The sequence below is a fragment of the Clostridiaceae bacterium HFYG-1003 genome (assembly GCA_024579835.1).
Lineage (GTDB): Bacteria > Bacillota > Clostridia > Clostridiales > Clostridiaceae > JG1575.
The window spans coordinates 3,229,606-3,284,125 of sequence record CP102060.1 but is presented as its reverse complement, the minus strand read 5'-3'; the positions used below and the strand labels follow the sequence as shown (position 1 = coordinate 3,284,125).

Annotated in this window: 69 protein-coding genes (2 of these 69 running past the window's edge); 6 read left to right on the top strand and 63 right to left on the bottom strand. The window is 52.8% G+C overall.

Annotation, left to right across the window (positions count from 1 at the left end; all coding sequences use genetic code 11):
* Nucleotides 1-1,596, bottom strand: the 5' portion of a protein-coding gene (gene ptsP, locus NQU17_14765; protein ID UUM13534.1) for a phosphoenolpyruvate--protein phosphotransferase. 45 nt of this gene lie to the left of the window's left edge; only the first 1,596 of its 1,641 coding nucleotides appear in the window; it begins with the start codon at nt 1,594-1,596; its stop codon lies off the left edge, out of view.
* Nucleotides 1,596-2,636 carry a GNAT family N-acetyltransferase gene (locus NQU17_14760; GenBank protein ID UUM11853.1) on the bottom strand — a complete coding sequence of 347 codons (1,041 nt, stop codon included), beginning with the start codon at nt 2,634-2,636 and terminating at the stop codon, nt 1,596-1,598. Before NQU17_14760 ends, ptsP begins: the two co-directional genes overlap by 1 nt.
* A gap of 242 nt (nt 2,637-2,878) precedes the next feature.
* On the opposite strand from NQU17_14760, the gene NQU17_14755 reads away from it, so the two are divergent.
* Complete coding sequence (locus tag NQU17_14755) at nt 2,879-3,349, top strand: 8-oxo-dGTP diphosphatase (protein ID UUM11852.1); 471 nt, start codon at nt 2,879-2,881, stop codon at nt 3,347-3,349.
* Nucleotides 3,350-3,352: 3 nt separating this feature from the next.
* A complete protein-coding gene (locus NQU17_14750; protein UUM11851.1) occupies nt 3,353-3,835 on the top strand; it encodes a hypothetical protein in 483 nt (160 codons plus the stop codon).
* A 121-nt stretch (nt 3,836-3,956) separates the two neighbouring features.
* On the opposite strand, the gene NQU17_14745 is transcribed toward NQU17_14750, so the two are convergent.
* Nucleotides 3,957-4,967 carry a YeiH family protein gene (locus NQU17_14745; GenBank protein UUM11850.1) on the bottom strand — a complete coding sequence of 337 codons (1,011 nt, stop codon included), beginning with the start codon at nt 4,965-4,967 and terminating at the stop codon, nt 3,957-3,959.
* A gap of 123 nt (nt 4,968-5,090) precedes the next feature.
* Between NQU17_14745 and NQU17_14740 the strand changes: the two genes are divergently transcribed.
* Nucleotides 5,091-5,990, top strand: a complete 900-nt coding sequence (locus tag NQU17_14740) for a LysR family transcriptional regulator (protein UUM11849.1) — start codon at nt 5,091-5,093, stop codon at nt 5,988-5,990.
* Between the two features lie 577 nt (nt 5,991-6,567).
* On the opposite strand, the gene NQU17_14735 is transcribed toward NQU17_14740, so the two are convergent.
* From NQU17_14735 to NQU17_14675, 13 genes are all read right to left on the bottom strand, one after another.
* A complete protein-coding gene (locus NQU17_14735; protein UUM11848.1) occupies nt 6,568-7,104 on the bottom strand; it encodes a nitrous oxide-stimulated promoter family protein in 537 nt (178 codons plus the stop codon).
* Complete coding sequence (locus tag NQU17_14730) at nt 7,053-7,433, bottom strand: HsmA family protein (GenBank protein UUM11847.1); 381 nt, start codon at nt 7,431-7,433, stop codon at nt 7,053-7,055. Before NQU17_14730 ends, NQU17_14735 begins: the two co-directional genes overlap by 52 nt.
* 162 nt (nt 7,434-7,595) lie before the next feature.
* Nucleotides 7,596-8,153, bottom strand: a complete 558-nt coding sequence (locus tag NQU17_14725; protein UUM11846.1) for a TetR/AcrR family transcriptional regulator — start codon at nt 8,151-8,153, stop codon at nt 7,596-7,598.
* 283 nt (nt 8,154-8,436) lie between these two features.
* On the bottom strand, nt 8,437-9,972 hold the full coding sequence (gene citF, locus NQU17_14720) for a citrate lyase subunit alpha (protein ID UUM11845.1): 1,536 nt from the start codon (nt 9,970-9,972) through the stop codon (nt 8,437-8,439).
* Complete coding sequence (locus tag NQU17_14715) at nt 9,962-10,837, bottom strand: CoA ester lyase (GenBank protein ID UUM11844.1); 876 nt, start codon at nt 10,835-10,837, stop codon at nt 9,962-9,964. The genes citF and NQU17_14715 overlap by 11 nt, the downstream gene beginning before the upstream one ends.
* Nucleotides 10,838-10,840: 3 nt before the next feature.
* Nucleotides 10,841-11,098: a citrate lyase acyl carrier protein gene (gene citD, locus NQU17_14710; protein UUM11843.1), complete on the bottom strand. Its 258-nt coding sequence runs from the start codon at nt 11,096-11,098 to the stop codon at nt 10,841-10,843.
* Complete coding sequence (locus NQU17_14705; protein ID UUM11842.1) at nt 11,085-11,687, bottom strand: Fe-S-containing hydro-lyase; 603 nt, start codon at nt 11,685-11,687, stop codon at nt 11,085-11,087. The genes citD and NQU17_14705 overlap by 14 nt, the downstream gene beginning before the upstream one ends.
* A 10-nt stretch (nt 11,688-11,697) precedes the next feature.
* On the bottom strand, nt 11,698-12,540 hold the full coding sequence (locus NQU17_14700; protein UUM13533.1) for a fumarate hydratase: 843 nt from the start codon (nt 12,538-12,540) through the stop codon (nt 11,698-11,700).
* A gap of 266 nt (nt 12,541-12,806) precedes the next feature.
* Entirely contained in the window at nt 12,807-14,054 is a 1,248-nt protein-coding gene (locus NQU17_14695; GenBank protein ID UUM11841.1) for a methylaspartate ammonia-lyase, read from the bottom strand.
* A 104-nt stretch (nt 14,055-14,158) separates the two neighbouring features.
* Nucleotides 14,159-15,643, bottom strand: coding sequence for a methylaspartate mutase subunit E (locus NQU17_14690; protein ID UUM11840.1), 1,485 nt, complete (start codon nt 15,641-15,643; stop codon nt 14,159-14,161).
* Between the two features lie 76 nt (nt 15,644-15,719).
* Nucleotides 15,720-17,105: a methylaspartate mutase accessory protein GlmL gene (gene glmL, locus NQU17_14685; GenBank protein ID UUM11839.1), complete on the bottom strand. Its 1,386-nt coding sequence runs from the start codon at nt 17,103-17,105 to the stop codon at nt 15,720-15,722.
* A gap of 4 nt (nt 17,106-17,109) precedes the next feature.
* Nucleotides 17,110-17,550 carry a methylaspartate mutase subunit S gene (glmS, locus tag NQU17_14680; GenBank protein UUM11838.1) on the bottom strand — a complete coding sequence of 147 codons (441 nt, stop codon included), beginning with the start codon at nt 17,548-17,550 and terminating at the stop codon, nt 17,110-17,112.
* Between the two features lie 296 nt (nt 17,551-17,846).
* Complete coding sequence (locus tag NQU17_14675) at nt 17,847-18,809, bottom strand: GntR family transcriptional regulator (GenBank protein UUM11837.1); 963 nt, start codon at nt 18,807-18,809, stop codon at nt 17,847-17,849.
* Between the two features lie 703 nt (nt 18,810-19,512).
* Here NQU17_14675 and NQU17_14670 point away from each other — a divergent pair.
* A complete protein-coding gene (locus NQU17_14670) occupies nt 19,513-20,427 on the top strand; it encodes an SDR family oxidoreductase (protein UUM11836.1) in 915 nt (304 codons plus the stop codon).
* A 264-nt stretch (nt 20,428-20,691) separates the two neighbouring features.
* Here NQU17_14670 and NQU17_14665 read toward each other — a convergent pair whose 3' ends face one another.
* The 13 genes from NQU17_14665 to NQU17_14605 all read right to left on the bottom strand — a co-directional run bounded on the left by NQU17_14665 (nt 20,692) and on the right by NQU17_14605 (nt 33,757).
* On the bottom strand, nt 20,692-22,182 hold the full coding sequence (locus NQU17_14665) for a Na/Pi cotransporter family protein (protein UUM11835.1): 1,491 nt from the start codon (nt 22,180-22,182) through the stop codon (nt 20,692-20,694).
* Between the two features lie 254 nt (nt 22,183-22,436).
* Nucleotides 22,437-23,498 (bottom strand): hypothetical protein, encoded by a 1,062-nt coding sequence (locus NQU17_14660; protein ID UUM11834.1) that lies wholly within the window; start codon nt 23,496-23,498, stop codon nt 22,437-22,439.
* A gap of 323 nt (nt 23,499-23,821) precedes the next feature.
* Nucleotides 23,822-25,270, bottom strand: a complete 1,449-nt coding sequence (locus tag NQU17_14655) for a TrkH family potassium uptake protein (protein ID UUM11833.1) — start codon at nt 25,268-25,270, stop codon at nt 23,822-23,824.
* Nucleotides 25,267-26,628 carry a Trk system potassium transporter TrkA gene (trkA, locus tag NQU17_14650; protein UUM11832.1) on the bottom strand — a complete coding sequence of 454 codons (1,362 nt, stop codon included), beginning with the start codon at nt 26,626-26,628 and terminating at the stop codon, nt 25,267-25,269. The genes NQU17_14655 and trkA overlap by 4 nt, the downstream gene beginning before the upstream one ends.
* A 99-nt stretch (nt 26,629-26,727) precedes the next feature.
* Nucleotides 26,728-27,609 (bottom strand): hypothetical protein, encoded by an 882-nt coding sequence (locus NQU17_14645; protein UUM11831.1) that lies wholly within the window; start codon nt 27,607-27,609, stop codon nt 26,728-26,730.
* 293 nt (nt 27,610-27,902) lie between these two features.
* Nucleotides 27,903-28,295, bottom strand: coding sequence for a 30S ribosomal protein S9 (rpsI, locus tag NQU17_14640; GenBank protein ID UUM11830.1), 393 nt, complete (start codon nt 28,293-28,295; stop codon nt 27,903-27,905).
* A 17-nt stretch (nt 28,296-28,312) separates the two neighbouring features.
* Nucleotides 28,313-28,747: a 50S ribosomal protein L13 gene (gene rplM / locus NQU17_14635; GenBank protein ID UUM11829.1), complete on the bottom strand. Its 435-nt coding sequence runs from the start codon at nt 28,745-28,747 to the stop codon at nt 28,313-28,315.
* 137 nt (nt 28,748-28,884) lie between these two features.
* Entirely contained in the window at nt 28,885-29,553 is a 669-nt protein-coding gene (locus NQU17_14630) for a DUF6198 family protein (GenBank protein ID UUM11828.1), read from the bottom strand.
* Between the two features lie 70 nt (nt 29,554-29,623).
* Nucleotides 29,624-30,412, bottom strand: a complete 789-nt coding sequence (locus tag NQU17_14625; protein ID UUM11827.1) for a TIGR02206 family membrane protein — start codon at nt 30,410-30,412, stop codon at nt 29,624-29,626.
* Nucleotides 30,402-31,190, bottom strand: coding sequence for a tRNA pseudouridine(38-40) synthase TruA (gene truA / locus NQU17_14620; GenBank protein UUM11826.1), 789 nt, complete (start codon nt 31,188-31,190; stop codon nt 30,402-30,404). Before truA ends, NQU17_14625 begins: the two co-directional genes overlap by 11 nt.
* Nucleotides 31,191-31,197: 7 nt before the next feature.
* Nucleotides 31,198-32,016, bottom strand: coding sequence for an energy-coupling factor transporter transmembrane protein EcfT (locus NQU17_14615; GenBank protein ID UUM11825.1), 819 nt, complete (start codon nt 32,014-32,016; stop codon nt 31,198-31,200).
* Entirely contained in the window at nt 32,013-32,879 is an 867-nt protein-coding gene (locus NQU17_14610; GenBank protein ID UUM11824.1) for an energy-coupling factor transporter ATPase, read from the bottom strand. Before NQU17_14610 ends, NQU17_14615 begins: the two co-directional genes overlap by 4 nt.
* Entirely contained in the window at nt 32,855-33,757 is a 903-nt protein-coding gene (locus NQU17_14605; protein ID UUM11823.1) for an energy-coupling factor transporter ATPase, read from the bottom strand. The genes NQU17_14610 and NQU17_14605 overlap by 25 nt, the downstream gene beginning before the upstream one ends.
* A 325-nt stretch (nt 33,758-34,082) precedes the next feature.
* Here NQU17_14605 and NQU17_14600 point away from each other — a divergent pair, with 325 nt between their 5' ends.
* Entirely contained in the window at nt 34,083-34,505 is a 423-nt protein-coding gene (locus NQU17_14600) for a hypothetical protein (protein UUM11822.1), read from the top strand.
* 115 nt (nt 34,506-34,620) lie between these two features.
* On the opposite strand, the gene rplQ is transcribed toward NQU17_14600, so the two are convergent.
* The 33 genes from rplQ to NQU17_14435 form a co-directional block, all read right to left on the bottom strand.
* Complete coding sequence (gene rplQ, locus NQU17_14595; protein ID UUM11821.1) at nt 34,621-34,962, bottom strand: 50S ribosomal protein L17; 342 nt, start codon at nt 34,960-34,962, stop codon at nt 34,621-34,623.
* Nucleotides 34,963-34,973: 11 nt separating this feature from the next.
* A complete protein-coding gene (locus tag NQU17_14590) occupies nt 34,974-35,921 on the bottom strand; it encodes a DNA-directed RNA polymerase subunit alpha (GenBank protein UUM11820.1) in 948 nt (315 codons plus the stop codon).
* Between the two features lie 111 nt (nt 35,922-36,032).
* On the bottom strand, nt 36,033-36,431 hold the full coding sequence (gene rpsK, locus NQU17_14585; protein UUM11819.1) for a 30S ribosomal protein S11: 399 nt from the start codon (nt 36,429-36,431) through the stop codon (nt 36,033-36,035).
* A gap of 12 nt (nt 36,432-36,443) precedes the next feature.
* On the bottom strand, nt 36,444-36,812 hold the full coding sequence (gene rpsM / locus NQU17_14580; protein UUM11818.1) for a 30S ribosomal protein S13: 369 nt from the start codon (nt 36,810-36,812) through the stop codon (nt 36,444-36,446).
* A 34-nt stretch (nt 36,813-36,846) separates the two neighbouring features.
* Nucleotides 36,847-36,960, bottom strand: coding sequence for a 50S ribosomal protein L36 (gene rpmJ, locus NQU17_14575; protein UUM11817.1), 114 nt, complete (start codon nt 36,958-36,960; stop codon nt 36,847-36,849).
* A 13-nt stretch (nt 36,961-36,973) separates the two neighbouring features.
* A complete protein-coding gene (gene infA, locus NQU17_14570) occupies nt 36,974-37,192 on the bottom strand; it encodes a translation initiation factor IF-1 (protein UUM11816.1) in 219 nt (72 codons plus the stop codon).
* A 6-nt stretch (nt 37,193-37,198) separates the two neighbouring features.
* Nucleotides 37,199-37,462: a KOW domain-containing RNA-binding protein gene (locus tag NQU17_14565; GenBank protein ID UUM11815.1), complete on the bottom strand. Its 264-nt coding sequence runs from the start codon at nt 37,460-37,462 to the stop codon at nt 37,199-37,201.
* A 74-nt stretch (nt 37,463-37,536) separates the two neighbouring features.
* Nucleotides 37,537-38,289 carry a type I methionyl aminopeptidase gene (gene map, locus NQU17_14560; GenBank protein UUM11814.1) on the bottom strand — a complete coding sequence of 251 codons (753 nt, stop codon included), beginning with the start codon at nt 38,287-38,289 and terminating at the stop codon, nt 37,537-37,539.
* Entirely contained in the window at nt 38,270-38,941 is a 672-nt protein-coding gene (locus NQU17_14555) for an adenylate kinase (GenBank protein ID UUM11813.1), read from the bottom strand. The genes map and NQU17_14555 overlap by 20 nt, the downstream gene beginning before the upstream one ends.
* Before the next feature lie 9 nt (nt 38,942-38,950).
* Nucleotides 38,951-40,228: a preprotein translocase subunit SecY gene (secY, locus tag NQU17_14550; GenBank protein ID UUM11812.1), complete on the bottom strand. Its 1,278-nt coding sequence runs from the start codon at nt 40,226-40,228 to the stop codon at nt 38,951-38,953.
* Nucleotides 40,228-40,668, bottom strand: a complete 441-nt coding sequence (gene rplO / locus NQU17_14545; GenBank protein ID UUM11811.1) for a 50S ribosomal protein L15 — start codon at nt 40,666-40,668, stop codon at nt 40,228-40,230. The genes secY and rplO overlap by 1 nt, the downstream gene beginning before the upstream one ends.
* A gap of 26 nt (nt 40,669-40,694) precedes the next feature.
* Nucleotides 40,695-40,862 (bottom strand): 50S ribosomal protein L30, encoded by a 168-nt coding sequence (gene rpmD, locus NQU17_14540; GenBank protein ID UUM11810.1) that lies wholly within the window; start codon nt 40,860-40,862, stop codon nt 40,695-40,697.
* A 10-nt stretch (nt 40,863-40,872) separates the two neighbouring features.
* Nucleotides 40,873-41,370: a 30S ribosomal protein S5 gene (gene rpsE, locus NQU17_14535; protein ID UUM11809.1), complete on the bottom strand. Its 498-nt coding sequence runs from the start codon at nt 41,368-41,370 to the stop codon at nt 40,873-40,875.
* A gap of 16 nt (nt 41,371-41,386) precedes the next feature.
* Nucleotides 41,387-41,746 (bottom strand): 50S ribosomal protein L18, encoded by a 360-nt coding sequence (gene rplR, locus NQU17_14530; GenBank protein ID UUM11808.1) that lies wholly within the window; start codon nt 41,744-41,746, stop codon nt 41,387-41,389.
* Nucleotides 41,747-41,760: 14 nt separating this feature from the next.
* Entirely contained in the window at nt 41,761-42,303 is a 543-nt protein-coding gene (gene rplF, locus NQU17_14525; GenBank protein UUM11807.1) for a 50S ribosomal protein L6, read from the bottom strand.
* Nucleotides 42,304-42,331: 28 nt separating this feature from the next.
* Complete coding sequence (rpsH, locus tag NQU17_14520; GenBank protein ID UUM11806.1) at nt 42,332-42,727, bottom strand: 30S ribosomal protein S8; 396 nt, start codon at nt 42,725-42,727, stop codon at nt 42,332-42,334.
* A gap of 25 nt (nt 42,728-42,752) precedes the next feature.
* Nucleotides 42,753-42,938: a type Z 30S ribosomal protein S14 gene (locus NQU17_14515; GenBank protein UUM11805.1), complete on the bottom strand. Its 186-nt coding sequence runs from the start codon at nt 42,936-42,938 to the stop codon at nt 42,753-42,755.
* A gap of 13 nt (nt 42,939-42,951) precedes the next feature.
* A complete protein-coding gene (gene rplE / locus NQU17_14510) occupies nt 42,952-43,494 on the bottom strand; it encodes a 50S ribosomal protein L5 (protein ID UUM11804.1) in 543 nt (180 codons plus the stop codon).
* Between the two features lie 14 nt (nt 43,495-43,508).
* Nucleotides 43,509-43,823 carry a 50S ribosomal protein L24 gene (gene rplX / locus NQU17_14505; protein ID UUM11803.1) on the bottom strand — a complete coding sequence of 105 codons (315 nt, stop codon included), beginning with the start codon at nt 43,821-43,823 and terminating at the stop codon, nt 43,509-43,511.
* A gap of 13 nt (nt 43,824-43,836) precedes the next feature.
* Nucleotides 43,837-44,205, bottom strand: a complete 369-nt coding sequence (gene rplN / locus NQU17_14500) for a 50S ribosomal protein L14 (protein ID UUM11802.1) — start codon at nt 44,203-44,205, stop codon at nt 43,837-43,839.
* A 21-nt stretch (nt 44,206-44,226) separates the two neighbouring features.
* Nucleotides 44,227-44,490, bottom strand: coding sequence for a 30S ribosomal protein S17 (gene rpsQ, locus NQU17_14495; GenBank protein ID UUM13532.1), 264 nt, complete (start codon nt 44,488-44,490; stop codon nt 44,227-44,229).
* Between the two features lie 63 nt (nt 44,491-44,553).
* The gene (gene rpmC / locus NQU17_14490; GenBank protein UUM11801.1) at nt 44,554-44,769 is read right to left on the bottom strand and encodes a 50S ribosomal protein L29; all 216 of its coding nucleotides are present in this window, start codon (nt 44,767-44,769) and stop codon (nt 44,554-44,556) included.
* On the bottom strand, nt 44,769-45,203 hold the full coding sequence (gene rplP / locus NQU17_14485; protein ID UUM11800.1) for a 50S ribosomal protein L16: 435 nt from the start codon (nt 45,201-45,203) through the stop codon (nt 44,769-44,771). The genes rpmC and rplP overlap by 1 nt, the downstream gene beginning before the upstream one ends.
* A 25-nt stretch (nt 45,204-45,228) precedes the next feature.
* Nucleotides 45,229-45,900 carry a 30S ribosomal protein S3 gene (gene rpsC, locus NQU17_14480; GenBank protein UUM11799.1) on the bottom strand — a complete coding sequence of 224 codons (672 nt, stop codon included), beginning with the start codon at nt 45,898-45,900 and terminating at the stop codon, nt 45,229-45,231.
* 15 nt (nt 45,901-45,915) lie between these two features.
* Nucleotides 45,916-46,260 (bottom strand): 50S ribosomal protein L22, encoded by a 345-nt coding sequence (gene rplV / locus NQU17_14475; GenBank protein UUM13531.1) that lies wholly within the window; start codon nt 46,258-46,260, stop codon nt 45,916-45,918.
* A 268-nt stretch (nt 46,261-46,528) separates the two neighbouring features.
* Nucleotides 46,529-46,807: a 30S ribosomal protein S19 gene (gene rpsS, locus NQU17_14470; protein ID UUM11798.1), complete on the bottom strand. Its 279-nt coding sequence runs from the start codon at nt 46,805-46,807 to the stop codon at nt 46,529-46,531.
* A gap of 47 nt (nt 46,808-46,854) precedes the next feature.
* Nucleotides 46,855-47,688, bottom strand: a complete 834-nt coding sequence (gene rplB, locus NQU17_14465; protein UUM11797.1) for a 50S ribosomal protein L2 — start codon at nt 47,686-47,688, stop codon at nt 46,855-46,857.
* Between the two features lie 145 nt (nt 47,689-47,833).
* Entirely contained in the window at nt 47,834-48,130 is a 297-nt protein-coding gene (rplW, locus tag NQU17_14460; GenBank protein ID UUM13530.1) for a 50S ribosomal protein L23, read from the bottom strand.
* Nucleotides 48,131-48,135: 5 nt separating this feature from the next.
* Nucleotides 48,136-48,756: a 50S ribosomal protein L4 gene (gene rplD, locus NQU17_14455; GenBank protein UUM11796.1), complete on the bottom strand. Its 621-nt coding sequence runs from the start codon at nt 48,754-48,756 to the stop codon at nt 48,136-48,138.
* Nucleotides 48,757-48,772: 16 nt separating this feature from the next.
* Nucleotides 48,773-49,402, bottom strand: coding sequence for a 50S ribosomal protein L3 (rplC, locus tag NQU17_14450; GenBank protein UUM11795.1), 630 nt, complete (start codon nt 49,400-49,402; stop codon nt 48,773-48,775).
* Between the two features lie 82 nt (nt 49,403-49,484).
* Nucleotides 49,485-49,793 carry a 30S ribosomal protein S10 gene (gene rpsJ / locus NQU17_14445; protein UUM11794.1) on the bottom strand — a complete coding sequence of 103 codons (309 nt, stop codon included), beginning with the start codon at nt 49,791-49,793 and terminating at the stop codon, nt 49,485-49,487.
* A 794-nt stretch (nt 49,794-50,587) separates the two neighbouring features.
* Nucleotides 50,588-50,815: a helix-turn-helix transcriptional regulator gene (locus tag NQU17_14440; protein ID UUM11793.1), complete on the bottom strand. Its 228-nt coding sequence runs from the start codon at nt 50,813-50,815 to the stop codon at nt 50,588-50,590.
* Nucleotides 50,816-50,825: 10 nt separating this feature from the next.
* The gene (locus NQU17_14435) at nt 50,826-51,305 is read right to left on the bottom strand and encodes a DUF2975 domain-containing protein (GenBank protein UUM11792.1); all 480 of its coding nucleotides are present in this window, start codon (nt 51,303-51,305) and stop codon (nt 50,826-50,828) included.
* 393 nt (nt 51,306-51,698) lie between these two features.
* Here NQU17_14435 and NQU17_14430 point away from each other — a divergent pair, with 393 nt between their 5' ends.
* On the top strand, nt 51,699-53,240 hold the full coding sequence (locus tag NQU17_14430) for a DUF4173 domain-containing protein (GenBank protein ID UUM11791.1): 1,542 nt from the start codon (nt 51,699-51,701) through the stop codon (nt 53,238-53,240).
* A gap of 311 nt (nt 53,241-53,551) precedes the next feature.
* On the opposite strand, the gene apgM is transcribed toward NQU17_14430, so the two are convergent.
* Nucleotides 53,552-54,520 carry the 3' portion of a 2,3-bisphosphoglycerate-independent phosphoglycerate mutase gene (gene apgM, locus NQU17_14425; GenBank protein UUM11790.1) on the bottom strand. It continues 282 nt past the right edge of the window, so the window shows 969 of its 1,251 coding nt (coding positions 283-1,251); its start codon lies off the right edge, out of view; its stop codon occupies nt 53,552-53,554.

The following is a 54,520-nucleotide window of genomic DNA, read 5'->3' as shown; positions in this document are numbered from 1 at the left end:
CTCCCGGGCTGACAGAATTCCGCCGGGGGCCATGCTGAACTGATCCAGTCCGAGCCGGACCAGGAACGCGATGGCTTCCGGATCTCCTGCCATTTCGCCGCACATTCCGACGCTTTTTCCCCAGGCATGGCCGCCTTCGATGGTCATCTGTATCAGGCGCAGGACGGCAGGATGCATGGGGTCGTACAGTCCTGAAACTTTTTCGGACATCCGGTCGCAGGCCAGGGTGTACTGGGTCAGGTCATTGGTTCCAATGGAGAGAAAGTCAACTTCAGAGGCAATCTCTTTTCCCATAATGGCGGTGGAGGGAATCTCCACCGTAATGCCCCAGGCTATGGTTTTGCTCCAGGGAATATTCTCCCGGTCCAGTTCGGCCTGGCAGTCTTCAACCAGGGCCATGGCTGCCCGGTACTCCTCGATGCCGGAAATCATGGGAAACATCACCTTCAGATTGCCATACACCGAGGCCCGCAGCAGAGCCCGCAGCTGAACCTTGAACAGGTCGGGGCGATCCAGGCAAAGCCGGATGGCCCGATACCCGAGGAAGGGGTTCTCCTCCCGGGGCAGATCCAGGGAGTGGGCCGCCTTGTCGCCGCCGATGTCCAGGGTTCGGATGATGACCGGCTTGCCCTCCATCCGTTCCAGAACATAGCGGAAGGCTTCCACCTGTTCCTCTTCGCTGGGCAGGTCCAGGCGGTTCATGTACAGGAATTCCGTCCGGTAGAGTCCGATTCCGTCGGCCCCGTTGGCAATGGCCTGGTCGACATCCTGAGGCCGGCTGATATTGGCGGCTACTTCAATGTCCTTGCCGTCCAGCGTCCGGGTCCGGACATGAATCAGGCGGCGCAGCGCTTCCTGCTCCTCCCGGTATTCCTGTTCCTGTTCGTGAAACATCCGAATCTGTTCCGGAGTCGGATTAACCAGGACTTCCCCCCGGTTTCCGTCCACCAGCATATGGTCTCCGCTCTTCACCCGGGCGGTGATGTTCTTCAGGCCGACCACTGCCGGAATTTGCATGGAACGGGCCATGATGGCGGTGTGTGAGGTCCGCCCGCCGGCATCGGTGACAAAGGCGATGACTTTCGAACGATCCAGTGCTGCTGTATCCGAAGGCGTCAGATCCCTGGCCACCAGCACGGTTTGTTCGGCATGAGACTCTTCCTCGGGCTGTTCACCGGACAGGATGCGCAGCAGTCGCCGGCTGACGTCTTCCAGATCGGCTGCCCGTTCCCTCATGTATTCATCCTCCAGCGAGGCAAACATCTGACCGAACTGATCGGACACCTCGGCCAGGGCTGCCATGGAAGACAGGCGCTCCTGCCGGATTTTTGACTCCACCGCTCCCATGTACTCCGGATCCTCCAGAAACATCAGATGCGCATCAAAGACTGCCGCGTGATCTTCGCCCAGATCAATGGCTGCCTGACGGCGAATTTCCTCCAGCTGAAGCCTGGCTTCCTGACGGGCCTGCTCCAGGCGAGCCAGTTCCTGACGTGGATCATAATGGTTTCCGGTCTCAATCAGCAGTTCCCAGTCCCGCTTCAGATGCACTATGCCGCTGGCGTACCCCTCGGCCGCCGCAATTCCCTGGTATATCACTTTATGTTCGCCTCCTCTGCCTTGATTTTCGTGATGAGGTCAGCTCCCGCGGTCGATTCCAGATAGCGCCGGGTGGCCGGCGGAACCAGGCGGAAAGCCTGCTCATATTCATCCCGGGCCAGATGTCGCCGCACTCTGGAGGCGCTGATTACGCCGCCTTCGGCTTCCACCCGCGGAATGATGCTGAACGCAATGCCGGTTTTCCCCAGTTCCCTGGCCAGAGCCTCATTGTAGGCTCCGGTCACTGGATCAAGGGGTTCCTCTCCCACAAACCGGTGGGTGATCCCCAGCTGCCGGGCATAGTAATTCGCAAAAATTCCTGCGTCGGTGGTTGTGTAGGCTGCCAGTTCGTCATCCATCCGCTTCAGAAAATAGGTGGGAAAAGTCGCCTGAGAAATGATGTAGGGTCCCCCGGGAAGAACTTTGACGCCAGGCAAGTCCCTGGCGGCTTCCCGGGCGATGGCCAGACGGTCGCGGAACGGCACCAGCGACAGATCCTCCTCCACCAGGAAGATGATCAGCTCATCCACCTGACGGCGGGCTGTTTCAATCAGATAGAGGTGTCCCAGCGTCATGGGGTTCAGATTCATCACAATTGCCCCGCGGGTGCCGGCGGGCTCCCCCAGCTCCTGCCGGAGCTCACCCAGGTAGGAGTTGATATCGCGATTGCCGGACTCCAGCAGCGCGGCATACTCATTTTCCATGACGAGCTGAAAGCCGGCTGCCTGAAAAAGCGGCCGGCTGGCCGGCGACGTAAAAATAAAGTAATGATAGATGCCCTGGGCGAAGGCATCATCCAGGAGGGCGCCCAAAAGGATCGAGGTCAGATTCTCCCCCTGGTGATCGGGGTGAATGCCGAAATACTTAAAGACATTGCCGCTGCGCGAAGCCGTGGCAATCAGCTCCTCCTCCCCGCGCACCACATAGGTCGCCTGGGCGTCTGGGCCATAGTTCAAATGAAAGTGCCGGGCCAGCCAATCGCGCACTTCACGGATGGCCCGCGGATTGTTCAGATTGATTTTTTCCGGATAATACATAGAATCCCTCGCTTTGTTTCTGATTCCATTATATCACCAACCGATGCTAACCCCGGTTGGTGAAAACCACCTGCTCCTGACCGGGCGTTACCGATCCCCGGAGAAGGCCCCCCAGGAAAGTGCGGTCCCGGAGAAAGCGGGAGAACATGAATCGTCCCTTTACGGAATGGCTTTCCACTCCGTATAATGGAATCATGTGTTAAAATCTCAGAGCAAAATCGACCATAAAAGGAGGATTTGTCATGTTTCAGGAAACCACAGCCTGTCATCTCACCGTGATGGTGATGGTGACCAACGACCAGGATGAAGTACTGACCCTGGAGCGGATCAAATCCTGGCCCGGCATTACCTTTCCCGGAGGTCATCTGGAAGCGGATGAGTCCGTGCTGGACTGCGCCCGCCGGGAAGTGCTGGAGGAAACCGGCATCCGGATTCATCAGCTGCGCCTGACCGGACTCATTCACTGGCTGAACCGGGAGAACGGCGAACGGTATCTGGTTCATTGCGTGCGGTCCAAAGCCCTGGGCGGCTCGCTGCACGACTCAGCCGAAGGCCCTGTGGCCTGGCTGCCCCTGGCCGAGCTTCCGACGGTCCGGCTGTGCCCCGGCTTTCTCCAGCAGCTCCCCTTGTTTTTCGAGGGCGGCGTGCAGGAAGCGTTCGGAACCTACGGTTCAACCGGCGATTCGCCTCTGACATTTGACGAAGGAGCTTAATCCATGAAACAACGCACCAATCGAATCATCAGCGGCCTCTGTCTGGCGGCGCTCCTGATCCTCTCCTACTCCCTGATTCTGGGGCGAGGCCGGGCTATTCCCGAAGCCATCGACTACCGCGATGTCCGCCATATCATCCTGACTTACGGTGACCAGACCCGGGTTCTGCGAACGGTCCACGTCAACGAAATCGAAGCCCTGACCGAAACCCTGGCTGCCATGGAACTTAAGCCGGGACTGGCGCCCATCGTACCGGGACAGGAAGTGGCCACCATGGCCATCTGGTATTCCCGCGGCAAGTATGAAAACAAGTATATTTTTATGAAGAACTCTGTCATGAAAACCGAAGGACTGGCCCTGCCCTACCATTATGTTCTGATTGACGACCACGGCATGGTGAATCTGATCCGTCAGATCGTATCAGAGCCCGATCCCCTGTCCAATCAGACGGATTCGGAAAGCATCGAGGAACAGACCAGGCCTTAATCCGGACTCCGGGTTTCATCCGCCCGAGCCGTCGGCAGCGAGGTTCAAAAAAAGACTGCATCGAAGGGTATGTCCTTTGATGTAGTCTTTTCTCTTTCAACCGCTGGCTGACCGCCGAACGTTATTTCAGATAGTGCAGGATGCCTGCCTGAGCAAACAGCGATACGAATACTACTGACGTATCGATGATTACTCCGGCGATCATCGGCTTGATGCCGACCCCTGCGACTTCCCTGAGGCTGGTTTTCAGCCCGATCGCTGCCAGTGCCATGGACAGGAAAAATTTGGAAAAAAACACGATGCCTGGGACCAGGCTCTCCGGTACCAACCCGACGCTTCGGATGGCGACCACAGCGAGAAAGCCCAGAATGAACCAGGGAAAAATCTTTGCCAGCTCAACCTTCTCCGCTGCCTGGGAATCCGCTTCTTTTTTTGCGTAGATCCAGGAAAAGATCAGAACGACCGGAACAATGAACAGCGTTCGCGTCAGCTTCACGATGGTTGCCAGCACCCCGGCCGCATCGGAAAAGGCATATCCCGCCGCGACGACCGATGAAGTGTCATTCACCGCGGTACCGATCCACAGGCCGTATCCGGTATCGCCAAGACCGAGCAGTCGTCCGATCCAGGGAAAGGCAATCACAGTAATGATGTCAAAAATAAAGGTTGCGGATATCGCGTAGGCAATATCCCGGTTCTTGGCCCGAATGGCCGGTCCCAGGGTTGCCACTGCAGTGCCTCCGCAAATCGCGGTGCTGACCGACAGAAGGCTGGCCAGCTTCCAGTTGATCTTGAAGACTTTCTTGCACAGATACCCCACTCCGAAAGAGGTCGCCAGCGTAAACACCATGAGGATCAACGCATACTTTCCAGCCTGAATAACCTGAGAAAAGCTGAGCGTGATCCCCGCCAGGATGATCCCCGTCCGGAGAATTCTCTTTGAGGACCAGTTGATCCCCGCTTCAACCGCCTCATTGGATCCGATCAGCGGATTCAGCAGCATGCCTATAATCAGTGCCAGGAGTGTTCCTCCCAGGATGCCGGCCGGGAGAAGATCGCTGATCAGAAACGCCGCCGCGGCAATTGCGCCCGAGAGCGTGATCCCCGGGATGTACTTTTTCACATGACTCATACGAATAAAATTCCTTTCCTTCTCGATGATGTTGACCTGTGTTTGATTTTATCACTCCTATTTGATAAATTAAAATTATATATCCTTATTCATCTATTACTTAAAATTATGGAGTGCCAAATAATGCTTGATTTCAGACACGAAACATTTTTAACGTTATGCTCCTGCCGAAGCTATACGAAAGCAGCAGAGATTCTGCATCTGACGCAGCCTGCCGTATCACAGCACATGAAACATCTGGAAGAGCTCTACGGCTGCCGGCTGATTGATACCTCCAACCGGAAAATCCGACTGACCCAGCAAGGTGAACAGTTAAGAGAATTTGCCATGACGGTATTTTCGGATGCCAAACACTTCAAGGAGAACATTCAGTCCCCGCAGACAGCTCCGATGCAGTTTTCCTTCGGGGCCACCCTGTCGATCGGGGAGTATGTGATGCCTGGAATCCTCTCCCGCCTGCTGAACAGATACCCGGACCTGAAAATCCATATGTCCGTCGCAAATACCCAGGTTCTGCTGGAGCGACTGAACAGCGGTGAACTGGATTTCATTGTGGTGGAAGGCCTGTTCGATCAGTCACAGTACGACTCCACCCTGTTCAGTCTCGAACGGTTTGTTCCCGTCTGTTCCCCGAAATCAGAACTGGCGCAAGGAGCGGCAAGTTTCAAGAAGCTGACCGAAAGCCGCCTCATACTGCGGGAGCAGGGTTCGGGCACACGGGAGATATTTGAAAACATCCTGCAGAAAAATAACTATTCGCTCCACGCCTTTCAGAAAGTGATCGAAATAGGCAATATGGCGGCCATCAAGAAAATGGTAGCCGATGATCTGGGCATTACGTTTCTGTTTGAGGTGGCCGGGCGAAAGGAAATTGAGGAAGGTCGTCTCGCGGTGATCCATATCCCCGGTTTTTCGGAACAGCGTGAATTTAATTTCGTCCTGCTGAAGGACAGCTACTTCCGCTCACGCTACCTGACGATCTATGAACTCCTGAAACAGACCTTCCTTGAGATCCAGGACTGAACCCTGAAAACAGGGGTTCATCCGCTGACTTCCTCAAACGAAAAAAGTCAGCGCAGTACAAAAAATCGGCATAGCCGGAACCATGATCGAGGCTATGCCGAGAATCGATCGAATGACTTTTCCTGAACGGATGATCAAAAAAACTCCAGAAGCAGTTATGCACAAGACATGTACCTGCTTCTGGAGTTTTTTCCCGAAATGGACTGCCCACCATGATTGGGGGATCCGGATTGGGGATTGAGGATTGGGGACTGGGGACTGGGGACTGGGATCCGGATTAAGATCCTCTGATTCGTGATTGGCTGCCCTGATGGGAAAAGGGGTGCCCTGATGGGAATATGAGTGCCCCGATGGGGATATGAGTGACCCGATTGGGATTGGGGTAACATGACGAGGATATCGGGGAATGATCGGGAAATGGTCATTCAAGTGGAACAGAGATTAGATTCAGCGGCAAATGAGATACTAGTCCGGAATCTGACGGAATGCACTGAGGTCAGGGGGGTGATCCGCTCCAGGATCGCTGGAACCCGGGCGGTTGTTATGGAGACAGGGGCGGCAGTGTATGCTGTCATGGTTACAAGTTGGATGAGCTGTTTTCTTGCGGGCGGTACCTGAATTTATCCAAAATGTGCACCAATGCCACCCTGGGGTGATGGACCAGTAACCTCGGGCCGGAATATTTCATGATGTGGGTGATCTTTGACTTCATGTCTTTTTTGTAGCAGCAGGTTTTGCAGTCCCCGCAGTTCGGCTTGTTCTCCCCATACCGGCAATTGCTCACGCGGGTGAGGGCATAATCCAGCACTTCCCTGCAGTCGGGACAAACTTCATTGTCACCGCTGTGGTTCTTTGCGCAATATAATTTCACCATGATTTCGATCGTGTTTTTCTGCTGTGTTATCCTGTTTGTCTGATTTGATTTCATCACATATCCTTTTCCATTTTCATATTCTTTTGACTCTGGGAACAGGCCGGTGTCGGATTGAGGCTGCCGTCTGAAGCCGGTTCTTCCAGGCCGCCCGTTCAAAGGGTGAATCATATTCGACGGATGCTTCGCGGCTACATCTTGGAGATCATTCCTGACAGGAATGGAATCAGCCAGATTACCCATACAACCAGACTGAAGCGATGAAAGGTTTTGGCCTGCCCTTCATCTTTTTTATACAGTACCCAGCTCGCCCACACCGCATGAACCAGCATCAGCAGGATCGCAGCCAGTCCGGTGAGACTGTGCAGATTGAACCCGACTGCGGCAGCAGAAATCTGATTACTCCTGGCGATGGATTCCATGGTCAGGGTACCCGTGGTATCGAACACCAGCCCAATGAAGAAGAGAACCGTATGCCACAGCTTGAGTTTCCCCTGCAGCTTTTCAGCCCAAACCCCGACCGTATAGAAAATGAGTGCACTGGTGATAAGAATAATTGCTAATGTTAACATAATCCTAACCTCCTGAAATATTGTGAATCTCTTTAGCCGGTTGAACCGGCCCAGCTCCGTTCGTTTTATGAAATACCCCGGACACGAAGCACTTGAATCCTAAGTGAACATCGTTCAGTTTGACCCTGAATAAAACCCACCGGACGGTGGGTAAATGATTTCTTAATAAATAATGCGCTTCACGATTTCACACAGCGTGTCACACGAACTCACGCGTTTCATGAACAATGTCATGAGATTGGTGAAAACAAATTCGATAAAATCATTTTCGGTAAACTGACTGGTAAAAACCCCCTTTTTTACCAGCGGATCCTGCTCGAGCGAATCAAACAGCCCCTTTTTCATATGGCTGAAATACCGCTGCATGACTTCCCGACCCTTCGTCTTGTCAAACTGAGCCGCGTTTAATGAATGCACACTGAAAAAGGAAGGGTACTTCAGGCAGCCTTTTTGAATGCGGTTGAATAAAGCCCGTAAATGGTCGGTAAAACTCACCCCGGCGCTGTCATCCCCTGGTTCCATGATGATCTCAATCCAGACGGATTCAATCGTGGACACCACCAGATCACTCTTGGACGGAAAATAATTGTAGACGGAACCAACTGAAATTCCGCATTTTTGCGCGACATCGCGGATGCTCAGGCGTTCCACCCCGGACTCAATCATAATTTCTTTTCCCGCCGCGAGAATTGCTTCTCTGGAAGTAACAATGGTATTCATACTCCACCCCCAAACTGAACAATGTTCATTTTAACAATCAGTCTTTGGATTGTCAATCACTTTCCACCCCGGACTGCCTTGGTCTAAATCCTGGCCACGAACACTCCAAAGCCGGTGATCCGACCAAAAAAGAAGAATCCCATCGAAAACATTCCATGAGATCCTTCTTTGATGAAGACAATCATTCTGCCTTTGATCCGGTCGGCTGGTCAGGTCGGCTGATCCAGTCGGCTGATCCAGTCCGCTGACCGGAGCGGATCGACCGGTCGAAGTTATGGAAAGTCTACTCCAGCACCTGACGCACGACGTCAAGAACCGAACCGTCCCGGTATTCCACGACGGCGACGATGCGCTCCCCGGTCTGAATCGGCTGGGGCTTGCCGGTCAGGCGTTCCGCCAAAGCCTGCAGTTCTTCAATCGAGTGGACGGCTACTCCTGCCTGGCGCAGGGCTTCTGCCAGTTCCGGGCGCTTGGAGTTGACCGCGATGCCGCGGTCGGTTACCAGTACATCCACTGTCTCACCCGGGGTGGTAATGGTGGTGACCCGTTCCTTAATCAGCGGAATCCGGGCGGATACCAGCTTGGAGACAATGACGGTCAGCTTGGAACCGGCCGCGGTGTCGGCATGGCCGCCGGAACCGCCCATGATGATTCCGGTGGAACCGGTGGTGACATTGACATTGAACTCAGGATCCATTTCAGTGGCACCCAGGATGACGATATCCAGGTCATTGACCACGGCTCCCTTGTTGTGGGGATTGCCGTACAGATCGCCGGACATGGCCATGTGATTCGGATTTTCCCGGAAGCTGCGCACCGCGTCCAGGTCAAAGCACTGGACATCCCACAGCGCCTTGAACAGGCCGGCTTCCATCATGCGGACAATGTAGCCGGTGATGCCGCCGGAGGCAAAGCTGCCGGTGATGCCGTGCTCCTTCATGTAGATCTCGAGTTCCTTGGCGACAGCCAGGGAGATGCCGCCGGCACCGGTCTGGAAAGACAGTCCTTCTTTCAGCAGTCCGGAAGCAGCCAGTACCTTCAGGGTATCGGAGGCGATTTTCAGGCCCACCGGATCCTTGGTAATCTGCGTGGTCCCGGAAACAATGCCCTTGGGATTCCCGATGGAATCCACCACCACCACATAATCAACCAGGTTCTGGCGAATTTCGGCGGGGCACAGCGGATACGGCTCCAGGTGGTCGGTTACCGCCACCACGACATCGGCATATTCGGCATCGGCAATGGCATAGCCCAGGGTGCCGCAGGCCGAAGGCCCGGTCACGCCGTTGAGATTGCCGCTGGGATCCGCTGCCGGAGCGGCAATGAAGGCCACATCAATGTGGACATCACCCTCAGCAATGGCGCGGGGCCGGCCGCCGTGGGTCGTCATGACCGCCGGGTGCTTCAGCTGGCCGCGGGAAACAGCCTGAGCCACGGGCCCGGACATATAGTCGGTGTGAATATCCGTCACGGTGCCGTCTTCCATCAGCTGAACCAGCGGCGCATGAGTGGGAAACAGCGACGAGGCTGCTACCCGGATGTTTTTGAGGCCCAGCCGGCGCACTTCTTCCATGACTAGATTCAGGACATAGTCGCCGTTGCGCAGATGATGATGGAAGGAGAAGGTCATGCCGTCTTTCAGCTCCAGGCTTTCCATCAGGCTTCTCAGGTCTTTCTGCAGCTTCGGCTGACCCGGCCGGGACATCTTGCCGGGACGGGGAATGCAAGGCTTTACCCGCTCGGGATCAAACACCTGGCGGTATGGCGTGACTATGCCATAGCCTTCGATTTCAGCTGGCAATGTATGTTTAGTTTCCACAGTATTCTCCCTCCTTGACCAGGTTCAGTGCTTCGGCCAGCTCCAGGGTCTGACGGGCCCGGGCGATGATGGGGGCATCCACCATTTTTCCGTCCAGGGAAAAGACCCCTTTGCCTTCCTGAGCGGCCAGTTCCATCGCCTCCATTACGCGCAGCGCGTACTGAATCTCTTTTCCCTTGGGGGCAAAGACCTGATGGATGACCGGCAGGTGTCGGGGATTGATGGAGGATTTGGCATTAAAGCCGATGGAACGGGCATATTCTGTATCCCGGGCAAGCCCCTCCAGATCTTCGGCATCGGTCCAGGGGGTATCGATGCAGGTGATTTTGGCCGCCTTGCAGGCTGATACGACTCTGGTCCGGGCATAGTTGATCTCATTGCCCGCCTTGGTCCGGATCACGCCCAGGTCGCTGGTCAGGTCTTCGCCGCCCAGCAGGACGCCGTCGATTCTGGAATCGAGGCGGGTGAGCTCATAGGCCTGTTCCACACCCAGTGCCGACTCAATCAGGGCCAGGATGGATCCGGCATAGCCGATCTCGTCCAGCCAGGGCAGAACCTGGCTCATGGTCTCCACCGTTGCCTTAGGCACCAGGATGGCATCGACTTTCGTTCCGGCCAAAGCCTGGATGTCTGCCCGGCAGAAGCCCGAATCCGGGGGGTTGATCCGCACCACCACTTCAATGGCTGAGTAGTCAAATACCTGAAGCGCTTCGCGCAGCAGACCTCTGGCGGCATCCTTCTCCGTCAGAGCTACCGCATCCTCGAGGTCAAAAATAATGGAATCGGCGCCCAGGATATCCGCGCTCATCAGCATTCCGGGGTTATTGGCCGGAACGAACTGGAAACTCCGTCTGAGTCCTTTCATGCCTTATGCCCCCCTTTCCAGCGCGGTGCGCACTCTGGCCCGGATGGCAAAATCCAGTGCCCCGCGATCCTTGGCGATAACCCGGACCGCTTCCACCTGCATTTCATCCAGCACTTCATTGATGACGGCCAGGATGGCGTCACCAAACTGCTGCTTGACCGGTGATTCCAGTTCAATGGTCCGATCGGCGGCCGGATAGACCTGGATCAGAATGTCATTGGATTCCAGGGATCCGGCTTTGGCCGGTTTATTCAGCGTCATGGGATTCCCTCCATTCCAGGTACTGAGCCTGTCCGATCTTATAGAGGTCATTGCCCTGGCTGTCAGTCAGAACCGTCAGGGGAAGATCTTCCACGACCAGTCGGCGGATGGCTTCCGCTCCCAGGTCTTCATACGCGATGATGACCGCTTCGCGAACGCTCTTGCCGATGATGGCCCCCAGACCACCGATGGCGCCGAAGTAGACCGCCCCGTTCTTTTTAATGGATTCGGTGACTTCGTCACTGCGATAGCCCTTGCCGATCATGCCCTTCAGGCCTAAATCCAGCAGCCGCGGCGCATAGGCGTCCATGCGATAGCTGGTGGTGGGCCCGGCAGAGCCGAAGATCTGGCCCGGCTTTTCCGGGGTGGGTCCGACATAATAGATGACCTGGTCCTTCAGTTCAAAGGGCAGGGTCTCGCCCCGGTCCAGGGCTTCCACCAGCCGCTTATGGGCGGCGTCGCGTCCGGTATAGATGACGCCGGACAAAAGCACGATGTCCCCGGCCCGCAGCGAAGCGATGGCTTCACGGGTCAGCGGGGCCAGGATGCGCTTCACTTGATCCTCTTTCTGATGTACATGTTGTTCCATGGTGCCCCTCCTATAAAATGATTTCCTTGTGCCGCGTCGCGTGGCAGTTGATGTTCACAGCAACCGGCAGGCCGGCGATATGGGTCGGGTAGTATTCGATGGCTACGGCAATGGCTGTCGTCTGTCCGCCATAGCCCTGAGGGCCGATGCCCAGGCGGTTGATCTCATCCAGCAGCTCCGCTTCAAGGTCCTGGTAGAAGGGTTTGGCATTGGGCTGATCCAGCGGGCGCATCAGCGCCTTCTTGGCCAGGGCAGCCGCCTTGTCAAAGGTTCCGCCCAGGCCGACACCGACCACGATGGGCGGGCAGGCATTGGGTCCGGCTTCCCGGCAGACTTTCAGGATGAATTCCTTGACGCCGGCCAGACCGTCCGAAGGTTTGAGCATCTTCATCTGGCTCATGTTTTCTGAACCGAAACCCTTGGGCGCGACCTGGATTTTCAGGCGGTCGCCCGGAACCAGGGACAGATTGATGACGGCCGGGGTATTGTCTTTGGTATTGATCCGGTTGAGGGGATCCTCCACCACGGACTTGCGCAGGAAACCGTCGGCATAGCCCTGGCGAACGCCTTCATTGATGGCGTCTTCCAGCGTGCCGCCCACCAGATGGACATCCTGACCCAGTTCAACAAATACTACAGCCATGCCGGTATCCTGGCACATCGGCAGCTGTTCCTGAGCGGCCAGGTCCGCATTGTTGATGATCCGGCCCAGGGTATCCGAGGCCAGGATCCATTTTTCCTTCTTCTGGGACTCTACCAGACGGCCCTTGACGTCCTCCGGCAGATAATAATTGGCGTCCATGGCCAGCTGACGGACAGCTTTGGTCACTTCGCCCACATTGATTTCTCTGATTGTACTCATGTCGTTCTCCTCTCCGGGATCTTCTCGTTCTTGCGCCTCGCGGCACGATATCGGTTCTCAGTTTGGCGCCTTCGGCCGGACAGTCAGCCCGGCAGCCGGTAATCGGGATGAATCGCAGCCGGCCTTCGGATCACCCGGCTTTTCTCCTGATTCGGTCTTGCCAAAATCAAGCTTACGCCATATGTCTGGTTTCGTCAAAGGCCTGCCATTGCTGGCAGGCCTTTGCTGGTTCCGGTCCAGCCGGGGATCGCCTGTGCTTAGCTGTTCTTTCTGCGACGGCTCAGGGCCAGGACCCGATTCATTTCATTGTTGACGATCATGTAACCTTCATCGACGCCCATGCCCGGTTTGGCCAGACACTGAGTGGCTCCGCAGGCCATGGCGATGTTGGTCAGGATTTCAGCGGAACGGTTGGTTTCGTTGCAGGTTCCGCCGCTGTATGCTCCCTTGCCGGTCTTGCGGCAGTAGAGCAGGGCTTCGATGGTGTTGTTGACGCCACCCAGGTCAGGTGTCTTGACCTGGAGCATGTGGCCGGCGTTGGCATCGGCAAAATCCACGACGTCTTCGTAGGTGTTGCACCACTCGTCCGCTACGATCTCCACGTCCGATCCGGCTTCGGCCAGGTAACGGGTGATTTCAGCCAGGGCCTTGATCTGAGCTTCGCGCTCATCCACATCGACCGGTCCTTCGATCCGGAGGTGGTAGGGCTTGGCGATTTCGCCGAGCTCGGCAACATATTCAGCCACGCGCTTGAAGTCGTTGGCAAAGGCCTGTCCGATGGTGCCGTATACGTCGATGTGCAGGATCGGCTCATAGCCTTCGCTCTGCTTTTGCTCGGAAATACGCTGTCTGAGCCAGAGCACATAGTCCTTCAGGATCTCGCCGTTGCGGCCGAGTTTTTCTTCCACATTGTTGATCAGGGCGTGGGGGAGGACATCGGCTCCCTTGATGATCATTTTGTCTACGTTGTTGTAGCGGTCATCGCCGGACTGAGTAAAGATCGGAATCCGCTTCAGTTCGACGCCGGTCTGGTATTCATCCACCACGACTTCGGCCATGGTGCGGTGCTGGCTCTTGGCCACGGCATCCAGAATCGCCTGGGTGACGCCGTAACGGATTGCGGTATGGAACTTCTTGCCGTTATGCTCCATCGCATCGACTTCTTCAGCCAGTTCCCGGAAGGAAGTCAGTTCCCGTCCGATCAGCTTGGGCGCGATCTCAGATTCGATGACCGGAATGAAATCCTGTGCCAGGAACAGCGGATCCCGGCCGCCGGCTCCGGAGTACTGCACGGCAGCACATTCGCCCAGGGCTACCTGTCCGTCTTCGAGTACGAGCATCACGGAGATGGCTTCGCCCTTCTGGCGGATCTTGGAGAAGCCTGGGGTAACGGCTTCGCCGGTGTAAAAGAATCCGTCGTGGCCTGCGCCCTTCTTAATGGCTTTCTGATCGTCAAAGTAAAAGCCTGTAGTCCCTTCTGATAAAACAACGTCGATGATCTTCATTTGAAACTCCTTCTTTCCTCAAGTGGTTGGGTTGTTTTTTATTTGAATCGAATCACGGGATCAGGCGATCCCGTGATCCGGGTATCAGTAAATAATCCTGGAGGTTATTCCGGCTTGTAGATATTATCCTTCTTGGTTTCCGGGCGTCCGATCAGGCGGCCGCGGCCGACGGCATAGATGTCGTCAACGGTCATCTGGAAGCCGATGTTGCGCTTTTCAAAGGCAGCGCGCTCGTTCAGCTTGGTCCGGTTGATGTCCTTAACTTCATCGCTGAAGGGGATGTTGCCGAACAGCAGGTAGCGGATGGCGCCGGAATTGTCGCGGGCCGGCATCATCTTGCCCTGGTTGTATTTGCTGGGAGCGAACGGGATATCCATGATGCCCATTTCAAAGGCCTTGACCGTTCCGATGGCCAGATCGCCGTGACCGACCTTGTAGACGGCGTCAACGATGCACTGAACTTCGGCTTTGATCAGTTCGATTTCGTTCTTCAGTTCCAGGGAGGACGGCAGGCGCTGTCCCTGAAGCAGTGACAGAACCATTTTGGTGTCCTTGATGCCCTGCGCGTTAGCTTCCTTGGTAGGAATACCGACCGCTTCATGCGGGGTCTTGACGATAACCTTGGTGGCTCCGGACAATGCCGCTGTCATAGCTCCGAGGGAAATCAGGCCGAACGCCCGGGATTCATCCTCGGGGAAACCGCCCATCCACTGATGGAACACGGTGGTGACAAACACGTCCTTGTGTCCTGCCATTTCAAGGTATTCCTTGGTCTGCTCTTCCAGGGCACGAATGGCTGCCACGTCCTGAATGACGTTGCCGCACTGGCCGTAACCGACGGTGATGTTCTTGACTCCCTGCTCCGCTGCGAGGAGAGCTTCCACAATGGCAACCGCGTTGCTGGTAGAAGGCGGAACCAGGGTTCCGGTCAGGGGACCGAATGGTTCGCGGTTGATCTGAATGCCCTGCTCCTCGTAGAAGCCGACCAGACGGTCGCAGTACTGCCAGTCGAGGACAGTCTTTTCCATGGGCACGGATTTGGCGTAAGGGATATTGTAGGAAATTCCGCCGCCTTCATTGGAGGTCCAGCCGCCGGCGTGAATGATTTCTGCCAGCAGACGTCCGTCCGGTGTGCCGTGACGGGCCTGCAGCGGCAGGTTGACGGATTCCAGCACCTTGCGGCAGGCATGAACGCCGTGGTTGACGACCGGGAATCCGTTGAGCAGGCTTCGGCCGGCTTTGATGGATTCGTCGATGCCGATCTGGCATTCGTGATACCGGTTCTGGCGGGTATAGGAGTCAATGGTGGAGGGCAGCAGGTCCGCTCCGCCTTCATCCTGCAGGTAGCGCAGCAGCTCGATGTGCTCATCGATCAGGGCGACACCCGCTCTGGGCTGAGCCAGCGTCAGCCGGTTCTCCTTGGCCCAGCGCAGCTTCTTGGCAAAGTTCTTGTGATCCGGCAGAGCTTTCAGAAAGTCCACCGCTTCCTGCAGGTTGACATCCTTGCCCGTCGGCCACTGAGCGAGGACTTCCTGGCGTTCCTCGAAAAATTCGGCTTCGGTCAGCTTTTTATTTTCCAGTTTTCTCATGAATTGTTCACTCCCGTTGTTTCTCTATTTTTCTATTTCCTGCGGCATTTGGAATGGACTTCCCCTCCATAGCCTGTTACCCGTTGACGATATATTTCTTCATGATGCGCACGGCCAGATCCTTATCCTCTTCGGCCAGAAGTCCCATGGCAGACAGAATATACTCTTTGTCCACCAGAAAGTTCGGCTTCACCGGCTTTAGGGCGTTGATCTCATCCTGGCGATAGGTGCCGGCTTCGAGTATCTCATGCGGATGTTCCGAATGGATCAGGACTCCGCCGGTTCCGATCATATAGCGCACTTCCAAGAGATCCTTGCCCTCCTGGGAGTACATGATGCCCATGGGCGAGTAAACGGCTTCCACCGTGCCGGCATGACGGGACATGGAGTGATCGGTGGCAATCTTGGCCATGGCCTGATCAAAGTCCTTTTCATCCTCCGTCGTCGGGACGAGCCGGATGTTCTGGGACCGGCGCCGGCATTCGGCTTCCACATCCTGGTCCTTGTTGCTGAGGTATTTCTTCATTTCCCTGGTGGATGACGCTTCAAACAGGGACAGAGCGGAATACCGCATGCCCAGGTCCCCTTCCACCGTTCGCTTGGCGAAGGGCTCTTCCAACCCCCGGAAGGTGACGCCCGGTTTGGTCGGCATGCCGGTGCAGATGGAATGAATGTCGGTGGTCGCGCCGCCGATGTCGACAACGATCAGATCCCCGATGCCTTCTTCCTCGTCGGACCCCTGGGACAGGGCTTCCGCTGCCTTGAGCACCGCCTGCGGTGTGGGCATCAGGATGCCCGAGATGAAGTTCTGCGCTTCGCCCATGCCCTTGGCCTGGATGATCCGGGACATGAAGACCTTGCGGATCGCTTCCCGGGCCGGATCCACATCCAGCACATTGAGGCGGGGCATGACATTGTCGGTGATGTAGTATTCCATATTGGACTGGTCAAAGATTTTCCGGATTTCGTCCCGGGCACTTTTGTTGCCGGCCACTATGATGGGTTTTCGGATGTAGGAACCGGCCAGCATTCCCGCGTTGAAAATGATGGTTTCCTTGTTCCCCCCGTCGGTTCCGCCGGCCAGCAGGATAATATCCGGCTTGAGCTGGCTGATTTCACTGATTTCGTCCGATGAAAGATTGAAACTGTAGGTTTTGATGACCCGCGCTCCGGCACCCAGGGCAGCGCGCTTGGCTGCTTCCGCGGTGAGATCCGGCACCAGACCGATGGCCACCATTTTCAAGCCTCCGGCTGCAGAAGAACAGGCAAGCTTCTTAATATAGTGAGCCTGCCTGCCTAACTTTGCATGGATCTCCTCCATGGCGGTATTGAACCCATCCATGATGTTGGTCTCTACCGTGGTGATGGCTTTGGCGGTGGCGGCAATTTCTTCTTTCTCGGTATCTACGGCTGTCAGCTTGGTGTAAGTTGACCCGAAGTCGATGAGAAGATAATATTCCATTCGCCTATGCACCTGCTCCTTCCCGAGCCGGCACATCCATTTTAAGATCCACCCTCAGATCCGCGATATCCTGTTCCACCGGTGTTCCGGGCTTGTAAACCCGGTCAAATCCCATATCCTTGAACCGGGCATGCACTTCATCCCAGTTCTGCTTGCCGACTACGATGTTGCCCCCGACATAAAGGAGGATGTCCTTGAGTCCGGCTTCATTGCACTTGTCGCGCATGCCGCGGCAGTCGATTTCCCCATGACCGTACAAAGAGGAGACAATGATGGCATCCGCATCGGTTTCGATGGCGGCATTGATGAAATCTTCCTGGGAGGACAAAACGCCCACGTTGACGACTTCAAAGCCTGCTTCTGAGAACGTGTAATCCAGAATCTTATTTCCGACTGCATGGCAGTCTGCACCAATGACACCTATGACCAGTTTCTTCTTTTCCATGTTGATCCTTCCTGATTTCCCTTTTTTATCTTTTTTTACTGCTTCGTCTATTTCTTCTTCTGTGGATTGTTCGGTCTGTTTCTTCTTTTATTCAGTTTCTTTTGCCTGACCTCTCGGTCTGGTTCTTTCGGCTGTGTTAATGTCTCTTATTTTCTTCTGTTATTTCGTTCGTTATTTTCGTTCGTTATTTTCGTTTGTTATTTTCTTCTGTTTCTTCTTCTGTCTTCATGGTCTTGTGATTTCAATGAATGAGAACGGTGACTGTGAACCCCTTCCCTCGTCTGGGCCGGATCGCATCAGACGATGTTCAGCTCCAGGAGATTCTGCTTGAGGGTCTTGAGTGTGCCTTCATCCAGGTTGTACAGGAAGGGAATGATCCGCTCCTGTTCGACATAGGTCCTGACGTCCCGGAAACGACCGGGTGATACGATGATCTGATCCCTGTCTGCCAGAATCCGTTCCAGCTGGTCTGGGTCCTGGGTATTGGTATACACCAGATCCAGATCGGTCAGACCGGCATTGTCGAATGCCTGCTGCACCTTGCTTTTGAATTCATCGGAGATGCAGACAAAAGCCAGCCTGGTCTCCCGCGGCAGGCGGGCGATCCGAACGATGGTCTTCAGGTCGGGATTGATCGCGACCCCAAGGACGGTTTTGCCGAAGCTCTCAACATACTCGAGCACTTCGGGGACATGGTTGAAGGTTGAAACAATAACTTTGGCCTTATACAGCAGCAGTCTGGTCTCATCCGTCATCTCAATGAGGTCGGCGATGGTCAGAGGATCGCATTTCATGTTCGTCCCTGCTTCGATCTGCTGGGCAAAGTACCTGGCCTGTTCGGTATTGCACTCAATGTACACCGCGCTGGCTGTCCGGATCAGATCCAGTTTCTCTTCGACGCGCTGTTCCACCAGATGCAGGAAATCCTTCGCTTCCATGCCGTAGTCCAAAGCTTCCTTCATTCCGGCATCCACCAGATGCAGAATCCGCTCATGAACTTCGCCATGGATGATCCGGTCCGATTCTTCGGCGACAAACGTTCCCTTTCCCTGCCTTGAAATCAGAAGCCCTTCTTTTTCCAGGTCCTTATAGGCAGCGGATACGGTATTGCGGCTGATTTTCAGATGTTCGGACAATTCTCGTTCCGTCGGCATCTTGAAGCCGGCAGAAAGTTCTTTTGATCTGATTTTATCGGTTATGGCATGCTTGACCTGCTTATACAGGGGTATGCCTGAACCTTTGTTAAGAACAAGTTCCATAATCCCACTCCATTCAAATCCATTATAGTATGAACCCTGATTATTTCAATCAAAATTTCAGTACCATTACAGGCCATTGGAGACTGAAAACCTTTACTTTTTTCAGTTATATCAATCCATTAAGTGCCATTGCATAAGTTTGTGCATAAGTTGTCACTCGTTTTTTCAAAATGAAGGGATTTATGACGTCGTGTAATGGATATCAGGCCAATTCTGCAAGATCGGACGGTCCTCCATTCAAAAAACCCGTCATTTTTTCGGACCCAAATTCCCCCAGGTTTCGCTTCGTTTACAAATTGTTAACAATTACCCAGGGATTCTTCCCTGCCTCATCCCCTCTGACTTAACAAATGATGGGAATGACAGCAAAAATTAGGAAGAAAGGCAGTTGTTAACAAAACCCTCCCGCTCCGTCAATCATTGTTAAACGTCAGTTCACTCCCCATTGAAAAACTGATGGGATAATAGCAGAACAGGCAGGAACAAATCCTGGTCTGTCATCCGATCAGCGGATGCTCCCGCATGCCCCGATATTGCTGGCGCAGCCGATACTCAGCGGATGCAGCCAAAGAGCTGTCAAATGCCTGTCAGGTACCTGTCAAAAACCTGTCAAGCCCCATTCAACCAGCGATCACCCACTCTGCCAGCGGCGGATCTACGATCGATTCAACACCTATTCAACACATCAACTAAGGAGGAAACAATGGAAGGAAAAACCGGACGCGGGATGCATCCCGCAGACAATAAGACAGAGCTGTTCCCGAAAGGGGAAGAAATTATTAAGGAAGAACTGGCAGAGCAGCCTGGAAAAGAGAACCGGATGGCGACGGAACCGATTTATGAAGATGTCAGCGTGAAGGGTTATGGCCGGCTGAAAGATAAAGTGGCCATTATTACGGGCGGTGATTCAGGCATCGGCCGGGCGGTTGCCATCGCCTACGCCAAGGAAGGCGCTCACCTGCTGTTAGCCTATAAGGACGAGCATGCCGACGCTGACCTGACGAAAGCGGAATGCGAGAAGCATGGCGTCCGGGTGGTGACACTGGCCGGAGACATCGGCACTCCGGAGTTTTCCAGGCAGATCATCGCCCGAACCATGGAGGAATTCGGTCAACTGGATATCCTGGTCAACAACGCTGCAGAACAGCACCCTCAGCCCAGCCTGCTGGACATCACCGATGAACAGCTGGAAAATACGTTCCGCACCAATATATTCGGCATGTTCTGCCTGACCCGGGAGGCCCTGCCCCATCTGAAGGAAGGTGCCAGCATCATCAATACCACATCCATCACTGCCTTCCGCGGCAATGACCAGCTCATCGACTACTCTTCCACCAAGGGAGCCATCGCCGGTTTTACCCGAGCTCTGGCCGCAAACCTTGGCGCCCAGAAGATTCGGGTGAATCAGGTAGCGCCGGGACCCATCTGGACGCCTTTGATTCCCTCGACCTTCTCCGGGGAAGGCCTGGATAACTTCGGCCGCGGCGGCCTGCTGGATCGTCCCGGACAGCCGGTGGAACTGGCAGAGGCTTATGTCTTCCTGGCCTGGGACTATGCCTCAAGCTTTATCACAGGTCAGACCATCCACATCAACGGCGGTGAGATCATCAACGGTTAGCATTCCGTTTCATGGCCTCTGAATCAGCCCGATCTTTCGATATCAACTCAATCAGTCAATCCATTCGATATCAACTCAATCACTCAATCCCTTCGATATCAACTCAATCACTCAGCCCCTTCGATGTCAGATCAGTCAGCCTGACAGTCAGCCCCCCGTACTTCCGGATACCTGGAAGAACGGGGGGCTGGTTTTCTTGGTACTGATATTAGTTTGATGATTCCTTTGAGTTTCAAAACCGGCAGCCGTCGGGACGGTTCCACTCTAAGGCAGGTGCCGGCTTTTCAAGGTGACTTCGCATATATTGACGCAGTGGTTCCCCACCCGCTTCAGATGAGAAATCACGTCAAGGAACAGGATGCCGGAAGTGGTCGTGCATATGCCCCGATTGAGCCGAATGATGTGCTGATCGCGATAGGTCCCTTCGAGCCGGCCGATCTGACGTTCCAGATCATAGATGGTTGAAGCCAGGTTTTTGTCGCCGTAGCGGAAGGAGTCAATCGCCACATTGATCGCTTCAATCACATACTGATACAGATTGACGATTTCCTGGCCGGATTCGGTGGGTTCGGCCGCGGATAGCTTGACCAGAAAGCTGGTGATCTGAATCTCCAGGTAGTTGATGTAATCTTCGTTGCCCTGAATTTCCTCAAAGTCCCGATCATCCTTCTGCAGGAACGCATCCACCGCCATCCGGATATTTTTCCGGGCATAGTCGGCCATGCGCAGCGTTTGCTGAATCACCTGCTCCTCCGCAATGGTCGGTGAGGTAATCATCCGGCTGTCCAGCAGCGGCGAAGTCGTTACCTCCACATCCTGCCGGCGTCCCGGCAGGATATCCGTCAGCCGGATCAGCGGACGGATCAGGGGGGATACCACCAAAACCATGGCTAAATTAAAGAGCAGATGCAGATTGGCGATCTGCAGGGGCTGGCTGCCATTGGAAAAGCGGCCAGAAAGCTCAATGAGAACTCCGCTCAGCGGAAGCAGCACCAGCACACCGGTGAGATTGAACAGAAAATGGAGCAGGGCTACGCGCTTTCCGTCGCGCTGAGCGCCAATGGAAGAGAGCAGCGCGGTGGAAGTCGTTCCCAGATTCGCCCCGAGAATAATAGGGAAAGAGGCGGACAGACTGATCGAACCATTGGCTGCCAGCATGATCAGAATCGCCAGCGTAGCAGAGGAAGACTGGAGCAGCACTGTGAGGCCGATCCCCAGGAGCAGCGCAAAAAACCAGTTATCTCCCAAAGAGGCTGTAATGCCTTCCAGATCGTGGGCAAATTCCGGAACGGATATGGAAAGCTCCAGAAATCTCAGGCCGGCAAGCACGATGCCCAGTCCAAGAAAGATCAGTGCCAGATCCCGCTTCTTCTTTTCTTTGGCAAATATGTACAGATACGCCCCGATCAGAAAAAAGACCGGCATGAAAAAGCTGGTATCAAAGACCAGTATATGATTTTTCAGCGGGGTGGCTAAGTTCGCCCCCAGAACGATCCCGGCGGCCTGTGCCAGGGTAATGATCCCCGAATTGACCAGTCCCATGGCCAGAATCACGGTGGCGGAAGAAAACTGCAGCACCAGGGTCAGAAACAGACCCACAGCAAAAGCTCCCATCGGGTTCTGCGTCAGGCGTCCGATCAGTTCCCGCAGTTTTCCCCGAGCGACGCTTTCCAGTCCCTCCCCTAAAAGTTTTACTCCAAATAAAAATAAGGCGACGCTGCCAAACAGGTTCAGCAGCTCCAAACTCAATTTCATGACAATCCTCCCATAGACTGGCTAGCCTGATTTTACCACAGGGACTCCCTGTCTGTCGCTCTTCAGGAATCCGGCCGGTGAGGTGAAGTGCTCCGATACTCCAACCATCCGGACTGTTCACCTCTGACATGAAACTCCCCGGCGGAAGCATCGCAATGCGTCCGCCGGGGAGTGATCGGAGGGTGGTTCATACAAGGGGGTGAACAGGAGAAATTATTGAAGTGTCGTCATGCCGGTTCTTTCCGGGATTCTGATCAATAGCGCAGGATCGCCAGGTACGGCTCCGGCCGGGAATCGTCCTCGTAAGCCATTGGCTTGATTTTCGCGCCGGTCGCAGTCAGATCATTGATGAGGCTGTCCAACTCCTGCGAATCCTCGCTGATGTACTGCTCATTGACCAGGAATTCGGCGACGCGCCCTTCCTGAGCCAGCTTGCGGATTTTAGCCAGATCCGTCTCGGCCCGGTTGTCACTCAGCGCCACGGAGGCCATGTCGGTGGTCTTCTGATATTTTGCCTTGCGCCGGTCCTCCATGATTTTGGTGACGGTATCCCGGATCTGATGGGCATTCAGAGAGTCGAGCGGTTTATCGATGGCTGCCTCCGCGTAGAAGTCGCCTTTGGCGATTTCCCGGAAGGCAGAAAGATTTTCCGTTGTTCCGGACAAAATTACGGGCATGGGCTGATCTTTGTACAGACGGGTAAACGCGTTATCCAGATACCGGAAATACTTTTCCCGGTCCTTGCGCTCTTCTTCAGCTTTGGACCAGCCGCCGTGATAGGATCCGACCAGTCCGTTGAAGTTGCCGGAGCCTCCGTCTGAATCCGGATCGAAGTCGTCAAACAGGTCATAAAAGTCCTGTTCCAGACCCGCCGGACGAACCGCCTTTACAGTATGTCCGTCAAAGTAATAGAGCCTCAGCCGGTTTCGGCTGATATCAGCCAGGAATGCTTCCGGTTCGCCTTCCTGATATCTTAACAGGGGCAGGACATGGAATTCATGGCCGATCTTGATCGAAGCCGGAACAGGATAGGTGAGATGATGAATCCGAGTTTCGGCCTCTGAGGCGAGAATGCCAATGCCTCCCTTGGTACGGTTCCAGAACATGATGTCCTTCTGGAGCTGGTTTAATTCATCCATAACCCGGACCAGGGTTCCTTCCGGGAACTCCTTCAGTTTTTCCTCGGCGTCTCGTAATAGATTCTTGAATACGATGGGGTCCTGACGATTTTCAGGATCGGAGAGATGTGTCGGCATGAACAGGGAGAGTTTCGCTCCATCGGTTTGCTTCATTGGCTGCTTGAGCGTTTCATTCATATCCATCGTCCTCCAGTTCTTATTTGATGAGCTGGATCCCTGAGGGGATCCGGTCAGGCGAAGTCGATTTTCGTTGATATTATTCCTATCGTTATATTTTATATAATTATAGCAACGATTATCTCAAAATAGTGTCAAACCGGAAAACGTTAAGAGAAGTTTTATAGAAAAGTCTTATTTGATGAAAAAGAGACACCCGGTAAAGGATGTCTCTCTTATAACGAACTCAGGAGCTCTCTATCTGGCAGGTTCGAAAGGGATGCCCCAAGTCCGCATCGGCAGGGACAAATCCCGAAGGGCAGCGGACCGGACCGAAGTGAGTATCAGTACCGCTTCCAGGTGTGCTTCATGAACAGCAGCAGGATCGGATAGATTTCCAGGCGGCCGGCGATCATGCCGATGGTAAGAACCACTTTGGAGAAATCCGAAAAATCGTTGTAGCTGTAAATCGGTCCGACCATGCCCAATCCCGGGCCGATGTTGTTGAAGGTCGCGGCCACAGCGGAAAAGCTTGAAACGAAATTCGGCACATCCGGTGATACCAGCAGCACCAGTCCCCAAAAGACAATGCAGTAAATCACGAGATATTTCAGGACGCTGTCCGTCACGCTTTTCATGACCGCCCGGTTCTCGTACCGGACCACCAGGGTCCGCTTGGGCTCCCGCACCCGGCGCAGTTCGGACAGAGCATTCTTGGCCAGAATCCCGATTCGGGATACCTTCAGACCGCCGGCGGTGGATCCGGCCATGGCGCCTACAAACATCAGCAGCAACAGGATGATATGGGTCTGCATGGGCCAGGTCGCGTAATCCACTGTAGTGAACCCAGTTGTTGTAATGATGGAAGATACCGTAAAGAAGACATGGCGCAGGCGTTCGGTCAGTGGTCCGTAAAGGTCTTTCAGATTATAGGAAATGAAGACAATCGCCCCGGCAATGATGGCCAGGTACCAGCGCAGCTCCTCATTCTTGTACACAGTCTTCCAGTTGCCGAACAACAGGAAGAAATAAAGGTTAAAATTCACACCGAACAATATCATGGCGATGCCCAGAACCATTTCGATATAAGCGCTGTTATAGGGCAGCACTGAACCATTGCGGATGCCAAACCCGCCGGTGCCGGCGGCGCCAAAGCCGTGCAGCATGGAATCAAACAGTGGCATGCCGCCCAGCATCAGAAACAGTACCGTCAACGCCCACATCCCCAGGTAGACGATATAGAGAATCCGGGCGGTGCTGCCGGTTTTGGAGACGATTTTGCCAAATACCGGCCCAGGCACTTCCGCCTTCATGATATGGACGGTATCGTCTCCCATTCTGGGCAGGATGGCCATGGTGAACACCAGGATTCCCATGCCGCCGATCAGATGGGTGAAGCTGCGCCAGAACAGCATGGAATGTGTCAGCGCCTCCACGTCAGTCAGAATACTGGCTCCGGTGGTGGTAAAGCCCGAGGCTGTTTCAAACAAGGCATTGACCAATGACGGAATCTGGCCCGAGATAAAAAAGGGCAGAGCACCGAAAAAAGACAGCACCACCCAGGACAAACCGGTAATGACGAGACCCTCCTTGGTATAGAGCTTGTCGATCACCGGCTTCTTGCGTCCCAGCAGCGCGCCGCAAATGACAAGCAGCACCATGGTAATCAGGAATGACCAGGCGTTAATCGGCGCTTCGCCGTAGATCAGAGCCACGGCCACCGGAAAGATCATCAAACTGGCTTCAACCCATAAAACCCGCCCGATGGCCCAGCCTACAATTCCATAGTTCATGCCTTGCCCTCCAGAATATCGTCGATATCGTCAAACAGCTTGCTGGTTGTGACCACCAGCACCTGATCGCTGGACTGAATCGTCGTATTGCCATCCGGATAGATGATCTGGCTGCCGCGCAGGATGCAGGCAATGATGGCGTCTTTGCGGATTTTCAGTTTGCGCAGCGGGACGTTCAGTGCTCGGCTTTCCTTGTTGATGGTGAACATCAGAGCTTCGGCGTTGTTGCCGGCAATCCGATAGATGTCATCGACATTGGATGACCGGGATGATTCCACCGAGCGAACTTTTTTCAGAATCCGGTTGGCCACCAGGAACTTGGGGGTGACCACCGCGTCAATGCCCTGGTTCTGGAGGAGCTTCAGGATGTTGGTGCGGTTGACCTTCGTGATGATCTTCTGCACGCCTTTGTGGAGGCCGAACAGCGAGGCAATGATGTTCTCCTCGTCAATTCCGGTAAGAGTGACCATGCAGTCATAGGATGAAATCCGGGCTTCTTCCAGAAAATCCTGATCGGAACCGTCACCCTGCAGAATCCGGGCGAAGGGAAGCTGTTCCGACAGCTCTTCTGCCCGGGCTGGGTCCACCTCGAGGATGGTGATTTCCTTGCCGCTGGATTCCAGGAGCTTGGCCAGATAGAACGAAATATGGCCGCCTCCCAGAATCAGGACGCTGCGGATGGTCTTCTCAGAGCGGCCGACCAGCGTGTAGAAGTTGCTGATGGCACTGCGCTCCCCGACGATAAAGAAGTTGTCGCCGGTCTGAAGTCTGGTGGTGCCGTCCGGAATGATCACCTCGCCATTGCGCTCGATGACCGTAACCAGAATAGCTCCAAACCGCTGCCGGAACTCTACCAGGGGCATATTGTGCAGTTTGCTGCCCGGATCGATGTGCAGTTCAATCAGACTGACCCGGTTATTGGAAAAACTTTCGATATTCAGGGCATGGGAATTCCGGATCAGCCCCGCAATGTGGAAGGCGGCCTCATAGTCCGGATTAATCAGCACATCCAGCCCCAGTCCCTGATTGAGCATGTTGTTCTTGTTGGTATAGATGGGATTGCGGACACGGACCGTGGTATGGTGAGCTCCCAGATGCTTGGCCAGGATCGCCGCGATCATGTTGACCTCATCGGAGCTGGTTACGGCAATGAACATGTCCGCCCGATGGATCTCCGCTTCCATCAGCGTTTCATAGTCCGCCGCATTCCCCACAATTCCGGTGATGTCGTTCATGTCAATGATATCCTGAAGGATCTGTTCTTTCATTTCTATTAAAAAGACGTCATGGTTGGCCTTGGACAGTTCCTGACACAGGAACGTACCAACTTTCCCCCCGCCTCCGATTACAATTCTCATACGTACCTCCTCATGCGGTATAGCCATTATACCAGCCTTTTTCCGTAGTTACCAAACGGTCCGTCGGTCCCTGTGTCCCGATCGGATCCGCCTGTGTCTTCAGGTCCGGGCCAGGCCGGGAATTCGGCCAACGGGATGCTCAAACCATGCCCCCTGGACAAAGCAGGTGGTATCGTCCTGGATCAATGGCCGGACCGAAAACCCCTTCGGATCCAGCGGAGCAAACACAATCACCGCTTCCCGGATGCCGCCGCCGAATCCCTGGATCACCTGATGCAGGTTGACAGGATCCGGCCCAAATACCTCATGCAGAATCAAGGTATCCTCCTGGATCTCAGCAATCATCCAGGAGTTCTGCTCCTCCAGATAATACACCGATTCCGGCATGAACTTCGTCAGGTAGAACAGCAGCAGGGGTACCGGATCCTGAAGCCACATGCGGTGCTGAATCGCGCTGGCACGAATCGCTTCCACCAGCCGGGCCCGGTCTGCATCACTTTGCAGCGGCAGGCTGCGGACGCGGGCAGTGCCTTGATTGATCACAGCCTTGTAAAACTCCTGCTCGGTATGGGGACGAAAGCCAAATTTAGGATAAAGGCCGACCACCGAGTCATTGGCATAAAGAAACCACCCGTCTGTCTGACCGCCAAAATCCCGGCGAACCTCATCCAGGAGAAGCCGGATCCAGCCTTTTCCACGCTCGGACACCCGTGTCATCACGGTTCCCAGCTGCAGCAGCCGAGCCGGCCGGTTGTCGTCCAAGAACACCATGGGGCTGACCGAGACATTGGCAATGACCTCACCCTGTCGAAAAATCGAATACGGGATATACTTCTCATTCCAGCACCCCAGTTGATACCAGTCTTCAAAATCCAGTCCAAAGACAGAAGTCGCCAGCCGGTTAAAGGACGCTCTTTGTTCCGGATCTGCCTGATAGCCTTTGATCAGGCGAATCGGATCCGATTCCGTCATTTGATTCATCCTCTGCCCCTCCTTGTTAATCGTTCTAAACTCATTATAAAGGATGATGATTTCTCGCGCGAATGCGATGGTTCATTCCGGGGATCCTCCGAATAGTTCCTGTATGCGCAAATGCAGTCCTGGATAAGCAAAGCCAGCCCTGCTGCCAAACCTGCCTCCGATCCCTGGCAGGGATGACCATGGGCGTTTATGATCTGAAGTCGGAAAGGACTCGTAATAGAGAAAAAAAGGATGTTTCCAATGCAATGCAAGTTTGAAAACATCCTTTTGATATTCGATTGGTGGTGAGATCCTTATCTCTTGGAGAACTGAGGAGACTTACGAGCTTTCTTCAAGCCGTACTTCTTTCTTTCCTTCATTCTGGAATCTCGGGTCAGGAATCCTGCTCTCTTCAATTCCGGTTTGAGGTTCTCATCGGATTTGACCAGGGCGCGGGAAATTCCGTGGCGGATTGCTCCGGCCTGTCCGGTGGTTCCGCCGCCGTGGACGTTAACCAGGACATCAAATGTGGCTTTCATTCCAACGAGTTCCAGCGGCTGATTAACGATCAGACGGGTGGTTTCCATCGGGAAATAGTTTTCGAATTCTCTCTTGTTGATGATGACTTTGCCTTCACCGGGAACAAGTCTTACTCTCGCAACGGATTTCTTTCTTCTTCCTGTGGCCATGTATTGAACTTTTGCCATTTACTGATTTCCTCCCCTTAGTACTTCAGTTCCAGAACTTCTGGATTCTGTGCAGCGTGAGGATGTTCGGATCCTCTGTATACCTTCAGCTTTGTTGCCATCTGACGGCCAAGGACACCCTTGGGCAGCATTCTTCTGACAGCTTCAGTCATTGCGAATTCAGGCTTCTTTTCCATTACCACACGGTAAGGAGTTTCCTTCAGTCCGCCCGGATACAGGGAATGATGACGCAGCATCTTCTGATCCAGCTTCTTGCCGGTCAGAACGACCTTCTCTGCATTGATGATTATTACAAAATCACCTGTGTCTACATTGGTAGTGAACTCAGGTTTATTCTTTCCTCTCAAGATTGATGCAACCTGACTAGCCACTCTACCAAGAGGCTTTCCGGCAGCATCGACGACATACCATTTTCTTTCAATTTCTCCAGCTTTCGCTAAATATGATTTCATCTTTAAACCTCCCGTTTTACTGTCCGCTGTAAAAAATAGGATTCGGGGCTAGTGAATCCTTACTTTTTCATATAACAAACATTAGTATTATATTACACGCATCGGCGTGTGTCAAACGAATAATGCACTTTTTCGACCTAGAAACAAATTTTTCTCAGACGGGGTACAATGATCGGATGAATCACCTTCATGATGCGTCCAACCAGCAGCGCTGAGAGCACGGTTCCTTCGCGCACCCCCGACACATTTTTCAGGAATAGAAAGGACAGCAGAATCGCTGTGGTCACCACAGTGGTATCCAGCATGATTTTCACATCGGAAAAGGTCCGTTTGGGGAACAGTCGGTCGCGTACGGCCACGGTCAAAGCCTCCATGGGCATGTTGATGAGGTTGACATTGACATAGAGAACGACGCCGATACTGATCAGGAGCATGCTGATGCCCAGCATCAGGAGCTGTCCGGGGTAAGTCGGAATTCGGAAATCCCCCAGCAGTACTTTTGTAAAATCCACAAAGTAGCCGAACAGGACGGAAAACAGGAGCTGCGTCAGATCGATCCAGCGGAATTTTTTGCCCAGGAGTATCATCTGAAGCGCGATGTAGATCAGGTAGCTGGCCATAACCATAAGTCCGAGATTCAGGCCGGTGATCAGGCTGGCGACATAGGGCAGCGAGCTGACCGGGGATACACCCAGTCGGGAATTGACGGAAAAAGCGACGCCCAGAGCCAGGATAAACAGGCCGATGACATAAAAGAGGAACCGAACGGCCAGTTTGGCCGTGGGCCGCGGCAGCTGCATCAGCATATGACGTGCCTCCCGTGGTTGTCCCATGCTGTCTGAGGATGGGAAGATTTATTCATTTGTTTCAATGGATTCACTCCTTGTTCTGATGGGTTGCTGCGGTGATGGCCGCGCGGTCGTTGTCCGGATTCTGTCCGGGACTGGCTGTGGGTCTGAATACGCGATGAATCAGGAGAATCAGGAGATTGTAAATTAGAAAAACGGCCCCAAGATAGACCGGCCGCGGCAGCTGGCTCAGCTGTTCGGAAAACATCGGGGGAAACTCAAAATAGCTGTAATTTCCCTGGATCCTTGGATTGAGCCAGAGGACAAACAAATTGAAGGCATTGGTGAAGAACAGACTGAAGATCAGTCCCTGCCTGGTCAGGCGGATTTCCTCCACCGCCAGGAGATAAGCCACGGCCCAGACCATCAAAATGTGGCCGCCAAAATAGGTAAAGCTGGTAACGTGGGGAAAATGCATCGGATAAACCACCGGGAAGACTAAGGCCAGGACACCCCCGAAGGTTCCCCAGTAGACCGCCAGGTGTCTGGCCCAGGACTGTCTGGTCAGAAGTGCCAGCAGAATGGCCAGAATGGCTGTGCGGCAGATATAAAGGGGCAGTCCGTCACCCAGTGTAAAGGTCCCGGCCAGCGCGTACCAGCCATACTGGGTTACCTGCTCCAGCAGCAGCCCGCCGATGAGGAACCGGCGGAGTCTTTGACGAGGATCCCGCTTCAAGGGTTCCCGCCAGTTCCGGATCATCCAGATTCCGGCCAGAGTCAGTCCCATCAGCAGAAAGTGGACTGGGGTAAACAGCGGAAACCGGTAATCTTCCCAGTTTCCGCGAAAAAAGTAATCCAGCATCGCCTTAAGATCCATGAAAATTTCCATCCCGTCCAATATCCTGCGGGTCATAGGCAACGCCTTCCAGCATCAGGCCCCGGGCCGGAGCCACCCGTCCGGCTTTGAGACGGTCCCCGTGTATTAAGGCCTCCCTCACCTCTTCCAAGGTGCGGGTTCCGTGTCCGACATAGAACAGGGTGCCGGCGATAATCCGGACCATGTTGTACAGAAATCCGTCGCCTGACACCGTCAGGGTAAACACGCGGTCCTGCCGGTCCAGGCGGATGTCATAAATCGTGCGGGTAGTGGACTGGACGGAGGATCCGGTGGATCGGAAGGCCCGAAAATCGTGGGTGCCGCGGAAAAGCTCCAGGGTCTGGCCAATGGCCGCGAAGTCGAGCTCCCCTTTTTCCTGGGCAACGTACTGGCGGCCGACTGCCAGATCGGTGTCAGAATTAATGAACCGGTAGCAGTAGGTTTTGGCTCGGGCATGCTTTCGGGCATGAAATTCCGGCGGCACGGCAAAACTTTCCCGGATCCGGATGTCCGCCGGCAGAACGTTGTTCAGCGGGAACTTGATCCGGTCGGGAGGGATCGCGGATGCGGTTCGAAAGTTCATGACATAGCAGCTGGCGTGGACGCCGGCATCGGTGCGGGAACAGCCGGTGACCCGGACCGTCTCGCCGGTGACGGCAAGGATCGCACGTTCCATCTCATTCTGCACCGTCCGGCCGAAATCCTGAGCCTGCCAGCCGTTGAATCCGGTCCCTTCAAATTCCAGGACCAGCGCGATGTTGATCAAATCCCGGGTCATCTCGGTGCTACCACAGACCAAGGTGCGGCAGGCCGGTCACAACAACCAGCAGCAGGTAGAGTGCCAGGGCTCCGTAAGCCAGGAAATCACGCTTTCGGTAAGCCAGTTCCTTCATGCGGGTCCGGCCTTCCCCACCCCGGTAGCAGCGGGCTTCCATGGCCATGGCAAGGTCCTCGGCCCGACGGAAGGACGATATGAAAAGGGGCACCAGCAGCGGAATCAGACTCTTGGCTTTCTTGACCAGGTTTTTTGAATCAAAGTCGGCTCCGCGGGCCATCTGAGCTTTCATGATCTTATCCGTTTCATCCATCAGAGTGGGAATGAAGCGCAGCGCGATGGACATCATCATGGCCAGCTCATGGGCGGGCATCCCGAAGCGGCGGAACGGGTTCAGCAATTTTTCAATGCCGTCGGTCAGCTCAATCGGCGACGTGGTCAGCGTCAGGAGTGAAGTGCCCATAATCAGAAGCACCAGGCGCAGACTCATGAACAGAGCCAGCCGGAGACCTTCCCGGTAAACCCGGAGGAAGCCCAGCTGCAGAATGGGATCGCCGCTGCCCCCCGTCAGGAACAGGTTGAGCAGTGCCGTGAGCAGAATCAGCATGAAGACGCCCTTGAGCCCCTTGTACAGGAACTGGAATCTGACTTTGGCCAGGTAGGTAATCAGCAGGATAAAACCAAAGACCACTGCATAGGCCGTATAGGTCCGGACCAGGAACAGGGAGGTGATGAACACCAGGGTTGCCAGAATCTTGGTTCGGGGATCCAGCCGGTGGATCACCGAATCACTGGGAATATACTGACCCAGGGTAATATTCTTGATCATTTGCACTCACCGCCTTTTCCCAGAGCTGCCGCAATTGCTTCGGCCGCCTCCCGGACATGGATGATGTCGGAAGGCACGTCAAAGCCGTGTTCCTTCAGCCGGCGCATCAGATAGGTCACCTGAGGCGACGCCAGGCCCATGGCTTCCAGCCGGTCCGCCTGGGAGAAAATGACTTTGGGTACATCCGCCATGACGACCTTGCCCTCATACATCACCAGGACCAGGTCCGCCAGATCGGCCACATCCTCCATGGAATGCGATACCAGGATCGTCGTCATGCCGTAATTCTCATGCAGCCGCTTCAGCTGGGACAGAATCTCCTCCCGGCCGCGGGGATCGAGTCCGGCAGTCGGCTCATCCAGGATGAGGACGCGGGGCTCCATGGCCACCACACCGGCTATGGCAACGCGGCGTTTCTGACCTCCGGAGAGCTCAAAGGGACTTTTATGCCGGTATTCCTCAAAATCCAGGCCCACCAGCTCAATGGCCCGGCGGACTCGGCCGGCGATCTCGTCTTCGGTTAAATTAAGATTGCCCGGACCGAAGGCCACGTCCTTCTCGACGGTTTCTTCAAACAACTGATACTCCGGATACTGGAACACCAGTCCCACCTTTTTGCGAATGTCCGATTTCTTGACGTTCTCGGCATGGATGTCCACCCCATCGACCAGAATCCGGCCTGAGGTTGGCTGAATCAGCCCGTTGAAGTGCTGGATCAGCGTGGATTTTCCCGAACCGGTATGGCCGATGAGAGCCACAAACTTTCCTTCCGGGATTTCCAGACTGATGTCATCCAGCGCCTTTTTGGCAAAGGGCGTTCCGGGTGAGTATTCAAATGTTACATGTTCTGCTTTAATTGACATAATATACCAACCATTTCATCGATGGTCAGAATGTGCGTATCGATCGGGATGCCGGCTGTCTGAAGCAGATAGGCGACTTCCGTGACCTGGGGCACATCCAGCCCGATTGCTTTAATTTCCTGAACCCGTGAAAAGACATTGACCGGAGTATCATCCATCATGATGCTGCCTTCCTCGATGACCACGATGCGGTCAGCCTGGACGGCTTCTTCCATATAATGGGTAATATGAATGACGGTAATGCCGTAATCCCGGTTGAGTTCGCGCACTGTTTCCATGACTTCCTTGCGGCCGGAAGGGTCCAGCATAGCCGTCGGCTCATCAAAGATAATGCACTTAGGCCGCATGGCAAGGATTCCGGCGATGGCAATGCGCTGCTTCTGGCCGCCGGACAGCAGGTGCGGTGCATGCTTGCGGAATTCGTACATCCCGACTTCCTTCAGTGCCTTCTCCACCCGCTGGCGGATCTCCTGGGGCGGAATCCCCAGGTTCTCGCAGCCGAAGGCTACGTCCTCCTCCACAATGGTGGCTACCATCTGGTTGTCCGGGTTCTGGAATACCATGCCGGCCCGGGAACGCACTTCCCAGGTATTGGCGGGGTTGGTGGCGTCGATGGAATCGACCCAGATCCCGCCGCGAACCGGCAGCAGCAGCGCGTTAAAATGCTTGGCCAGCGTCGACTTGCCGGATCCGTTGTGACCCAGGATGCATAGAAACTGGCCCTTGGGAACCGTCAGCGTGATATCCTTGATGGAATATTGAATTTCGCTCTCGGGGAGCGCAGTCTGATTTCCATCTTCATCGTATTGGTGATAATAATGATAAAGATGTTCCGTTCTGATCATTGGATCGCCGGGCAATCCCGTTTTTTCGTCCATAGCATGGCCCATCCTGACGTTAAATTTTTGCTGGCCGCACAATGACAGCCAGACTTTTAAAATTGAGCATAATTGTACTTCTAAATTATATATGAAGGGGAACGAGTTCTCAATGTAAGGGCTTGTCTTCCTCGAGATTTACCAGTACAGATTCCCCGTCCGGACTGATGGAGGATCCTGAATAAGTGTCCGGCATCCTTTCTCCCGGATCCAGGCTGCCTTGCCTTCCGGACTCTTCCCTGCCGTCACAGAGCGGCGGCGCATCCTGTCATTGGGTTGAAATCCCTCCGGCGGAGGATTATGATGAAAGAAAGGGGATGATTCCATGACGAAAAAAAAGTCGATTCTGATCGCCCTGTCGACGATCCTGTTCTTCGGATCGTTCTTCCTGACCTGGCTGGATTATCGAACCCAGACCGATCTGACGGGCCTTGACTTTGTACAGCAGTATCGGTTCCTGATATTGGCACTGTCTCTGCTGGCAGTTATTCTGCTGGTCCTTGGACAGTATTCCATGACCTCAGGACTGTTTGTCCTGCTGTTTCTGGCGGAGCTTTTCTACGCGTCTGCCCGGAATATGAACCGACTGGCGCCCGGTTTTTATCTGTCACTGATCATGACCGTGGTCACCGGCGTGCTGGTAATGACCATGAAGGATCAGCCCAGCCGAAACATCCTGCGCCGGCACGGAACGACGTCCCTGCTGCAGCAGGATGAACCGGAAGCTCAGGAACAGACGCAGCGCTGATCTGTGGTCAGCACCTGCTTCCTGCGATTGCTGGAGAATAACCCTCTCCAGTCTTTGGAAATTAATTCATTCTATGACAAAAGCCGGCTGTGAGCCGGCTTTTTCATATTGGGGATTAAACCAGTTCCAGGATGGCAACTTCCGCTGCATCGCCCCGTCTTGGTCCCACTTTGTAGATTCTTGTGTATCCGCCTTCGCGTTCTGCGTACTTCGGTGCGATTGTGTCGAATAATTCGGCAACCACCGCTTCCTCCGTGATAAAGGCCAGAGCCTGTCTTCTTGCATGAAGATCGCCTCTCTTGCCGAGAGTGATCATTTTTTCAGCAATGGACTGGGTTTCCTTGGCTCTTGTATAGGTTGTCTGAATGACACCATGCTTCAGGAAGTTTGTTACAAGGCTTCTCAGCATGGCTCTTCTCTGGTCAGTACTTCTGCCAAGTTTTCTTTCAATAGCCATTTTCTATCCTCCTACTCGTCGCTCGTTTTCAGACCTAAACCGAGGTCTTTTAATTTTCTTTCAACTTCTTCCAGGGATTTTTTACCCAAATTCCGGACTTTCATCATGTCTTCCATGGATTTGTGAGTAAGTTCCTGAACCGTGTTGATGCCTGCCCGCTTGAGGCAGTTATAGGACCGAACCGAAAGATCCAGTTCTTCGATGGTCATCTCCAGAACTTTTTCCTTCTTGTCTTCCTCTTTTTCGATCATGATCTCCATGTCATTGTTGTTGTCCACTAACGTCATGAAGAGTTTGAAGTGCTCGATCAGGATCTTCGCAGACAGGCTGATCGCTTCTTCGATTTTGATGGTGCCATTGGTCCAAAGCTCCAGCGTGAGTTCATCATAGTTCATGACCTGGCCGACCCGGGTGTTGTTCACCGTGAAGTTTACACGCTTAACCGGCGTGTAGATGGAGTCGACTGGAATCGTCTGGAGTGAGTGTTCCTCAGACTTGTTGTTCATCTGAGACACATATCCGCGACCGCGGTCAATGGCGATCTCGATATAGAGCTTTGCGTTGTCGTCCAATGTCGCGATGTGGAAGTCCTGGTTGACGATCTCGACGTCACCGTCGGTCTTGATATCAGCGCCTGTTACTTCACAGGGACCCACTGCATCAATGTAGATGCTCTTCGGTCCGTCGCCCTGCATTTTGATGGCAAGGTTCTTGATGTTAAGTACGAGTTCAGTGACATCTTCCTTCACACCGGGAACGGTGGAAAATTCATGGAGTACCCCGTCAATCTTGACGGAGTTGGGGGCTACACCGGGCAGCGAGGAGAGAAGAATTCTTCTCAGGGCATTGCCCAGGGTGATGCCGTAACCCTGCAATAAGGGTTCCACCACGATTTTTCCATAGGTCCCGTCTTCATTGGTCTCAACGACCGTTATTTTTGGCTTTTCGATTTCCAGCATTGATTTAAAACCCTCCTTGATGATTTTGGCAACTATACGTGAGGGCAACTGATCTATTCACGTACCATGTGCCGCCCGATCGCTCGGGCGGGGTGAATGTATCCCTCAGGACTACATTCTCCTTCTCTTGGGGGGTCTGCATCCATTGTGCGGGAGCGGAGTGACATCCTTGATCATGGTCACTTCGAGTCCGGCTGCCTGGAGGGAACGAATCGCAGCTTCTCTGCCTGAACCAGGTCCCTTGACGAAGACTTCGATGGTTCTCAGGCCATGCTCCATGGCTGCCTTGGCAGCGGTCTCTGCAGCCAGCTGAGCTGCAAAGGGAGTGCTCTTTTTGGAACCCTTGAATCCAAGTGCTCCGGCGCTGGACCAGGACAGGGCATTGCCAGCCGCGTCAGTGATCGTAACGATGGAGTTATTGAAGGTCGACTGGATATGGGCCTGGCCGCGTTCGACATTCTTGCGTTCTTTTCTTTTTCTTGTCTTCTTGACATTCTTAGCTTGTGCCATTTTCCTGCCTCCCTACTTCTTCTTATTCGCGATGGTCTTTTTCTTGCCTTTTCTGGTTCTCGCGTTGGTTTTGGTTCTCTGGCCGCGGACCGGCAGACCCTTTCTGTGACGCATGCCTCTGTAGCATCCGATTTCGGACAGACGCTTGATGTTCAGAGCGATTTCTCTTCTGAGGTCGCCTTCCACCTTCACGTTCTTGTTGACATAGTCACGCAGCAAGTTTTCTTCTTCTTCTGACAGGTTCTTCACCCGGATGTCCGGGTTTACGCCTGTTTCAGCCAGGATTCTTCTGGCTGTGGAAATTCCGATTCCATAAATATATGTTAATCCGATTTCTACCCGTTTTTCCTTCGGTAGATCGATACCAGCGATTCTCGCCATATTCCTATTACACCTCCGTGTTTAAATTGATCAACTAGCCCTGTTTCTGCTTGTGCTTGGGATTTTCACAGATAACCATGACCTTCCCTTTACGCTTGATGACTTTGCACTTTTCGCAGATCGGCTTTACTGATGGTCTTACTTTCATCGTTCAAACCTCCTTATTTGGATCTCCAGGTGATTCTGCCCTTGGTCAGATCGTAGGGTGACAGTTCTACCGTCACGCGGTCGCCCGGCAGGATCTTAATATAGTTCATTCTGAGTTTTCCTGAAATGTGTGCTGTAATGCAGTGGCCGCTCTCCAGCTTAACCTGGAAATTGGCGTTGGGTAGAGCCTCTAATACCTCTCCCTGCATTTCAATTACATCGTCTTTTGACATAGGTAATCAAACCTCCTTTTTGCGATTCGTTAAAAATTGCTTGATCCGGTCATCGCCTTGTTTTGTTTCCGTCCAATCCATGGGGATGGGATTCAGGTTTTCGGTGCAGACGATGTGTTTTTTGTTTTTCCGTTTCGGTGAGCTGACGGTTTTCTGTTCTCCATCCGCCACCCGGACAAAATAGGCATCGATGATCTCCACCACCACGTAGTGCTTGCCGCGGTCGCGTCCTTTGACAGACAGGACTTCGCGTCCCAGTAATTCTTCCATGGATCAATCTCCTGATTACCAATAGTCATAAATCCGTGAGGGAATTTATAACTAAGCAGCACGATCAACGTGCGTTAAATCGTTAATGTCAACAGCTGCGGACCGTCAGACGTCAGTGCCACGGTATTTTCATAATGGGCAGACAGGCTGCCATCGACCGTTTTCACTGTCCATTGGTCCTTGAGTACTTTCACTTCATAACTGCCCACATTAACCATGGGCTCGATGGCAAGAACCATTCCTTCCCGCAGCACCACTCCCGCTCCTGGTTTCCCATAGTTGGGGACATTGGGCTGCTCATGAAGGTTTCGTCCGATGCCGTGACCTACGAAATCCCTCACCACGCCGTAGCCGGCCATGGTGAGATAGGATCCGATGGCGTGGGAGATATCGCCCAGCCGGCCGCCTTCCCGGAACATCTCGACTCCCTTGAAAAAGGACTCTTCTGTGATCCGGATCAGGTCTTTGGCAGTCTGGCTGACTTCACCCACGGCGAAGGTCCTGGCGGCGTCCCCGTGGTAACGGTCAATCATCGCTCCCATGTCCACCGAGATGATGTCGCCGTCCTTCAGAATGACCTCTTTCGAGGGAATCCCGTGGATAACCACATCATTGACCGATGCACAGATGGAACCGGGAAAACCGCCGTACCCCTTGAAGGACGGTACCGCCCCTTGCTTAGTTATAAATTCTTCTGCAATCCGATCCAGATGTGCCGTGGAGATGCCGGGGCGGATGTTCGCTTCCATCAGTCGGAGCGCTTCTTCCACAATCCGGCCTGCGACCTTCATCTTTTGGATCTCGTTGTTATTCTTGAGTATGATCATGGAGTCTGACCTCACTCAGTACTTTCACAATGTCATTAAAAATCTGATTGATGGCCCTGGTGCCGTCAACGGATTTCAAGATGCAGCGCTCATCATAGAAACTGATGAGGGGTTTGGTTTGCTCGTCGTACACATCCAACCGCTCTTCCACTGTTTCCGCCTTGTCATCCAAACGCTGAATCACCTGGTGTCCGCAGATGTCACACGTGTCTTTCTTCAAGGGCGGATTATGCTTCAAGTGGTAGGACGCCCCACAGGAGGGACAGATCCGTCGGCCGGTGATCCGGTCGAGGATCGCTTCACGAGGGACTGCGATCAGTAAGGCACAATCCAGCTGATCGTGTTTTCTCCTTAGCATTTCCTCAAGGAAATCAGCCTGCACAACCGTTCTGGGATAGCCGTCCAGGAGATAGCCGCGGTGGCAGTCTTCCTGATTGAGCCGGTCCTCAATGAGGTCCAGCGTCAGTTGATCCGGGACCAGCTGACCGGCATCCATGTATCGCTTGGCAGTTTTGCCGAGCTTGGTTCCCTCTGAAATATTTTTTCTGAAAATATCACCGGTGGAAATATGCGGAATGTTGAAATACTTGCTGATACTTTGAGCCTGAGTCCCTTTTCCTGCTCCCGGTGCGCCTAAAAGAACAATTTTCATGCTACGCTCCTATTTCAGGAAGCCTTTATAATGCCTTGTCATCAGCTGTGATTCCAGCTGTCTGATGGTATCCAGGGCCACCCCGATCACAATGAACAGAACGGTTCCACCGAAATTCATCTGCTGATAGCTCGAATCCAGTTTGCCGATCAGTAACGGGAAGATCGCAATGACAGCCGCAAACAACCCGGCGTAGAACGCCACACGGTTGAACACGCCATCCAGATAGTTCTCAGTTGCCTTGCCCGGTTTGATGCCATTGACATAACCGCCGGACTTTTGCATGTTCTCCGCCATTTCTTCCGGCTTCATGGTGATCTGGGTATAGAATACGCAGAAGAAGACGACAAGAATAGCGTAAACGAGGATGTACATCCAGGTTTCCCGGTTGAACGGGTTGAACCAGGCTTTGGAGATCGTCATGGTTTCCAGGATCTTGTTGTTCGTGAACAGCTGATACAGTGTTGCCGGGAACTCCATCATGGACATGGCGAAGATGATTCCAAGAACGGCTGACGAAGCGACGCCGATGGGGAGGTGCTGGGTCTGGGCTTTGGTCGCCCGGCCATTAACCATCCGACCGGCATACTGTACGGGAATCCGGCGTTCTCCCAGGGAGAAGTAGACTACACCGATGAACAGCGCCAGGAGCAGCAAAGTGACCAGGATCGCGTTCATGGGATTGCCGGAAGCAGTCAGTGCCATCTGCTGCAGCGTCTGCGGCAGTCTGGAAATGATATTGATGAAGATCAGAACCGAGATACCGTTTCCGATTCCATACGAGGTGATCTGATCGCCCAGCCACATGAGGAAGAATGTTCCGGCCACGAGGGTCAGGATAATCAGAATAACGGCGGATGCGCTGCGGTTGCTGACCGCGCCGGTGTTGGCGACCAGAACATAGGTTCCGTAGGCCATCAGGGCTGAGATTGCAAGGGCTGCATACCGGGTCCAGTTCTGGATTTTCTTCCGGCCTTCTTCGCCTTCCTTCTGGAGGTTTTCCAGGGGCGGAATGGCGACGGTCAGAAGCTGCATGATAATTGAGGCATTGATGTAGGGAATGACGCCCAGTGCGAACAGACTGAAGCGTCCCAGTGCACCGCCTGAAATCAGGTTGTACAGACCGAGCAGGTTGCCCTGATTGGTCAGGTTGGCTAAATCCCGTGGATCAACGTAAGGTACTGTGATGTGATTTCCAAGGCGGAAAACAAAGACGATGAGAAGCATAAATAACATTTTTTTCCGCAGTTCTTTTGTTTTCCAGGCATTGGTAAAAATCTCAAACATTATAGAACCTCCGCTTTTCCTCCAGCAGCTTCAATCTTTTCAGAAGCAGACTTAGAGAACTTACTTACCTTTACAGTTAATGCTTTTTCGATAGTTCCGTTTCCTAAAATCTTAACGCCGTCAAGCTTTTTGGAGATCACGCCTTTCTCTAAAAGCAGCTGTTCGGTCACTTCAGTTCCATTTTCAAATATGTTCAAACGATCTAAATTGATGGCATTGTATTCCTTGCTGAAAGGATTGGTGAAGCCTCTCTTGGGCAACCGCCGGAACAGAGGCATCTGTCCGCCTTCGAAGCCGGGTCTTACACCGCCGCCGGTTCTGGAATTCTGACCTTTTTCTCCTTTACCGGAGTTTCTTCCAAGGCCTGATCCGGTTCCGCGTCCAAGCCGCTTGGGGGCTTTTCTGGATCCTTCCGGGGATTTGAGCTCATGTAATTTCATCGTGTTACACCTCCTTGACTAAAAAATTATTCTTCTACCTTCAGGAGATAAGAGATCTCCTTGATCATGCCGTTGATGGCATCATTGCTCTCTTTTTCAACCGTCTTGCCGATTTTGGACAAGCCCAGGGCCTTGGCGGTCGCAATGTGAGATTTCTTTCTTCCGATCAGACTCTTGGTCAGTGTAATCTTCATTGTTCTCCTCCTATCCCCGGATCTCGTCAGCGGTCTTGCCGCGAAGCTTGGCGATCTTATCTGCGGAACGCAGTTCAGACAGGCCGTTCAGCGTAGCGCGAACCATGTTTCTGGGGTTGTTGGATCCCAGGGACTTGGCGCGAACGTCTTTCAGTCCGGCAAGTTCAAGGACTGCTCTGGCAGGTCCTCCGGCGATAACTCCGGTACCTTCCTTGGCGGGCATGATCAGAACGCGTCCGGTTCCGAATATACCGTCGATGGAGTGAGGTACTGTCGTTCCGTCCAATGCGACCTCAATGAGGTTCTTCTTGGCGTCTTCGATTCCTTTTCTGATGGCTTCCGGAATTTCAATGGACTTGCCAGTTCCGACACCAACATGTCCGTTTTCATCTCCAACGACAACGAGTGCGCTGAATCTGAAATTACGTCCACCCTTGACAACCTTCGTTACTCGGCCGATTTTAACGACTTTTTCTTTCAGGTCCAGTGTGCTTGGATCAATTCTCAATTGATGTTACCTCCTTCTAGAATTCAAGTCCTGCTTCTCTTGCGGCATCCGCAAGGGCTTGGACTCGTCCATGGTAGATGTAGCCGCCGCGGTCGAATACAACTTTGTCGATTCCGGCATTCTTGGCCTTCTTCGCTACTGCTTCGCCGACTTTCTTGGCAGCTTCGATGTTCCAGCCAGTTCCTTCAAATTCCTTATCCAGGCTTGAGGCGGCAACCAGGGTAACACCCTTTGTATCATCGATGATCTGAGCATAAATATTCTTTTCGCTCCGGTAGACAGAAAGTCTGGGACGCTCGGAAGTGCCTGTGACTTTTCTTCTCACTCTTACGTGACGTCTTTCTCTGGAAGCGGTTTTGTTTTCCTTCTTAAACATCGCGATTCACTCCTTTACTTACCAGTCTTTCCGACTTTACGACGGATCTGTTCGCCTTCGAACTTAATACCCTTTCCAAGGTACGGTTCCGGCTTTCTCCATTTACGGATATCCGCCGCCATGTCGCCGACCTTTTCCTTGTCAATTCCCTTGACAATGACTTTGGTCGGAGCCGGTGTTTCAAAGGTAACCCCTTCCAGGGCGACGATTTCAACCGGATGGGAGTAACCCAGGTTCATGACCAGCTTGTTTCCCTGAACACTGGCTCTGTAACCGACGCCGTTGAGTTCAAGGTTCTTCTGGTAACCAGCGGTAACACCGACAACCATGTTGTTGATGAGAGCTCTGGTCAGGCCATGCAGGGCACGGTCTTCCTTCAAATCGGAAGGTCTGGTTACAACGATCTCGTTGTTCTCATTCTTCTCGATATTCATTCTATTGTTAAACGCTTTTTCAAGCTGTCCTTTTGGTCCCTTGACAGTGACGACATTGTCGTCTGACACTGTGAAAGTTACACCATTGGGAATTGCTATCGGCGCTTTGCCTACTCTTGACATACTATAGTTTCCTCCTTAGCTGTAACTTCTACCAGATGTAGCAGATTACTTCGCCGCCGAGTCCTAAATTACGGGCTTCCTTATCCGCGACCATCCCCTTGGAGGTTGAGATCACGGCAGTGCCCAGGCCATTCAGAACCTTCGGAACTTCACCTGACTTGCAATATACTCTTAATCCGGGCTTCGAGATTCTCTTGAGTCCCTTAATTACCTTCTCCTTGCCTTCGCCATACTTCAAAGTGAGCTTCATCATGGGAATGATTCCCACGTTGTACTCTTCTACACTCTTGATATAGCCTTCCTGCAGAAGGATCTCCACAACGGCTTTCTTGACCTTGGAAGACGGTACTTCCACTGATTCATGCCTTGCATCATTTGCGTTCCTGATTCTTGTTAAAAGGTCCGCAATCGGATCTGTCATCATATCTTATATGCCTCCTTTCCTAAAATTACCAGCTGGCCTTGCGCACGCCTGGGATTTCGCCCTTATACGCAAGTTCTCTGAAGCATATACGGCATACACCATATTTTTTCAATACTGAGTGAGGTCTTCCACAGATTCTGCATCTTGTGTAAGCCCGGGATGAGAATTTCGGTTCTCTCTTCCATTTTTCGATCATAGCTTTACGTGCCAAATCTATTTACCTCCTAGTTCTGTGCGAAGGGCATGCCGAGGAATCTTAACAGTTCTCTGGCTTCCTCATCGGTTTTTGCTGTGGTTACGAACACAATGTCCATTCCCCGGACTTTATCGATCTTATCGTATTCGATTTCCGGGAAAATGAGCTGTTCTTTAATACCCAGCGAGTAGTTGCCTCTTCCGTCAAAGCTCTTGTCTGAAATTCCGTGGAAGTCACGGACACGGGGAAGAGCGATGTTGATGAGTTTGTCAGCGAATTCGTACATGTTCGCTTTTCTTAAGGTGACCTTGGCTCCGATGGCCATGTTCTCTCTTAATTTGAAGTTGGCAACGGATTTCTTCGCACGGGTAATGACCGGCTTCTGTCCGGAGATGATCTGGAGGTCCGATACGGCGGATTCCAGAACTTTGGAGTTTTCCTTAGCTTCGCCAACGCCCATGTTGATCACGATCTTTTCGAGCTTTGGCACTTCCATGACGTTCTTGTATCCAAACTTTTCCATCATGGCTGCTACAACTTCATTGTTGTATTTATCCTGTAATCTTGGCATATGTTACCTCCTGTTTAAAGTTCGCTGTCGCAGGCTTTGCAGTACCGTACCTTGGCACCGTCTTCCCGGAAGCGGTAGCTGGGACGTACGCCTTTTTTACAGGTTTCGCACCACAGCATGACCTTGCTGGAATTGATGGGCGCTTCCATCTTTACGATCTCGGATTTCATGGCATTCTTGGAAGCCTTCAGGTGCTTGGTGACGATGTTGACATCTTTCACCAGAACCGTGCCCTTCTTCGGATGCGCTTCCAGGATCTCACTCTTTACGCCCTTGTCGTTACCGGAGATCACGACAACTTTGTCATTTTTTCTAACATGCATTTTCATTGTCTCTCACTCCTTATATTACTTCTGGAGCCAGGGAAAGGATCTTCTGGAAGTCCTTGTCTCTCAACTCTCTGGCTACAGGCCCGAAAATACGGGTACCTTTCGGGTTCTTGTCATCTTTGATGATTACGGCTGCGTTTTCATCGAACCGGATGTAGGTACCGTCCACTCTGCGGACTCCCTTGACGGAACGTACGATGACCGCTTTCACTACATCACCCTTCTTAACAACTCCGCCTGGTGTTGCGGACTTTACGGAAGCGACGATGGTGTCTCCTATATTTCCATACCTTCTTCTGGATCCGCCCATAACCCGGATGCACATAATTTCTTTCGCACCTGAATTATCAGCGACCTTTAAAAGTGTCTGTTGCTGAATCATTTCTGACCTCCTTCCAAAGCCTTACTTGGCCTTCTCTATGATTTCGACCAGTCTAAAGTGTTTGTCCTTTGACAAAGGTCTTGTTTCCATGATTAAAACTCTGTCGTTAATCTGAGCTTCGTTCTTTTCATCATGGGCCTTGTACTTAGTGGTCCGATTAACGGTTTTTCCATACAGCGGATGTCTGACCTTGGTTTCGATGGCTACGACAATGGTCTTGTCCATCTTGTTGGAGACAACGCGGCCGATGAGAGTTTTTCTATTTTTTCTGCCCGCAGATTCCATTACTTCGGTCGCTACGGTTTCATTTTTAACTTCTTCCATGTTTTAATGACCTCCTTTCAAAGTCTACTGCTCTACAACGGAGCCAATTTCCTGTTCTCTCAGAACAGTTTTGATCTGAGCGATGGATTTCTTGACTTCTTTGATTCTGATCGGATTCTCGAGCTGACCGGTGGAAAGCTGGAACCGGAGGTTGAAGAGCTCTTTCTTCAGATCAGTCAGTCTGGCTTCTAAATCTTCAGAAGAATTCTTTCTGATTTCGTTAAGTTCTCTGGTCCTCATTACTCTTCACCACCCATTTCTTCAAAATCTTTTCTTGTAACAAATTTTGTGGAGATCGGCAGTTTGTGGGATGCAAGTCTCATGGCCTCGCGGGCACGATCCTCGTCGACTCCGGCCAGTTCAAACAGAACGCGGCCCGGCTTCACGACGGCAACCCAATATTCAACTGAGCCCTTACCGGATCCCATACGGGTTTCAGCCGGTTTTTCGGTGATGGGCTTATCAGGGAATATTTTGATCCACTGCTTTCCACCTCTTTTAATATAACGATTTATGGCAACACGGGCAGCTTCGATCTGGTTGGATGTGATCCAGCCGGGTTCCATAGCCTGAAGACCAAACTCGCCGTAGGCAATAAAATTGCCTCGGGTTGCTTTTCCTCGCATATTGCCCTTCTGCTGCTTTCTGTGTTTCACTCTCTTAGGCATTAACATGTGTCGTTCCTCCTTTCAAAAGATCCTAGTTTCTCTGGCTCTTGTCTTCCTGGTTCTTTTTAACAGGAAGGATCTCGCCCTTGTACACCCAGACCTTGACACCGATCTTTCCGTAGATCGTATCAGCCTCGGCGAATCCGTAATCAATGTCAGCTCTCAGAGTCTGCAGCGGAATGGTTCCTTCATGGTAAGCCTCGGACCGGGCAATTTCTGCTCCGCCCAGACGGCCTCCGCACATGGTTTTAACACCCTTGACTCCATAAGCTCTCATGCCTCTCTGGATGGTCTGCTTCATGGCGCGGCGGAAGGAAATACGCTTTTCCAGCTGAGCGGCGATGTTTTCAGCCATCAGCTGAGCATTGGCATCGACATTCTTCACTTCGACGATGTTTAAAACTACATTCTTATCAGGAGTCAGCGCACTGATCTCTTTTTTCAGCTGATCAATCCCTGAACCACCCTTTCCGATGACGATGCCCGGCTTGGCGGTATAGATGTTCAGCTTTAATCTCTTGGCAGCCCGCTCGATCTCGATCTTGGAGATACCGGCTGTGTAGAGCTTCTTCTTAACAAATTCTCTGACTTTATTGTCTTCGACGAGGTTGTCGGCGAAGTTTTTCTTATCAGCGTACCATCTGGAATTCCAGTCTCTGATGACGCCGACTCTGAATCCGTTTGGATTAACTTTCTGTCCCACTAGCTTTTTACCTCCTTATGCTCTTTCTGCGACGACCACGGTGATGTGGCTGGTTCTCTTGAAAATGGAGAAGGCCCGACCCTGTGCATGGGGCTGGAATCTCTTAATGATAGGACCAGGTCCAACGTGGCACTCGGTAACATAAAGGGCGTCGCGGTCCAGTTCCAGATTGTTTTCAGCATTGGCTGCTGCACTCTTAAGGACTTTGCCGACTACAACAGCGGCGTCTTTGGGAGTGTACTGCAGAATAGCCAGGGCTTCGTTGACATTCTTGCCGCGGATGAGGTCCAGCACGATGTTGACCTTCATGGGGCTCATGCGAACATATTTGGCAACTGCTTTGGCAGTTACTTTTTCCATGGCGGCGGCTTTCGCTGCTCTTCTTTCTGCTTTTTCTTCCTTGGTCAGATGAAGCTTTTCCTTCTTCACAGCCGTTTTTTCAGCGAGGCGGACGCGGCGGTCTTCACGCTTGGCTTTTGCCTTGGCGCGGCCGGCGCTGCGGCGCTCGTCCTTTTCAACGGACTTTTTGGACTTCGGTGCTTCGTTAACCACTTCGGTGGAAGGAGCCTCTGTCGTTTCTACCGTTTCATTTACGTTCAATTCATCAAACATTTAGTACTCCTCCTTCCTATCTCATTTTGGACTTTTTCTCAGAGGCATGGCCTCTGTAAGTGCGGGTGAACGCGAATTCGCCCAGCTTATGTCCCACCATATCCTCGGAGATGTAAACCGGGATGTGTTTTCTGCCGTCATGGACAGCGATGGTGTGACCGATCATTTCGGGGAAGATGGTTGATGACCTGGACCAGGTCTTGAGTACCTTCTTTTCTCCCTTAGCATTCATTTCTTCTATTTTCTTCATAAGACCTTCGTGTACGAAAGGTCCCTTCTTAATTGATCTGCTCAAGTTCTTCCTCCCTTCGAGAATTCAAGGTGAAAAGCAATCCCGAAGGATTACTTCTCATTCCTTCTCTTGACGATAAGTCTGTCAGAGTATTTTTTGTGCTTTCTTGTTCTAAGACCCAGTGCCGGTTTACCCCAGGGAGTAAGCGGGCCGGGACGGCCGATCGGAGTCTTTCCTTCTCCACCACCATGGGGGTGATCCACGGGGTTCATGACGGAACCTCTGACGGTGGGACGGATGCCAAGGTGTCTGACGCGTCCTGCATTACCATAGTTCTCAATTTCGTGAGTGGTATTGGAGACGGTTCCGATCGTAGCCTTGCACTCGATCCGGACGTATCTCATTTCGCCGGAAGGAAGTCTCAAGGTGGCGTAGTCGCCTTCCTTAGCCATCAGCTGAGCGGATGCACCGGCGGAACGGACCATCTGGGCCCCTTTGCCTCTCTGCAGCTCAATGTTGTGGATGACAGTACCGACCGGGATGTTCTTCATCGGAAGCGCGTTGCCTGGCTTAATGTCAGCCTTCACGCCGGATTCAACCTTGTCGCCGACTTTGAGTCCGACCGGGGTGATGATGTATCTTTTCTCTCCATCAGCATAGACGATGAGTGAGATGTATGCGGAGCGGTTCGGATCGTACTCGATGGTTGCGACCTTTCCCGGAATGCCGTCCTTGTCTCTCTTAAAGTCGATGATTCTGTATTTCTGCTTGTGTCCGCCACCTCTGTGTCTGACAGTGATCTTTCCATGGGCATTACGTCCGGCCTGTTTCTTCTTGGTGACAAGAAGCGATTTTTCAGGCTTGTCGGTCGTGATCTCCTCAAAGGTGCTCATGGTCATTTGTCTTCTGGAAGGTGTCGTCGGTTTAAAACCTCTGATTGCCATTGTTGTTTCCTCCTGTGATTATTATCTGGCTCACTTGCCAATAGTGGGATAAAATCCCCTTCAGCCTGGGTAGGCTTTGGTTCAGCCTGATTCCAGGTCTGAAAGTCAGTCCATTGCGGCCTGACTTACTCTGTTGCCAGAGTAATTAGTTCATGTTTTCGAAGAACTCGATGGACTTGGAGTCCTGTGTCAGAGTTACGACAGCCTTCTTGGTGTCGGGACGCTTGCCCATGTGAACGCCGACCCGCTTGTCCTTGCCAAGGCGGTTCTGAGTCTTCACGGATTCGACGGTTACGCCAAATGCCTCTTCGACTGCGTTCTTAATCATGGTTTTGTCTGCATCGACATGAACTAAGAATGTGTACTTTCTTGCTTCCATACCAGCCATTGATTTTTCAGTGATGACCGGTTTTCTGATGATATCCCAGCTTGTCAGCTTCAATGCCATTATGCGTACACCTCCTCAATTTTCTTGACTGCATCCTGAGTCAGGATGAGCTTTTCATATTTTACGATGTCATAAACATTGATGTTGTTGCAGGGGACCATGGTGATCCCTTCAATGTTTCTGGCGCTCTTGTACGCGTTCATTTCCACATCACCGGTAACGATGAGGGCTTTCTTCACGGACAGCTTCTTGAGCAGTTCAGCCATAGTTCTGGTCTTGGGAGCTTCCATTTTCAGGGAGTCAATAACCAGAACGTTCTCTTCTTTAACCTTTGAGGATAAAGCAGATTTCATGGCAACTCTCTTCATTGACTTCGGAATGGCCATTCGGTAGCTTCTCGGCTTCGGAGCGAAGACGATACCACCATGTGCCCACTGCGGTGAACGGGTGGAACCCTGACGAGCCCGGCCAGTTCCCTTCTGACGCCACGGCTTGATTCCGCCTCCGGAAACTTCCGCTCTGGTCTTGGCTGACTGGGTTCCCTGTCTCTTGTTAGCAAGGAGAGCCAAGATGACCTGATGCATTGCAGCTTCGTTGACCGGGAAATCGAACACTGACGCGTTCAGTTCCACATCGCCAACCTGGCTGCCTTCAATGTTATATAATCCAACTTTCGGCATTTTTTAGTCCTCCTTCCTAAGCTTTTACGCTGTTTCTGATCACAACGGTTCCCTTGTTGGGACCTGGGATTCCGCCCTTGATCAAAATCACGTTGCGTTCCGGCATAACCTTGACGATCTCAAGATTGAGCACGGTTCTTTTGACATTACCCATGTGACCGGGCATTTTTCTATTTTTGAAGGTTCTGGAAGGATCGGAGGATGCTCCCTGGGAACCAGGTGCACGGTGGAACTTGGATCCGTGGGTCTCAGGACCGCGGCTGAAGTTCCATCTCTTGATAACGCCCTGGAATCCCTTTCCTTTGGAAATACCGGAAACGTCAATCTTTTCGCCTTCTGCGAACACATCTACTTTGATTTCATCTTTTAGATTGTATGAGGAAATATCTTCCAGCCGGAATTCCTTCAGGAACCGTTTGGGAGTTACACCTGCCTTAGCGAATGTACCCTTTCTCGGTTTGTTGACGAGAGATTCTCTGATCTCGCCGAATCCAACCTGGATTGCATTGTAGCCTTCTTTTTCCTCTGTTTTGATCTGTACAACGACGTTTGGCAGTGCTTCAACGACGGTAACAGGGATCATTCTGCCTTGTTCATCGAAAATCTGGGTCATCCCGATTTTCTTTCCCATGATTGCTTTCTTCATTACATATACCTCCTGTAAATATTAGCGGATCGCAAAGGCTTCCTTTGCGGTCATAATGATTTTTAGGGATTACCTAGAACCATTAAAGCTTGATTTCGATATCGACGCCAGCAGGCAAATCAAGTCTCATAAGGGCATCGACAGTCTTTGGGGTCGGGTTGATGATGTCGATCAATCTCTTGTGAGTCCGGATTTCGAACTGTTCTCTGGAATCTTTGTACTTGTGGACTGCCCGAAGGATCGTAACGATCTCCTTGTCGGTCGGCAGCGGAACGGGTCCTACGACCTTCGCGCCTGAATTCTTAGCGCTGTCCACGATTCTCTCTGCGCTCTGATCCAATAAAGAGTGATCGAAGGCTTTGAGTCTGATTCTGATTTTCTGAGTTGCCATGTTTTTCCTCCTTTTCTGGTACGTATTACTTCCACGCACAACAGCGGTATCACCGTAAACTGTCCCGGGTGTGTCATCGAAAAAATGCGCACGCCGAACAGCCGATGACTCCGACGTCTCGGCTTGAGGCCGAGGCTTGCTCATCAGGAATTCCCTGGAAGTCCAGCCACCTCCTGAGTCATCGCTACTGTTTCGCAACTTAATTATTATACTACAGAAGCACCGCTCTCATCAATACTTTTTCTTCGACCCGAAAAAAAATATCTTGAAAAGGCCATACTCCCGCATTCTAAATCATCAAGCTTTCTAATTCTAAAGCAAGTCCTAATAAAAAACAACAACTTTTCAAAAGTTAGCCCAAATGAGGCCTGGAAATTCTTGACATGATAAATTATCCCTGAGTTTCCCTTCGGTCAGCCCCGTCATATCCCCAATGTGTTTCACGCTTGTCTCAGCCACTTCTTCGCATCGATCGATTCGTCAGCTCCTTCCTATTATTAAGTCAGCCCTTGGCTCCCCCTCCGGAGGATTTCTAACTGAGCATCCTAAATAAATAAAAAAGATCGGATCCCTGCATCTCCAGAGTAGTCAGGGATCCAATCATATCCTATTATGGCTTTCTAATTTAATGGTGCCTCCTCCAGGCCGCGTTTCTGTCCGCAGCAGCGTTCTGACATCATTGGCCTTACAACCGGGGAACCCTTCGATCCGGCAGCTTGATCATTCCTGTTATTCATGGACTCACCGATGGCTTGATCATTGCAGAATAAGTGCAGTTCCGGTTCAGACGGCCTTTACTCACCGGCTGAGCGAACCTGATCCGGGCGGTACTCCAGGATATCGCCCGGCTGACAGTCCAGCGCCTTGCAGATTTCCTCCAGGGTTGAAAAGCGAATCGCCTTTGCCTTTCCGTTCTTCAGGATGGAAATATTAGCCATGGTAATGCCCACCCGCTCAGACAGTTCGGTTACGCTCATTTTGCGACGGGCCAGCATGACATCTAAGTTGATTATTATTGCCATAATACCCTCCTCATACCGTCAGGTCCTGGTCGGTTTTCAGCTCAATGGCCTGACTGAGCAGTTTTTCCAGCACGGCGGCAAACACCGCAACCACCGCCGGAGCCACGACCAGAAACAGTCCGATCAGAATAATGCCCGGCGCATCATCCACTTCACCTGCAATATAAAATAGAGGAAGTCCGAGCACGTAGAGTCCGGCAATCATCCCGGCATAGCGCTTGATGCGCCGGATCGCCTGGACCGCTAACTCAGAAAACGCCTGCCCGGCATCAATGAGGCTGAGCAGCTTCAGGGCCTGAGCCAGTGCCAGATAGAAGGGAATTGCCGTCAGATATATGACCATCAGTATGGCATAAAGCACTCCGGCCATTGCCGAACTTCCTTGGGCTGCTTCCCGGATCACGATGGGATAAAGGGCGATTGCCAGGACCAGAACCGGAAAACCGATCAGAATAACCGCCAGTTTCAGAAACCAGGTTTCTTTCTTCAAGATAACACCTCAAATTCTTGACTTGTTACCTGATTGTAACACTCTTTTTATCGATATTCAATAAAATCATCTTATGATTCAATATGAAAGGCGGTATGCGCAGTAGTGGCCTGCATATAAATCAAAGGGGATCCATCCAGTCCTGACATGCATGTGACTTTTGAAGTGATCTGTGCCAGGTCATACATGTCTCGTACAGCAGCAGGCTGGTTGTTCATTTGATATATTCTGCGGCAAACCCTTTTTACAGTCATTTCCAAAATGATTCCGGTGTATTTCAGAGTAATCCGGTGGACTCGGGTATCCCCCAGCGGTCTCACCGGGGATCGCAAACCGTTCTTTTCCCACCCGCTTTTCGCCCTTATTCTATCTTTCCAATATTGGAGGTCTAATATGGAACAACCAATTATTCCAGATGCATTGCCGCTGTCCCAGGGAGAATTCCAATCCCGCCTTGCCGGCAGCAAAGAATTGATTCAAACGATTCATCCGATGCGACGACGCCTTCTGACGTTATTTGGCATCCCGATGGCCTGGTTCTTCGCCAATCATTATCTGGCGACTCCCCGAGGCTTCTACCAGGCTTTGTTCTGGCCGTTTTTCGTCCTGGTTGGCTTCTGGTTCTTCAAGGATTACCTCCGGTACCGGGACATCACCGTGGCCTTTGCCCTGGGGGCGGTTCTGGCCGGTTCCGCCCATGCCGCTCTGTATGCTTCGGTCCCGCTGTCCGTGATCAATTTTATCGGACTGCCGCTTCTGGCTGTATTCAGCCTCGTTCTGGCATTGCGAAGCCATCCGAACATGACACCTAGGCCATTCCTGACCGCTCTGGACGTCCTTCTGACCGGCCCTTTGCGCAGCTTGTACTACCTGCCTGGTTTTTTGAGAAGCCCGGGGCACAAGCCCGTCAAAGCCACCTGCCGAAAGACTGCTCAGGACGTTGTGATTGGATTGCTCATCACCTTGCCCCTGATTCTCTTCCTGCTCAGTCTGCTGACCCGGGCGGATGCCGAATTCGCCCGTTCCCTCGGGAGTTTCTGGCAGAACTTCCTGTCCGGTTTCCAACTGAGCCAGGCGGCGAGCCGGATCGTTGGCACTCTTATGGCCCTGGTCTATTTTCTTGGGGTGATCATCACTCTCCTGCTGACCAGAGACCATCCACCGATGGTAATCAGCACGGATTCCAAACACTCTTCGACGATTTCACTGGTGGTTCTCTGGTCGGTCAATACTCTGTACGCCCTGTTTACTCTGACGCAGTTCCGTACTCTGTACTTCCCCAAAACAGCGTTAAGCGCAATGAATCAGAGCATTTCCCAGTACGCCCGATCCGGCTTCTTCAGTCTGCTTCTGGTACTGGCCATCAACCTGCTCTTGCTGTGGGTGCTGTACAGCTTTACCAATGACTCTCCCCTGACGAATCGCTGGATGAAATCCGGTTTTCTCCTGATGATGCTCTTCACGGCCAACATGATTATCTCCAGTTTTTACAAGATGGGGCTGTATGAGTCCGAATTTGGCTACACTCATCTGAGGCTGTTCGTCAAGTTCGCACTAATCTTCTTTGCCCTTGGTCTCATCCTGGTGGGATTGCATCTGGCCGGCAAAAACCGCAGTCTGCTGAAATCATTGACTCTGCTGGCGCTGAGTCTCTATATGGTACTGAACCTGCTGAACCTGGACGGTCTGATCGCAGTCAAAGCTCAGTCAATTTACCAGAACCGGGGACGGCTTGATATCGCCTACCTGTCGGAACTGACAGCGGATGCCTACGGCCCCATGAAAGCCGCCTTCCAGTTTGATCAGTCCAGCGACCCCCGAATCATCGAGCTGAAAAATAAGTACACCGGCAAGATCTACCATGACCTGAATGATGAGTATCTCCTGCTGCACCCTCTGGCCAGAACGCTGAGTGAACTTCGAATCAGACCTTAATGTTCGCCCCACATAATCCAAAATGCAACCATTTCTGAAATGGAGAACCTGGTGAACTTCCCATGCTCTGTGCATGTGGCTGGTCTCTCATAAAACTACAAAAAATCAGCCTTGGAAAGCTCAAATCCTGAGAGGGACAGCTGAAGGCTGCCCGCCGAAACAGTCGATCCTACACAAAGAGCAGAGCAGCCCCCAGGCTGCTCTGCTCTTTGCTTGTGGTCAGATCCGCATTGTCGGATTCGTCTTGTCGTCGGATTCGTCTTGTCATCGGATCCGTCTTGAAACGTGAGCCCTTTTGGGTCGCTCAGCTCCTAGGAGCCAATCTTGCGGGAGAATCCCATTAAATCCATCTGGAGGTTGAATATGTCATTGGCGGTCAGCCCGGAGAGGCTGCCTCTGACAAAGTCTTTCTCGGAACAGGAACTGATTCCGTCGCGGCGGCAACCCGTTCCGGCAATAATGGTCGGAACCCCGTCACCGGAGTGATCCCGCACTTCGCAGGGAGTTGAATGATCGGCAGTGAAGGAGATCAGGCATTGCTCCAGATCAACGGCCCGCATCAGATCCCCCATCATCGCGTCAATCGCTTCGATCATCCCGATCTTTTTCTCCGGCGCATTGTCATGGCCGGCCAGATCGGTGGCTTTGATATGAACGACAACCCAGTCATATCCCTGATGGACAAGCTCAATCGCCCAGTCTGACTTTCCCTTTAAATTGGTATCAAAGCTGCCGGTGAACGAGTCGTCGGTAAACACGCTCATTCCTACAATGCCGGCGATGCCAAGCACCGTTAAATCCCCTCCGATGCAGGCTCCTCTGATCCCATTGCGTTCTTTCAGGGTCTGGAACGCCATTTTCTGACCGCTGCCCCGGGTCAGGATGACATTGGCCGGTAGCAATCCCTGGACCAGTCTGGCCTGGTTGACCGGATGATCATTGAGTACCGGTGTAGCCCGGGTGAGAAATTCCCAAAGCAGCTCAGCCGTTCTGGCGGCTTCGGCGCTTCCATCCGTTCCCTGCGGCCGGGGCAGAAGCTCCCCTTCATGAGCCGTCCCCGGATCCGCATCGCTGACCCGGTCGGACAATCCGCGGCCGCGCAGCACAACGGCTACCCGGTGCTCGGTCAGTTCCTTGACCAGGACTGTCGTTCCATCACTCAGAACCATGCCGGTCAAAGCGTCCGCCAGAGAGGCGGTACCGGTTCTGATCCGGCCGGCGCGCCGGTCAATAACAATTCCAGCCTCGTCGATGGTGGCGAAATTCCCCCGAAACGCCAC

What these genes read in the sequence shown, in the direction of transcription:
- NQU17_14760 (UUM11853.1), bottom strand. Translation starts at nt 2,636, where the DNA reads ATGTATTATCCGGAAAAAATCAATCTGAACAATCCGCGGGCCATCCGT.
- NQU17_14755 (UUM11852.1), top strand. Translation starts at nt 2,879, where the DNA reads ATGTTTCAGGAAACCACAGCCTGTCATCTCACCGTGATGGTGATGGTG.
- NQU17_14750 (UUM11851.1), top strand. Translation starts at nt 3,353, where the DNA reads ATGAAACAACGCACCAATCGAATCATCAGCGGCCTCTGTCTGGCGGCG.
- NQU17_14745 (UUM11850.1), bottom strand. Translation starts at nt 4,967, where the DNA reads ATGAGTCATGTGAAAAAGTACATCCCGGGGATCACGCTCTCGGGCGCA.
- NQU17_14740 (UUM11849.1), top strand. Translation starts at nt 5,091, where the DNA reads ATGCTTGATTTCAGACACGAAACATTTTTAACGTTATGCTCCTGCCGA.
- NQU17_14735 (UUM11848.1), bottom strand. Translation starts at nt 7,104, where the DNA reads ATGGGTAATCTGGCTGATTCCATTCCTGTCAGGAATGATCTCCAAGAT.
- NQU17_14730 (UUM11847.1), bottom strand. Translation starts at nt 7,433, where the DNA reads ATGTTAACATTAGCAATTATTCTTATCACCAGTGCACTCATTTTCTAT.
- NQU17_14725 (UUM11846.1), bottom strand. Translation starts at nt 8,153, where the DNA reads ATGAATACCATTGTTACTTCCAGAGAAGCAATTCTCGCGGCGGGAAAA.
- NQU17_14715 (UUM11844.1), bottom strand. Translation starts at nt 10,837, where the DNA reads ATGAAAGGACTCAGACGGAGTTTCCAGTTCGTTCCGGCCAATAACCCC.
- citD (UUM11843.1), bottom strand. Translation starts at nt 11,098, where the DNA reads ATGACGCTGAATAAACCGGCCAAAGCCGGATCCCTGGAATCCAATGAC.
- NQU17_14705 (UUM11842.1), bottom strand. Translation starts at nt 11,687, where the DNA reads ATGGAACAACATGTACATCAGAAAGAGGATCAAGTGAAGCGCATCCTG.
- NQU17_14695 (UUM11841.1), bottom strand. Translation starts at nt 14,054, where the DNA reads ATGAAGATCATCGACGTTGTTTTATCAGAAGGGACTACAGGCTTTTAC.
- NQU17_14690 (UUM11840.1), bottom strand. Translation starts at nt 15,643, where the DNA reads ATGAGAAAACTGGAAAATAAAAAGCTGACCGAAGCCGAATTTTTCGAG.
- glmL (UUM11839.1), bottom strand. Translation starts at nt 17,105, where the DNA reads ATGGAATATTATCTTCTCATCGACTTCGGGTCAACTTACACCAAGCTG.
- glmS (UUM11838.1), bottom strand. Translation starts at nt 17,550, where the DNA reads ATGGAAAAGAAGAAACTGGTCATAGGTGTCATTGGTGCAGACTGCCAT.
- NQU17_14675 (UUM11837.1), bottom strand. Translation starts at nt 18,809, where the DNA reads ATGGAACTTGTTCTTAACAAAGGTTCAGGCATACCCCTGTATAAGCAG.
- NQU17_14670 (UUM11836.1), top strand. Translation starts at nt 19,513, where the DNA reads ATGGAAGGAAAAACCGGACGCGGGATGCATCCCGCAGACAATAAGACA.
- NQU17_14665 (UUM11835.1), bottom strand. Translation starts at nt 22,182, where the DNA reads ATGAAATTGAGTTTGGAGCTGCTGAACCTGTTTGGCAGCGTCGCCTTA.
- NQU17_14660 (UUM11834.1), bottom strand. Translation starts at nt 23,498, where the DNA reads ATGAATGAAACGCTCAAGCAGCCAATGAAGCAAACCGATGGAGCGAAA.
- NQU17_14655 (UUM11833.1), bottom strand. Translation starts at nt 25,270, where the DNA reads ATGAACTATGGAATTGTAGGCTGGGCCATCGGGCGGGTTTTATGGGTT.
- trkA (UUM11832.1), bottom strand. Translation starts at nt 26,628, where the DNA reads ATGAGAATTGTAATCGGAGGCGGGGGGAAAGTTGGTACGTTCCTGTGT.
- NQU17_14645 (UUM11831.1), bottom strand. Translation starts at nt 27,609, where the DNA reads ATGAATCAAATGACGGAATCGGATCCGATTCGCCTGATCAAAGGCTAT.
- rpsI (UUM11830.1), bottom strand. Translation starts at nt 28,295, where the DNA reads ATGGCAAAAGTTCAATACATGGCCACAGGAAGAAGAAAGAAATCCGTT.
- rplM (UUM11829.1), bottom strand. Translation starts at nt 28,747, where the DNA reads ATGAAATCATATTTAGCGAAAGCTGGAGAAATTGAAAGAAAATGGTAT.
- NQU17_14630 (UUM11828.1), bottom strand. Translation starts at nt 29,553, where the DNA reads ATGCTGATGCAGCTGCCGCGGCCCACGGCCAAACTGGCCGTTCGGTTC.
- NQU17_14625 (UUM11827.1), bottom strand. Translation starts at nt 30,412, where the DNA reads ATGGATCTTAAGGCGATGCTGGATTACTTTTTTCGCGGAAACTGGGAA.
- truA (UUM11826.1), bottom strand. Translation starts at nt 31,190, where the DNA reads ATGACCCGGGATTTGATCAACATCGCGCTGGTCCTGGAATTTGAAGGG.
- NQU17_14615 (UUM11825.1), bottom strand. Translation starts at nt 32,016, where the DNA reads ATGATCAAGAATATTACCCTGGGTCAGTATATTCCCAGTGATTCGGTG.
- NQU17_14610 (UUM11824.1), bottom strand. Translation starts at nt 32,879, where the DNA reads ATGTCAATTAAAGCAGAACATGTAACATTTGAATACTCACCCGGAACG.
- NQU17_14605 (UUM11823.1), bottom strand. Translation starts at nt 33,757, where the DNA reads ATGGACGAAAAAACGGGATTGCCCGGCGATCCAATGATCAGAACGGAA.
- NQU17_14600 (UUM11822.1), top strand. Translation starts at nt 34,083, where the DNA reads ATGACGAAAAAAAAGTCGATTCTGATCGCCCTGTCGACGATCCTGTTC.
- rplQ (UUM11821.1), bottom strand. Translation starts at nt 34,962, where the DNA reads ATGGCTATTGAAAGAAAACTTGGCAGAAGTACTGACCAGAGAAGAGCC.
- NQU17_14590 (UUM11820.1), bottom strand. Translation starts at nt 35,921, where the DNA reads ATGCTGGAAATCGAAAAGCCAAAAATAACGGTCGTTGAGACCAATGAA.
- rpsK (UUM11819.1), bottom strand. Translation starts at nt 36,431, where the DNA reads ATGGCACAAGCTAAGAATGTCAAGAAGACAAGAAAAAGAAAAGAACGC.
- rpsM (UUM11818.1), bottom strand. Translation starts at nt 36,812, where the DNA reads ATGGCGAGAATCGCTGGTATCGATCTACCGAAGGAAAAACGGGTAGAA.
- rpmJ (UUM11817.1), bottom strand. Translation starts at nt 36,960, where the DNA reads ATGAAAGTAAGACCATCAGTAAAGCCGATCTGCGAAAAGTGCAAAGTC.
- infA (UUM11816.1), bottom strand. Translation starts at nt 37,192, where the DNA reads ATGTCAAAAGACGATGTAATTGAAATGCAGGGAGAGGTATTAGAGGCT.
- NQU17_14565 (UUM11815.1), bottom strand. Translation starts at nt 37,462, where the DNA reads ATGGAAGAATTACTGGGACGCGAAGTCCTGTCTGTCAAAGGACGCGAC.
- map (UUM11814.1), bottom strand. Translation starts at nt 38,289, where the DNA reads ATGATCATACTCAAGAATAACAACGAGATCCAAAAGATGAAGGTCGCA.
- NQU17_14555 (UUM11813.1), bottom strand. Translation starts at nt 38,941, where the DNA reads ATGAAAATTGTTCTTTTAGGCGCACCGGGAGCAGGAAAAGGGACTCAG.
- secY (UUM11812.1), bottom strand. Translation starts at nt 40,228, where the DNA reads ATGTTTGAGATTTTTACCAATGCCTGGAAAACAAAAGAACTGCGGAAA.
- rplO (UUM11811.1), bottom strand. Translation starts at nt 40,668, where the DNA reads ATGAAATTACATGAGCTCAAATCCCCGGAAGGATCCAGAAAAGCCCCC.
- rpmD (UUM11810.1), bottom strand. Translation starts at nt 40,862, where the DNA reads ATGAAGATTACACTGACCAAGAGTCTGATCGGAAGAAAGAAATCTCAC.
- rplR (UUM11808.1), bottom strand. Translation starts at nt 41,746, where the DNA reads ATGTTTAAGAAGGAAAACAAAACCGCTTCCAGAGAAAGACGTCACGTA.
- rplF (UUM11807.1), bottom strand. Translation starts at nt 42,303, where the DNA reads ATGTCAAGAGTAGGCAAAGCGCCGATAGCAATTCCCAATGGTGTAACT.
- rpsH (UUM11806.1), bottom strand. Translation starts at nt 42,727, where the DNA reads ATGATGACAGATCCGATTGCGGACCTTTTAACAAGAATCAGGAACGCA.
- rplE (UUM11804.1), bottom strand. Translation starts at nt 43,494, where the DNA reads ATGCCAAGATTACAGGATAAATACAACAATGAAGTTGTAGCAGCCATG.
- rplX (UUM11803.1), bottom strand. Translation starts at nt 43,823, where the DNA reads ATGAAAATGCATGTTAGAAAAAATGACAAAGTTGTCGTGATCTCCGGT.
- rplN (UUM11802.1), bottom strand. Translation starts at nt 44,205, where the DNA reads ATGATTCAGCAACAGACACTTTTAAAGGTCGCTGATAATTCAGGTGCG.
- rpsQ (UUM13532.1), bottom strand. Translation starts at nt 44,490, where the DNA reads ATGGAATCTGCGGGCAGAAAAAATAGAAAAACTCTCATCGGCCGCGTT.
- rpmC (UUM11801.1), bottom strand. Translation starts at nt 44,769, where the DNA reads ATGAGGACCAGAGAACTTAACGAAATCAGAAAGAATTCTTCTGAAGAT.
- rplP (UUM11800.1), bottom strand. Translation starts at nt 45,203, where the DNA reads ATGTTAATGCCTAAGAGAGTGAAACACAGAAAGCAGCAGAAGGGCAAT.
- rplV (UUM13531.1), bottom strand. Translation starts at nt 46,260, where the DNA reads ATGGAAAAAGTAACTGCCAAAGCAGTTGCCAAATATGTTCGCATGAGC.
- rplB (UUM11797.1), bottom strand. Translation starts at nt 47,688, where the DNA reads ATGGCAATCAGAGGTTTTAAACCGACGACACCTTCCAGAAGACAAATG.
- rplD (UUM11796.1), bottom strand. Translation starts at nt 48,756, where the DNA reads ATGCCGAAAGTTGGATTATATAACATTGAAGGCAGCCAGGTTGGCGAT.
- rplC (UUM11795.1), bottom strand. Translation starts at nt 49,402, where the DNA reads ATGAAGAAAGCAATCATGGGAAAGAAAATCGGGATGACCCAGATTTTC.
- rpsJ (UUM11794.1), bottom strand. Translation starts at nt 49,793, where the DNA reads ATGGCAACTCAGAAAATCAGAATCAGACTCAAAGCCTTCGATCACTCT.
- NQU17_14440 (UUM11793.1), bottom strand. Translation starts at nt 50,815, where the DNA reads ATGGCAATAATAATCAACTTAGATGTCATGCTGGCCCGTCGCAAAATG.
- NQU17_14430 (UUM11791.1), top strand. Translation starts at nt 51,699, where the DNA reads ATGGAACAACCAATTATTCCAGATGCATTGCCGCTGTCCCAGGGAGAA.